Source organism: Kibdelosporangium banguiense (genome assembly GCF_017876405.1).
Lineage (GTDB): Bacteria > Actinomycetota > Actinomycetes > Mycobacteriales > Pseudonocardiaceae > Kibdelosporangium > Kibdelosporangium banguiense.
In genome coordinates this window covers 9640875-9698545 of record NZ_JAGINW010000001.1, presented here as the reverse complement: position 1 = coordinate 9698545, position 57671 = coordinate 9640875, and the positions used below count along the sequence as shown (strand labels likewise).

General features: G+C 66.1%; 51 protein-coding genes and 4 pseudogenes (2 of these 55 cut by a window edge). 37 read left to right on the top strand and 18 right to left on the bottom strand.

What is annotated here, in order from left to right; translation table 11 throughout:
* A protein-coding gene (locus JOF56_RS43935; RefSeq protein ID WP_307855525.1) for a GNAT family N-acetyltransferase crosses the window boundary here: on the top strand, nucleotides 1-708 show its 3' end. 1086 nt of this gene lie to the left of the window's left edge; 708 of the gene's 1794 nt are visible here — the last part of the coding sequence; the start codon falls outside the window, past its left edge; it ends in the stop codon at nucleotides 706-708.
* Here JOF56_RS43935 and JOF56_RS43930 read toward each other — a convergent pair.
* The 4 genes from JOF56_RS43930 to JOF56_RS43915 form a co-directional block, all read right to left on the bottom strand.
* Nucleotides 644-1381 carry an AMP-binding enzyme gene (locus JOF56_RS43930; RefSeq protein ID WP_209645484.1) on the bottom strand — a complete coding sequence of 246 codons (738 nt, stop codon included), beginning with the start codon at nucleotides 1379-1381 and terminating at the stop codon, nucleotides 644-646. The genes JOF56_RS43935 and JOF56_RS43930 overlap by 65 nt on opposite strands.
* An 81-nt stretch (nucleotides 1382-1462) precedes the next feature.
* Complete coding sequence (locus tag JOF56_RS43925; protein ID WP_209645483.1) at nucleotides 1463-1654, bottom strand: hypothetical protein; 192 nt, start codon at nucleotides 1652-1654, stop codon at nucleotides 1463-1465.
* 94 nt (nucleotides 1655-1748) lie between these two features.
* Nucleotides 1749-2663, bottom strand: coding sequence for a hypothetical protein (locus tag JOF56_RS43920; protein WP_209645482.1), 915 nt, complete (start codon nucleotides 2661-2663; stop codon nucleotides 1749-1751).
* Nucleotides 2660-3373 carry a winged helix-turn-helix transcriptional regulator gene (locus JOF56_RS43915; protein WP_209645481.1) on the bottom strand — a complete coding sequence of 238 codons (714 nt, stop codon included), beginning with the start codon at nucleotides 3371-3373 and terminating at the stop codon, nucleotides 2660-2662. The genes JOF56_RS43920 and JOF56_RS43915 overlap by 4 nt, the downstream gene beginning before the upstream one ends.
* Before the next feature lie 82 nt (nucleotides 3374-3455).
* On the opposite strand from JOF56_RS43915, the gene JOF56_RS43910 reads away from it, so the two are divergent.
* Nucleotides 3456-4256: an alpha/beta fold hydrolase gene (locus tag JOF56_RS43910; protein ID WP_209645480.1), complete on the top strand. Its 801-nt coding sequence runs from the start codon at nucleotides 3456-3458 to the stop codon at nucleotides 4254-4256.
* A gap of 334 nt (nucleotides 4257-4590) precedes the next feature.
* On the opposite strand, the pseudogene JOF56_RS43905 reads toward JOF56_RS43910, so the two are convergent.
* The 6 genes and pseudogenes from JOF56_RS43905 to JOF56_RS43880 form a co-directional block, all read right to left on the bottom strand.
* Nucleotides 4591-4971 (bottom strand): annotated as a pseudogene (locus JOF56_RS43905) (SDR family NAD(P)-dependent oxidoreductase); the annotation flags it as partial.
* Between the two features lie 93 nt (nucleotides 4972-5064).
* Complete coding sequence (locus tag JOF56_RS43900) at nucleotides 5065-5562, bottom strand: tautomerase family protein (RefSeq protein ID WP_209645479.1); 498 nt, start codon at nucleotides 5560-5562, stop codon at nucleotides 5065-5067.
* The gene (locus JOF56_RS43895) at nucleotides 5559-5960 is read right to left on the bottom strand and encodes a VOC family protein (RefSeq protein ID WP_209645478.1); all 402 of its coding nucleotides are present in this window, start codon (nucleotides 5958-5960) and stop codon (nucleotides 5559-5561) included. The genes JOF56_RS43900 and JOF56_RS43895 overlap by 4 nt, the downstream gene beginning before the upstream one ends.
* Entirely contained in the window at nucleotides 5957-7054 is a 1098-nt protein-coding gene (locus JOF56_RS43890; RefSeq protein ID WP_209645477.1) for an alcohol dehydrogenase catalytic domain-containing protein, read from the bottom strand. The genes JOF56_RS43895 and JOF56_RS43890 overlap by 4 nt, the downstream gene beginning before the upstream one ends.
* Nucleotides 7044-8051: a zinc-dependent alcohol dehydrogenase gene (locus tag JOF56_RS43885; RefSeq protein ID WP_209645476.1), complete on the bottom strand. Its 1008-nt coding sequence runs from the start codon at nucleotides 8049-8051 to the stop codon at nucleotides 7044-7046. The genes JOF56_RS43890 and JOF56_RS43885 overlap by 11 nt, the downstream gene beginning before the upstream one ends.
* Nucleotides 8044-8253, bottom strand: a complete 210-nt coding sequence (locus JOF56_RS43880; RefSeq protein WP_209649138.1) for a hypothetical protein — start codon at nucleotides 8251-8253, stop codon at nucleotides 8044-8046. The genes JOF56_RS43885 and JOF56_RS43880 overlap by 8 nt, the downstream gene beginning before the upstream one ends.
* A gap of 75 nt (nucleotides 8254-8328) precedes the next feature.
* Between JOF56_RS43880 and JOF56_RS43875 the strand changes: the two genes are divergently transcribed.
* The 4 genes from JOF56_RS43875 (at nucleotide 8329) to JOF56_RS43860 (ending at nucleotide 10233) form a co-directional block, all read left to right on the top strand.
* Nucleotides 8329-8616 carry a hypothetical protein gene (locus JOF56_RS43875; protein ID WP_209645475.1) on the top strand — a complete coding sequence of 96 codons (288 nt, stop codon included), beginning with the start codon at nucleotides 8329-8331 and terminating at the stop codon, nucleotides 8614-8616.
* Nucleotides 8607-9356, top strand: a complete 750-nt coding sequence (locus tag JOF56_RS43870) for an SDR family oxidoreductase (protein ID WP_209645474.1) — start codon at nucleotides 8607-8609, stop codon at nucleotides 9354-9356. The genes JOF56_RS43875 and JOF56_RS43870 overlap by 10 nt, the downstream gene beginning before the upstream one ends.
* Nucleotides 9357-9454: 98 nt before the next feature.
* Nucleotides 9455-9595, top strand: coding sequence for a hypothetical protein (locus JOF56_RS43865; protein ID WP_209645473.1), 141 nt, complete (start codon nucleotides 9455-9457; stop codon nucleotides 9593-9595).
* 140 nt (nucleotides 9596-9735) lie between these two features.
* The gene (locus JOF56_RS43860; RefSeq protein WP_209645472.1) at nucleotides 9736-10233 is read left to right on the top strand and encodes a hypothetical protein; all 498 of its coding nucleotides are present in this window, start codon (nucleotides 9736-9738) and stop codon (nucleotides 10231-10233) included.
* Between the two features lie 11 nt (nucleotides 10234-10244).
* On the opposite strand, the gene JOF56_RS43855 is transcribed toward JOF56_RS43860, so the two are convergent.
* Nucleotides 10245-10574, bottom strand: coding sequence for a hypothetical protein (locus tag JOF56_RS43855; protein ID WP_209645471.1), 330 nt, complete (start codon nucleotides 10572-10574; stop codon nucleotides 10245-10247).
* A 943-nt stretch (nucleotides 10575-11517) separates the two neighbouring features.
* A complete protein-coding gene (locus JOF56_RS43850; RefSeq protein ID WP_209645470.1) occupies nucleotides 11518-12525 on the bottom strand; it encodes a YncE family protein in 1008 nt (335 codons plus the stop codon).
* Nucleotides 12526-12886: 361 nt separating this feature from the next.
* Here JOF56_RS43850 and JOF56_RS43845 point away from each other — a divergent pair, with 361 nt between their 5' ends.
* Together JOF56_RS43845 and JOF56_RS43840 are read left to right on the top strand one after the other, a co-directional pair.
* Nucleotides 12887-21424, top strand: a complete 8538-nt coding sequence (locus tag JOF56_RS43845; RefSeq protein WP_209645469.1) for a golvesin C-terminal-like domain-containing protein — start codon at nucleotides 12887-12889, stop codon at nucleotides 21422-21424.
* An 11-nt stretch (nucleotides 21425-21435) separates the two neighbouring features.
* Nucleotides 21436-22137, top strand: a complete 702-nt coding sequence (locus tag JOF56_RS43840) for a pentapeptide repeat-containing protein (protein WP_209645468.1) — start codon at nucleotides 21436-21438, stop codon at nucleotides 22135-22137.
* Between the two features lie 82 nt (nucleotides 22138-22219).
* On the opposite strand, the gene JOF56_RS43835 is transcribed toward JOF56_RS43840, so the two are convergent.
* On the bottom strand, nucleotides 22220-22762 hold the full coding sequence (locus JOF56_RS43835) for a Rossmann-fold NAD(P)-binding domain-containing protein (RefSeq protein ID WP_209645467.1): 543 nt from the start codon (nucleotides 22760-22762) through the stop codon (nucleotides 22220-22222).
* On the opposite strand from JOF56_RS43835, the gene JOF56_RS43830 reads away from it, so the two are divergent.
* The 5 genes from JOF56_RS43830 to JOF56_RS43810 all read left to right on the top strand — a co-directional run bounded on the left by JOF56_RS43830 (nucleotide 22755) and on the right by JOF56_RS43810 (nucleotide 24927).
* Entirely contained in the window at nucleotides 22755-23510 is a 756-nt protein-coding gene (locus tag JOF56_RS43830; protein ID WP_209645466.1) for a LysR family substrate-binding domain-containing protein, read from the top strand. The two genes, JOF56_RS43835 and JOF56_RS43830, sit on opposite strands and share 8 nt — an antisense overlap.
* A 182-nt stretch (nucleotides 23511-23692) precedes the next feature.
* The gene (locus JOF56_RS43825) at nucleotides 23693-23992 is read left to right on the top strand and encodes an ArsR/SmtB family transcription factor (RefSeq protein WP_209645465.1); all 300 of its coding nucleotides are present in this window, start codon (nucleotides 23693-23695) and stop codon (nucleotides 23990-23992) included.
* A complete protein-coding gene (locus tag JOF56_RS43820; RefSeq protein WP_209645464.1) occupies nucleotides 23989-24339 on the top strand; it encodes a VOC family protein in 351 nt (116 codons plus the stop codon). Before JOF56_RS43825 ends, JOF56_RS43820 begins: the two co-directional genes overlap by 4 nt.
* On the top strand, nucleotides 24336-24740 hold the full coding sequence (locus JOF56_RS43815) for a hypothetical protein (RefSeq protein ID WP_209645463.1): 405 nt from the start codon (nucleotides 24336-24338) through the stop codon (nucleotides 24738-24740). Before JOF56_RS43820 ends, JOF56_RS43815 begins: the two co-directional genes overlap by 4 nt.
* A gap of 13 nt (nucleotides 24741-24753) precedes the next feature.
* Nucleotides 24754-24927: a hypothetical protein gene (locus tag JOF56_RS43810; RefSeq protein WP_209645462.1), complete on the top strand. Its 174-nt coding sequence runs from the start codon at nucleotides 24754-24756 to the stop codon at nucleotides 24925-24927.
* Nucleotides 24928-25184: 257 nt separating this feature from the next.
* Here JOF56_RS43810 and JOF56_RS43805 read toward each other — a convergent pair whose 3' ends face one another.
* Nucleotides 25185-25790, bottom strand: coding sequence for a TetR/AcrR family transcriptional regulator (locus tag JOF56_RS43805; RefSeq protein ID WP_209645461.1), 606 nt, complete (start codon nucleotides 25788-25790; stop codon nucleotides 25185-25187).
* A 153-nt stretch (nucleotides 25791-25943) separates the two neighbouring features.
* On the opposite strand from JOF56_RS43805, the gene JOF56_RS43800 reads away from it, so the two are divergent.
* From JOF56_RS43800 to JOF56_RS43755, 11 genes and pseudogenes are all read left to right on the top strand, one after another.
* The gene (locus JOF56_RS43800) at nucleotides 25944-27149 is read left to right on the top strand and encodes an FAD-dependent oxidoreductase (RefSeq protein ID WP_209645460.1); all 1206 of its coding nucleotides are present in this window, start codon (nucleotides 25944-25946) and stop codon (nucleotides 27147-27149) included.
* A gap of 76 nt (nucleotides 27150-27225) precedes the next feature.
* Nucleotides 27226-27621, top strand: coding sequence for a MerR family transcriptional regulator (locus tag JOF56_RS43795; RefSeq protein WP_209645459.1), 396 nt, complete (start codon nucleotides 27226-27228; stop codon nucleotides 27619-27621).
* Nucleotides 27622-27727: 106 nt separating this feature from the next.
* On the top strand, nucleotides 27728-28651 hold the full coding sequence (locus JOF56_RS43790; protein ID WP_209645458.1) for an NADP-dependent oxidoreductase: 924 nt from the start codon (nucleotides 27728-27730) through the stop codon (nucleotides 28649-28651).
* The gene (locus JOF56_RS43785; RefSeq protein WP_209645457.1) at nucleotides 28648-29856 is read left to right on the top strand and encodes an MFS transporter; all 1209 of its coding nucleotides are present in this window, start codon (nucleotides 28648-28650) and stop codon (nucleotides 29854-29856) included. The genes JOF56_RS43790 and JOF56_RS43785 overlap by 4 nt, the downstream gene beginning before the upstream one ends.
* 169 nt (nucleotides 29857-30025) lie before the next feature.
* Nucleotides 30026-31519, top strand: coding sequence for a tannase/feruloyl esterase family alpha/beta hydrolase (locus tag JOF56_RS43780; protein WP_209648839.1), 1494 nt, complete (start codon nucleotides 30026-30028; stop codon nucleotides 31517-31519).
* A pseudogene (locus JOF56_RS60415) lies at nucleotides 31468-31581 on the top strand (hypothetical protein); the annotation flags it as partial. The gene JOF56_RS43780 and the pseudogene JOF56_RS60415, both read left to right, overlap by 52 nt.
* A 46-nt stretch (nucleotides 31582-31627) precedes the next feature.
* Nucleotides 31628-31750 carry a hypothetical protein gene (locus JOF56_RS60410; RefSeq protein WP_307855854.1) on the top strand — a complete coding sequence of 41 codons (123 nt, stop codon included), beginning with the start codon at nucleotides 31628-31630 and terminating at the stop codon, nucleotides 31748-31750.
* 43 nt (nucleotides 31751-31793) lie between these two features.
* Complete coding sequence (locus tag JOF56_RS43770; protein WP_209645456.1) at nucleotides 31794-32468, top strand: response regulator; 675 nt, start codon at nucleotides 31794-31796, stop codon at nucleotides 32466-32468.
* Nucleotides 32461-34398: a sensor histidine kinase gene (locus JOF56_RS43765; protein WP_209645455.1), complete on the top strand. Its 1938-nt coding sequence runs from the start codon at nucleotides 32461-32463 to the stop codon at nucleotides 34396-34398. The genes JOF56_RS43770 and JOF56_RS43765 overlap by 8 nt, the downstream gene beginning before the upstream one ends.
* A gap of 122 nt (nucleotides 34399-34520) precedes the next feature.
* The gene (locus JOF56_RS43760; protein ID WP_209645454.1) at nucleotides 34521-36065 is read left to right on the top strand and encodes an alpha/beta hydrolase; all 1545 of its coding nucleotides are present in this window, start codon (nucleotides 34521-34523) and stop codon (nucleotides 36063-36065) included.
* Between the two features lie 645 nt (nucleotides 36066-36710).
* Nucleotides 36711-37115, top strand: a complete 405-nt coding sequence (locus tag JOF56_RS43755) for a hypothetical protein (RefSeq protein ID WP_209645453.1) — start codon at nucleotides 36711-36713, stop codon at nucleotides 37113-37115.
* Nucleotides 37116-37320: 205 nt separating this feature from the next.
* Here the strand turns inward: JOF56_RS43755 and JOF56_RS61135 are convergent.
* Nucleotides 37321-37535, bottom strand: a pseudogene (locus JOF56_RS61135) (IS982 family transposase); the annotation flags it as partial.
* A 218-nt stretch (nucleotides 37536-37753) separates the two neighbouring features.
* Here JOF56_RS61135 and JOF56_RS43750 point away from each other — a divergent pair.
* On the top strand, nucleotides 37754-38251 hold the full coding sequence (locus JOF56_RS43750) for a SigE family RNA polymerase sigma factor (RefSeq protein WP_209645452.1): 498 nt from the start codon (nucleotides 37754-37756) through the stop codon (nucleotides 38249-38251).
* Nucleotides 38248-39039, top strand: a complete 792-nt coding sequence (locus JOF56_RS43745; RefSeq protein ID WP_209645451.1) for a hypothetical protein — start codon at nucleotides 38248-38250, stop codon at nucleotides 39037-39039. The genes JOF56_RS43750 and JOF56_RS43745 overlap by 4 nt, the downstream gene beginning before the upstream one ends.
* 80 nt (nucleotides 39040-39119) lie before the next feature.
* Here JOF56_RS43745 and JOF56_RS43740 read toward each other — a convergent pair whose 3' ends face one another.
* The 3 genes and pseudogenes from JOF56_RS43740 to JOF56_RS43730 form a co-directional block, all read right to left on the bottom strand.
* Nucleotides 39120-40124, bottom strand: coding sequence for a pectinesterase family protein (locus JOF56_RS43740; protein ID WP_209645450.1), 1005 nt, complete (start codon nucleotides 40122-40124; stop codon nucleotides 39120-39122).
* Between the two features lie 396 nt (nucleotides 40125-40520).
* Nucleotides 40521-40946, bottom strand: coding sequence for an antibiotic biosynthesis monooxygenase family protein (locus tag JOF56_RS43735; protein ID WP_209645449.1), 426 nt, complete (start codon nucleotides 40944-40946; stop codon nucleotides 40521-40523).
* Between the two features lie 17 nt (nucleotides 40947-40963).
* Nucleotides 40964-41758: pseudogene (locus JOF56_RS43730) on the bottom strand (NADP-dependent oxidoreductase); the annotation flags it as partial.
* Here JOF56_RS43730 and JOF56_RS43725 point away from each other — a divergent pair.
* From JOF56_RS43725 to JOF56_RS43675, 11 genes are all read left to right on the top strand, one after another.
* Nucleotides 41682-42281, top strand: a complete 600-nt coding sequence (locus tag JOF56_RS43725) for an Lrp/AsnC family transcriptional regulator (RefSeq protein ID WP_209645447.1) — start codon at nucleotides 41682-41684, stop codon at nucleotides 42279-42281. The pseudogene JOF56_RS43730 and the gene JOF56_RS43725 overlap by 77 nt on opposite strands.
* A 106-nt stretch (nucleotides 42282-42387) precedes the next feature.
* The gene (locus JOF56_RS43720; protein ID WP_209645446.1) at nucleotides 42388-42759 is read left to right on the top strand and encodes a hypothetical protein; all 372 of its coding nucleotides are present in this window, start codon (nucleotides 42388-42390) and stop codon (nucleotides 42757-42759) included.
* A gap of 647 nt (nucleotides 42760-43406) precedes the next feature.
* Nucleotides 43407-44312, top strand: a complete 906-nt coding sequence (locus tag JOF56_RS43715; protein WP_209645445.1) for a hypothetical protein — start codon at nucleotides 43407-43409, stop codon at nucleotides 44310-44312.
* Between the two features lie 549 nt (nucleotides 44313-44861).
* Entirely contained in the window at nucleotides 44862-45506 is a 645-nt protein-coding gene (locus JOF56_RS43710; RefSeq protein WP_209645444.1) for a dihydrofolate reductase family protein, read from the top strand.
* 51 nt (nucleotides 45507-45557) lie between these two features.
* Nucleotides 45558-45707 (top strand): hypothetical protein, encoded by a 150-nt coding sequence (locus JOF56_RS43705; RefSeq protein WP_209645443.1) that lies wholly within the window; start codon nucleotides 45558-45560, stop codon nucleotides 45705-45707.
* A gap of 83 nt (nucleotides 45708-45790) precedes the next feature.
* Nucleotides 45791-47131: a dihydroorotase gene (locus JOF56_RS43700; RefSeq protein ID WP_209645442.1), complete on the top strand. Its 1341-nt coding sequence runs from the start codon at nucleotides 45791-45793 to the stop codon at nucleotides 47129-47131.
* Nucleotides 47132-47663: 532 nt separating this feature from the next.
* A complete protein-coding gene (locus tag JOF56_RS43695; RefSeq protein WP_245378641.1) occupies nucleotides 47664-48875 on the top strand; it encodes a KamA family radical SAM protein in 1212 nt (403 codons plus the stop codon).
* Nucleotides 48872-50146: a pyridoxal phosphate-dependent aminotransferase gene (locus JOF56_RS43690; RefSeq protein ID WP_209645440.1), complete on the top strand. Its 1275-nt coding sequence runs from the start codon at nucleotides 48872-48874 to the stop codon at nucleotides 50144-50146. The genes JOF56_RS43695 and JOF56_RS43690 overlap by 4 nt, the downstream gene beginning before the upstream one ends.
* Before the next feature lie 66 nt (nucleotides 50147-50212).
* Entirely contained in the window at nucleotides 50213-51571 is a 1359-nt protein-coding gene (locus JOF56_RS43685; RefSeq protein WP_209645439.1) for an FAD-binding oxidoreductase, read from the top strand.
* A 35-nt stretch (nucleotides 51572-51606) separates the two neighbouring features.
* Nucleotides 51607-52653 (top strand): amino acid--tRNA ligase-related protein, encoded by a 1047-nt coding sequence (locus tag JOF56_RS43680; RefSeq protein ID WP_209645438.1) that lies wholly within the window; start codon nucleotides 51607-51609, stop codon nucleotides 52651-52653.
* A gap of 39 nt (nucleotides 52654-52692) precedes the next feature.
* Nucleotides 52693-57671: the 5' portion of a non-ribosomal peptide synthetase gene (locus JOF56_RS43675; protein WP_209645437.1), read on the top strand. Its footprint extends 3226 nt past the window's final position; 4979 of the gene's 8205 nt are visible here — the first part of the coding sequence; its start codon is at nucleotides 52693-52695; its stop codon lies beyond the right edge, outside the window.

Below are 57671 nucleotides of genomic sequence, written 5' to 3'. Positions count from 1 at the left end.
CGATGGCCGGGCGGTGTGCTGGTGGAGGAGTACGTGGAGGGATCGGGTCCGTACCGCGATCCCACCTTCGATGCGGTCATCGACGCCGATGGCGAGGTTCATCCGGTCGGCGTCGGGCTGATGGACGTCGAGGTGACCAGCTATCGCGGGGTCACCGTCGGTCCCGGTGTTCTGCCCGATCCGGTCGTCGACACGGCCGTCGGGTTCGGGGTCGCGGTGGGCCGGGCCTTGGCCGAGGACGGCTATCGGGGTTGGTATGACGTCGATTTCGTGACCGACCGGTCAGGCCACCTGGCTCCCGTTGAGATCAACCTGCGGCTCACCGGACCGGCCGTCGCGTTTCACATCCAGGCTGCGCTCGATCGTCTGCGAGGAGGACGGCACTTTGTCCGCACGCTCGACTGGCTGCCGCTGGGTGCGCGGCTGCCAGCGGCGGCGCTGCGTGAACACATCGCCCGCGCCGCACAGCGGTGCCGGGTGCGTGGAGCGACTCTGCTGGTCACCATCCCGACAGCCGCGTTCGATCCCGTTCCCTACGTGGGTATCGCGATCGCGGCACGGACCAGGCAGTCGATTGAGGAGGCGGAGGCCATCGTCCGCGGTGCGAACGCGGCCCTGGGCGAGATGTTCGACGATCTGGGGGTCAGTCGACGCGATGCTCGCGGATCGCGAAGACGACGAGCACGGCCGCGGCGATCATCAGGGTGATGTTGAACCCGTATACGAGGACAGCCTGACGGTCCCAGTCGGTTTTGGCGGCGAGCCGGTAGAAGTTGTCCTGCGGCCACCAGGCGACCAGCAGCCAGACGATCGACAGGTGGGCGAGCGTGGTCAGCCAAGGCGGTCGTCCCAGTCCGGCCAGCCGTCTGCGGCCGAGGAACAGGAACCCGATCCCCAGGCCGAAGGCCAGGCACTCGGCCGCGTAGAGCCCGGTGAACAGTGCGGCCCACGGCTGGGGCACCACCGACAGATCAGTGGAGCCCGGCCAGAACACGTCGGTCGTCAGAAACGCCGCCACAGCGATGATCGCCGCCAGGATCAGCATGATCGTCCAGAGCGGCGCATCGTCGAGATCCGACAGTGCCCCCTTACCGCCCGCCACTCGCCCGGGCAGCACCGGGAGCGCGAGAGCGTCGCGGTCCAGCTCACCGGAACTCGTGCGCGGCAGGGAATCCACCGGTATCACGGCTCGGGGGATCTGGTTGGATCGCAGGCGACGGGCCGACAGGAACGCCCGAATCTCCGCCGGCTCGACCCGGCCGGTGGTGACGACGTAGGCCACGAGCATGGTCTTGCGTGGCCCGGTCTGGATCCTGGTGACCACGCACTGCTCTACCTGGGGATGCGCGCGCAGTTCCGCCTCGACATCGTCATAGGCCATACCCGTTCTCCCCCACGCAATGCGAAGCACCAGTCCGCGTGATGGTAGGGCATCGCTGCGCTACTGCGTGCGGATCAAGCGTCACAGGACCCACTTCCAACCGCCGTTGCGCATGATCAGGTGCCGCGGAAAGAGTGTCCCATCGGTTCGGTCGCGGGGAGTGACGGGCCTGGTTCGGCGCAACCCGGTGGCGGCACGCACGTCTGAGACCCTGACCGGGCCAGGGCTGGACTGGTCGGCACTCCAGTAAAGGACGACGTTGACAGACGTCATGTACTGCTTCCTCCGATGGCGCATGCTCATTCTGAGTGGAGGACGTCCCCTGGGAGAGTTTGAAGGGTGCTCGATGAGCGGGCATTCGATGTGTTCACTTGAGGCCGGGAATGACCACGGCGAGCACGCTTATGGCAAGCGGCGTGAGAATCCCGAAAGCCGCGCTGAGGTTCTTCGTCACGGTGCTGTCAGCACCGAGGTACGAGGTGAGCCGGGTCCGTCCGCTCAGCCACTCGTCGGTTGGTCGTGCATCCTCAGGAGGCGGGTACACGTCGTCGACGAATCGGTGGCAGGTCGTGCGCCATGCGACGAATATCGGCACATAGAGCAACATCGTCGCGACAGTGAACAGCGCCCCGTACAGCAGGATCGCCTGTGGCTGGAAAAGCTCCTGGCTGGTGCCAGATGTCACGAATGCCCGCTGCTGAGCGCCGGCGTTGACCACCGCCGAGGTCACGATCAGTACCAATACCGTCAGGCACACACCCATGTCGTGGCGGGATTTCATCAGTTCGTCGAGGATGTCTTTCGCCTTGGTTCGTTCCGTTTGGGCCTTACCGCCAAGTAGTTCGCCGATGCGCCGCACCCGCCAGTGCACGAGCCACAACGCCAGTACGGCCGGTGCCACGGCCGCAGCACCAATGAGCACAATCGCACGTGACACCGGCCCGACGGTTGTCGGCGACAACCGCTGGAACCCGCTGCTGCGTACCCATAGGAACACCACGAGCGCCGCGACGAAAACCACATAGACAACAAGAGGCCACCAGATCCGGACACCAGCCACATGTCGCCAGCGAACCGCCAGCGGCAGCGTTCGGGTGAACAGGAACCCGTACAGCACAAGAGATGCGGCCACCAGTGCCGTCCACAGCACGAACCCCGGCGTCTTCGCCCTGCCGGAGGTGTCACCGGAGTTCAGCAGCCAACCGATCAACTCGTTGAGCACGGTGAACGACACCAACGCGACCGCAGGGACAAAAACAGGCCTCAGCCAGTGCGTCTTCACCGGTCACCTCCCCCGTTGGGCCTTGCCGGGTCACGTGACGGCTCCGTTGTGCTTGGTGCCGGAGGTGCTTTGCTGTTGTGCTGGGAAGAATGCAGCAGGTGTTCGGCGGTGTCGCGGTCGCCGGTGATGGTCATGTCGCCTGACCGTTCGGCGTCGGCGACTGTGCGTTCGGCGAACACGAGTGACTGCAGAGTTGTGGTGGTCGTGGTGATGGTGGTGTCGGCGTCGTCGACCTCGGCGCGTTTGGCCTGCAGTTGCCTGTTCTTGATCGTCAGCCGGAAGTGGTCGTCGTCGAGGCGCAGATGGACGACCGCGTCGTGGGGGGTCGCGTCGTTGCCGGTGAACCTGCCCGTCAAGGCGAGGATCAGGGCGTCGACGCCGAGGTCCGGTCTGGTGGTGTCGCTGAGGGGGGCATGCTCGCCCCATCGGCGCAATGCCATCAGCACGGGCTCAAGTTCACGACCGCGGTCGGTCAGTTCGTAGGCCGAGGTGCTGCTTGGTGCGAACCTGCGCCTGCGCACGAGGTTCGCGTGTTCCAACTCGCGCAGGCGTTGTGACAGAACGTTTTCGCTGATACCCGGCAGTCCGCGGCGCAGATCGCTGAACCGTTTCGGACCGAGGACCAGTTCGCGTACCACCAGCAGTGCCCAGCGCTCCCCGATGAGGCCCAGCGCTCGGGCGATGCCGCACGGATCGTCATAGCCACGCATCAGGCCATCCTATCGGACTGCTTGCTCTTTCGTAGTGTTCACTCCTAATGTAGGAGTGACTGGTACTGGGGTAGGAGGCTCGATGGCACAGGTGAGATCGAACGACGGCACGATGATCGCTTACGACCGCAGCGGAACAGGGCCGGCGGTAGTCCTGGTCGGTGGCGGCCTCGACGACGGCTCGGAGAACGCGGCGATCGCCGCGGAGCTGGCGCGACACTTCACCGTGTACAACTACGCACGCCGAGGTCGCGGCGGCAGCGGCGACACCGCTCCCTACGCCGTGGCGCGCGAGATCGACGACATCCAGGCGCTGATCGCCGCCGCCGGTGGTTCGGCGCACGTGTTCGGCGCCTCCTCTGGTGGCGCGCTGGCGCTGGAAGCCGCAGCCGCCGGCTTGGCGATCGACAGGATCGCGGTGTACGAGGTGCCGTACATGAGCGACGCGGCGATGGCCAAGCACTGGTCGACCTACGTCGACCACGTGACGGTCGCACTGGCCGAGGGTCGGCATTGGGACGCGGTCGCGCTGTTCATGCGGCTGGCCGGCTCGTCCGAGCAGGATGTGGCCGCCGCACGTGACTCGCCGTTCGGGCCTGGGCTGAGAGTCCTGGCTCCCACCCTCGCCTATGACGCGGCCTGCCTCGGTGACGGACTCCCGCCGATCACCCGGCTGGCTCGTGTCACGCAACCCGCCCTTGTGGCGACGGGAGGCGTCGCCGACCAACACATGCAGGGTCTGCAACCCGGCTTTTTCGACGCCGCGGCGGATGCCATCACCGCGGCTCTGCCCAACGCCGAGCGTCGAATCATCGAGGGACAGTCGCACGTCGCCGACCCGTCGGTGTTCGCGGCTGTCCTGGCGGAGTTCTTCACCCGATGACCGATCCGGTGATCCCGCGACCTGTCGAGGGCTGTCACACTGCGGGTATGTCCGAAGTGGATGCCGCCGGTGTGATGCCTTCTCCATCGCGGGATTCTACGAGCTGCGCGAGGAGCGCATCGCGTCGGCGAAAATCTAGGGCGAGGGCACCGCCGACATCGCTTGAGGAGCGAGCGCCAACGCCACGGAAGTCAACACGATCACGGTCAGAGAGACGTGCCGAGGCCGCTTGTCGGCCGGTTGTGCCGCGGCTGAGCGAAAACGCGCACCATTTCGAGCATTCGGTCGCCGACGTACCTGCCGGACTTGACCCTTCAGTCAGTCTACAGTGGACCTAGGTCCGGGCGCCGCCGTCGACCCGTAGGATTGTGCCGGTCACGTAGGAGGAGCGGTCGCTGAGCAGCCAGGCGGCGGCCTGCGCGATCTCCTCTGGGTCGGCTGCGCGGCCTAGCGGCGTGTGCGCTGTGAGTCGCTCCCGCAGACCGGGCGAATTCTCTTCCCAGGTACGGATCATCTCGGTCGTCGTGTGGCTGGGTGCGATGGCGTTGACGCGGATGCCTTCCGGGCCGTACGTGACAGCGGCCGACTCGGTGAGGCTGTTGACCGCCCGCTTCATCGCGCCGTAGGCAGGTAGCTCGGGGTTGCCCATCAAGCTGCCGACGGACGAGTTGTTGACGATGGCGCCTGTCCCGGCAGTGGCCCGGATGGCTGCCAGACGACGGTGAGTTCGGCCTCGTCGCGTGGCCCGTACATCATGACCTGGGCTTCGTTGAGGATCGCGTATCTCGCGGCTGGGTTGAAGTCGCCGTCACCCGACGGGCTCTTGGCGCTGGCGTGGCGAAAGGACGGCGCGGATCGCGTTGGTCTTCTCCTCGGTGAAGACACCGGTGTCAAGGAGCGAGAGGATGGAGAGGACGCCGCCGCCGGCTCCCCAGCTGCCTTCGTCGATGGTCCGGAAGTTGACCCACCATGCTGGTGCGGGCCTGTCGAGCCCGCAGGCGTGGGCCAGCGCGGCGAGGATCCGTTCGATGACCTCGGTGCGGACGTCCTGTCGCCAGTCGGCGTCCATGACCGCTACGTCGACGACCATGACGTCGGGTTGGCCGATGTCGGCGAGCAGGCGGCCGCCGATGGCCATCATGTCGGGTTGGCGTTCGACGAAGTGCACCTGGAACCCGGGGCGCGCGGCTGGTTCGTGGTGGCCGACTTCGGGTACGAGAACCGCGTCGGTGAGCGTTTCGGCCAGTGTGCGGCGTTGTTCGAGGCTCAGCCGGCCTGTGGTGGTGTTGACGGTGATGACGGTCATGCGTTTCCTTCGAAATAGTTGTGGAGTTGGGGCGGGACGGTGTCGGGGTTGGGTTGGAAGATCTCGATGAGGAGTTGGTCGGGGCCCTGTGCCATGGCGTAGTCGGCGGTGGGATGGCGGCGGATGTCGGTGACGGACACGCCGAGCGCTGTCAGGCGTTGGACGAGGTGTTCGAGTTCGTCGGTCTGGATGCCGACGTGGTGGACGGTGCCCTGGCCGACGGTTTTCGGTGGTTGGTCGTAGAGGTGGATGCGTCCGGTGCCGATGCGGAGGAAGACGTTGCGGGCGCCGGCGAACTCGGTGTCGTACATGACCTCCGCGTCGAAGGCATCGCGCCAGAAGGCAATGGTGGCGTCGATGTCGGTCGCCATCAGGTGGGTGTGGTGGAGGGTGATCACGCGGTCTCCAGAGGCGGGCGTCGCAGGACGAGCTTGGTGGTCTTGGCCTGGTAGGCGACGGGTGCGTCGTCCCAGTCGGCGGTGAGGGTGGTGACGCATTCTGCGGGGAAGCCGGTGCGGGCGAGGAAATCGAGCAATTCCGGTAGGACGGCGCGGCTATGGGAGACGCCGACACGGAGGGTGGCGTCGGTGGCGTACATGCGCATCAGGGGCAGACGAGTGCCGGTGGACAGGTAGTACCCGACGGCGGTGCACTCGCCGCCGGGTGCCACTGAGCGGAGGGCGAGGCGAAGTCCGGCTGGGCGGGAGGCTGCCTCGACCACCACGTCATAGCTGTCGCGCGGGTGACGGATGGGTTGTGCGCCAAGGGATTCGGCGATCGTGCACCGCCCGGGGTCGTCGTCGAGATAGTCGGTGGTGCCGCCATGGGCGGCGGCGAGTCCGGCGGCGTACAAGCCGATGCTCTTCGCGCCACCGCCGAGCACCAGCACTCTGCCGCCGGGGCGTGCTACCAGGCCGGGGACGACGGCACGCCACGCGTCGGCGAGGTTGTCGCTCGCCGCGGCCGCACGTTCGGCCGGGACGCCGGGCGGCACGGGGACGAGCATGTGGTCGGCGTGCGGGACGCGGAACACGTCCGTGACCATGCCGCCCCACGGTCCGCACGCGGGACCGAACCCGTACGCGGCCAGGGTTCCGTTCGCGCCCGCGCACTTGGCGGTCAAGCCACGGCGGCAGGGCGGGCAGGTGCCGCACGAGACGGCCCACGGCACGACGACCCGCTGTCCACTGTGGAGACCGCATACCGCGGGGCCGAGTGCGACGATCTCGGCGACACATTCGTGCCCGATGGCGAACGGGCCGCGGAACGGCACGCTGCCGCAGATGCTGCCGACGACCCGGTCGACCAGCCTCAGCGCCATCCCCGCCTGCAGGGCGCGGGACACCGGACGGTGGATGGGCAGGGTGTCGCCGTCGCAGCGGCCCGCGATGAACGGCCGGACCAGTGCGTCGGTCGGTTTCTCGAGCGACGGGGCCGGGCGCTCGTGCCACGCGAGCCGCCCGCTGCGCACGAACCGCAGCTCACGTATCACGGATGAACACCGGCTTGAGGTGCCGTTCCGGCAGGGCCTCGGGCAGTTGCTCCCAGTCGAACACGTCGGAGACCACCCGTTCCGGGGTCACGGTGCCGGACGCGGCGAGGTCGAGTGCGTCGGGGAGGTGGGCACGTGCGTTGTCGCGGGCGATGCGCATCGTGACCCCGGTCAGGTACATCTCCAGCAGCGGCAGTTCGCCGGGCCGGAAGTGGTTGCCGGCACTCTCGCAGAACCCTTCTGGCACCAGGGATCGCAGCGCGACAGTGAGCTGGTCGACGCGGCCGGTGGACTCGACGGCGAGGTCGAAGCCGTGGTGGACCGGTTCGATGGCCTCGGCGGTGCGGGCGCCGTAGGTTTCGGCGATCGCGCGGTGCGCTGGGTCGGGGTCGACATAGAGCACGTCGGAGGCGCCGAGTGCGCGGGCGATGTCGCAGACGTAGAGGCCGATGCTGCCGCGGGCGATGACCAGCACCCGGGCGCCGGGCCGGGCCTGCAGGTGCGGCGCGACCAGCCGCCACGCGAGTGGCCAGTTGTCGCTGGCCGACGCCATCGCGACCGGGTCGAGTCCGGCGGGCAGTGGCACCAGCATCGCGTCGGCCCACGGGATGCGGACCAGGTCGGAGAACAGGCCGCCCCACGCGCCGCCGATGGGTGCGCCGAACATCGCCATGTGTGGCACCGATGTGCAGTGCGTCGGCAGCCCGGACCGGCATCGATCGCAGTCGCCGCACGAGATCGCCCACGGCACGACCACCAGGTCGCCGGGGGAGACGTGGGTGACCGCGTCGCCGACGTCGACCACCCGCGCGACGCATTCGTGGCCGATGGCGAACGGTGGCGGGACGGGACCGTGCCCGGCCAGGATCGCGGAGTCGACGTCGCACGGGGTCGCTGCCACGGGCGCCACGACCGCCTGGCGGTCCGCGCCGACGACCGGGTCGGGCACCTCGCGCCACTCGACACTCCGCCGGGCGACATAGGTGAGTTCACGCATTCGCCGCGCCCTTGGCCAGCGCCACCAGGTCCGCGTACCGGATGATCTGCCCATCGGCGCCCCAGGTGCCCTCGGCCTGCTCGTGGACCAGCACCCACGCCCTTAGCGCGTCGGCCTCGGCCGTGACCTGCGCTCCCATGGGCAGTACCTCCGTCGTGTTCGCCAGCGCACCGGACGGCGTCGTCAACTCGATCAGCGGCATGACGCCTCCTATAACGATCGTTATAACCCGGGACGACGGTAGCCTATAACGAGCGTTATAGCCAAGGGAGCGTGGATGACCGAGCAGTCCGCACGGGAGCAACTGGTCGCCGGCGCGGCCGACATGATCCGCCTGTCCCGGTCGAAAACTCGGGCGTACCAGCAGACGGAGCTTGCGCAGGATCTGGTGGAGGGGTCGGCCGGATCGTGGCCCGGCACGGCTGAGGGCGGGTGCTTACCTGCCAGGGGCAGGCGGCGTATGCGGGTGGGGCGGCGGTGTGTAGGTGTGGTCGGCCAGGCTGGCCGTTGCCAGAATGGACCTCTGGTGTCCGCACTGTGCAAGGAGTTGCCGGTATGCGAGTAGCTGTGGTTGGGGCCAGTGGGCGGATCGGATCCTTGACCGTCGCCGCCTTGCAGCGCGATGGCCACGACGTCGTGCCCATCAGTCGGACTCACGGCGTGGACGTCGTCGCCGGCACCGGACTCGACGAGGCTCTGGCCGGGGTGGGCGCGGTCGTCGACACCACCAGCATCGAGGCTGCGACCGAGGCGGAGGCCGTCGGCTTCTTCACCACCGCCACCGCCAACCTGCTCGCCGCCGAACAGCGCGCCGGGGTCGGCCATCATGTCGTGCTGTCCATCGCCCGGGTGCGCACTGTGGCTGGCAACGCCCATCACGCGGGCAAGCGCGCCCAGGAGGATGCCGTCGAGGCCGGGCCGATCCCGTACACCATCGTCCCCGCGACGCAGTTCTACGACTTCCCCGGGATGGTGGCGGGGTGGGTCGAACACGACGGGGTCGCGCAGTTGCCGCCGCTGCTGATGCAGCCGATCGCCCCGGCCGACGTCGCCGATATCCTTGCCCGGGTCGTCGTGGGGGCGCCGCAGGGCTGGCACCGTGACATCGCCGGACCCGAGCCGCAGGACCTGATCGACATGGCTCGCCGCACGCTCGCTGTGCAGGGCAGGAGCATCCGGCTCGTGCCGACCTGGCACGGCGGCATCTTCGACGAGACCACGGCTGGCGACGTCCTGCTGCCCGCGGCCGACGCCGAGATAGCCCCCACGACCTTCGACGAGTGGCTGGCGGCTCAACGACGTTAGCGGGCCGCGATGGCGCCGCGTCGTGGCGCAGCGGGAGCGTAGTCGCTGGTTGGCGGGGCTACCGAATCTGTAGGCGTCGTCGCGAGCCCACCTGGTTGGTGGCTGTACCGCTCGAAAAGTCATCGCTGCAGAAGGAGCTCGGCAGCAAGGAGTGGCCGTTCAGCGAGAACCATGTGCTGGCCCGTGATCCGAAGCCGGCCGAGATCACCCGGATGAGCCCGCTTCACTGGCTCGCCTGAGAGCAGAGAGGCAGGCCTCCGAAGATCAGTCACCGGTAGCTGCCGACTGAGCCACTGATCAGCGAGTCGAAATCGTTCCATCAAGCCGCTCGTCTGGCAATCTCACGACTTCCGTCGCGTCTGTGTCGGGGGAGGGTTTCATGATCGACACAGGCTCTACTTACCGTACGCGGGTCGTCGTGACGGCGATCCTCGCGTGGGGCGCGGGATTGGCGTTGCAGGCCATGGTGTTCCGCTACGTCCTGGCTCATTGGGACGAGGTGCTGGTTTCGGTGCGTGCCAAGCACATCTCTGGTCAGGAGATTGGTGAGGCCCTGACCAGAGATCTGTACACAGCGTTGCTGTACGTCTTCTTGTTGACCGGTGTCTTGTTGCTGGTGTTGCTCCCGGTCGTCGTGCGCCGCTCGAAGGCCGCCGCGATCGGGATTGTGGCCCTCGCCGCGCCGTACGCGGCCGTCGGTGTCTTCATGCAGGTCCGCTCGCTGGTCACCGACTGGGCGACCAGCCGTGACACGGCTCCCGCGCTGTCCCATGTCGGGCCGGAGTGGATGCGGTGGTCCAACACCGTGGGCGGTCTGCTGATCACGGTGGGCGCAATCGCCACGATTGCCGTGTTGTGTTCGCGTCGGCGGAGTTGAGCGGCGCCGGATCAGCGGGAGGCGATAAACCTGTGCTGGCCGAAAACTCGGTTACCGGTTCTGGCCTGGACTTTCACGCGGTAGGCCGAGTAGTCCACCGAGACACTGCCGGCGTTGAATCCGTCGAGCCGGCTGACCGGCTGAGCGGTCAGCCGCTCCGACACCACCACGTGGTCGGTGGCCCGATCCTCAGCACTGGGCTGCGGCGCGAACACCGCGGCTGTACGAGTACGGAGGGCCGTCCGAACTCCTGACGCCTGGGTGCTGACACGTCCAAGGTGGATGGCATACAGGCGGTTCGCCCATGACTGCTCGCCGAGGTCGAATATCCGCTTGCCCATGATGCTCGCACCGGTGCGCGATCAACTACCTGTCCGGCGACCCTGACCAAGCCGACGTTGAGTCCGACAATGGATTGGCCGCACTCAGAAGGATGATCACCGATCAGCACGGACTCTTGGAAGGGCATCATGTGTGAGGAACTGACCACGTCAACCGAGCACGAGGAGGCTCGCGCCCTGCTGACCAGGGTGGTGGCCGCTGGGCCTGCCCGAGGCACGGATACGGCCCCGTTACTGCGGACGCTTCGTCGCCGCTACATCTGGCAGCGTGGCACGGTAGCCGGAGTTGTTGCGCTCAGCGTGGTCGGCGCCGTCTCTGGTGCGATGGTGCTCGCCGGGTTGAGCCGCACACCGCAGGCCCCGGTTCTACCGGCCGCCTCCTCAAGTGCCGGGGCGCCGCCGTCGTGTTTCGTGGAGTCGGTCGCTGGCGCGGGGGATGGCCAGACGCCGCAGCCCGTTTCGCCATCGACGCCGCCACCGCCATGTCCACGCCCGGAATGGACCATTGATGACCGTGCACGTGCGCTCACCGCGGCACTTGACGCTGCCAAGGATAGGTTTCTGTCTGAGGGTATGACTGTCACGGAGGTATTCCAAAATAAGGGAAAGCCGGCGCAGAAGCCGTTCGAATTCTTGAAGCAGACCTATTTGTTGGACGTCGAGTACACTGCAAACGCCTATATCGGAGACGGTAAGGGTACACGTGCGGTCGTGGACCAGACTCACGCGCAATTCTCGGCCGAATTCCTTGAGACGTGGGTGGACGCCGTACGGCCGGATGGCACTGAGTTTCACCTGCGCAGGCTGAGCGTTTCGTCAGATCACACCTCGTGAGTACTTTGGCTGCCCTGGCACCCAATGTACTCACGAGGTGCTGGCGTTGCCGCGCAACAAATTCGGTTGCCCGAGCCAGCCTATGGAGCCGAAACCTGTGCAGTCCCAGTCACGCTGTGGGTGATGTGATCAGGTGCAGTGTCGGCGTGGTTGCGTTGGCGGGACGGGTGATGGCGAAGAGGCGTTTGGTGCCTTCGGCCCAGGTGAGTCCGCGAGAGGCGAGTACGCCGGTGTCGGTGATGTCGAGTGTCCTACTGGGATTGGCGCCACCGGTTTTGTAGGTGTAGGCGTCGTCGCGTGGGTTGCGTACTCCTGTGGCGATGTGCGTGCTGTTGGTGGATGCGGCGACGGAGTTGGGGTAGCTGCCGGTGTGGTAGCCGCCGGCGCGGGAGAGGTCGGTGGTGTTGAAGGCTTCGATTCCGTCGCGGGAGCCGGATGCGGTGTAGAGGGTGGCGCCGTCGGGGGACAGCGTGAGGTCGGTGAGGTCGCTGCCGACAACGGCTCCGGCGGCGCCGGATTCGAGTTTGCCTGCCGTGACGGTGTACACGTGGATGTTGCCGGGGCTCAACTCTGCCTGTCCGGCGACGAGCGGCCCGTCGCTGTCGGGCGTCGCGGTGAGCAGGGGAGCCTTCTGGTACAGGGTGTTGCCGTGCTGGTCGAGGCTGACCGTGGGTGGGGTCGCGGCGAGATCGAGTTTGCCGATGCCGCCGTTCCAGGTGTCATCGCAGCCGTAGCCGAACCAGATCGTGTTCTCGGTGCGGGCCAGGTGGGCCGGGCAGGTTTGGGCTCCGGTGCGGTAGCGGGCGGTTTCGGTGAGCGTGACAGTGTCGATGGCCGAGATCGCGTCGCCGGACGCGAGAGCGACGTAGACGGTCCTCGCATCAACGGACAGGGCGAGGCCGGACGCCCCGAATTGGTTGTTGATCGTCTTTTTGACGCGGGTGCTGAAGTCGGTGACCACGACGCCGTTGACGGTTTTCCCGCCGGTGACGAAGACCTGTTTGTGTACGTCGTCGGTGATCATATCGGCATAGCTGGGCAGTCCCAGTGAATTGTCCGAGACCGCGTACGCCGTTGGGGCCGCCGAGGCGAGGATGGTGACGACGGCTACGGACATGATTCTTCGGAACGTGTTCATCCCCCAGAACCCCCTTCTGGTATACCGGCATCGCAGTGATGTCGCAGCGCCGCAACGTATCGGGATCGCGGAAGAGTCAGACACCGCCATTCAGGGGACGGCGGTGTCCCATACTGTGGATATGTGCTGGTCATGGCATTGTCGTTTAGCGAATTTTTAGCGAGTGGCTTTGTCTCGATTTCTCACTTGGACCGCTCGTTGGCGGTGGGGAATCGGCTGAACGGAGGATAGGAACGGTGTTACGCCGGTTGTAGCGTCGTGCTCATAGGGCGTCGTGTGCGCCGGTCAAAGGGGGGCTTTGACGATCATGAATAGGTCTCGTGCGTTTATTTCCTGTGCGTTGATCATTTCGCTTGTTGCCAGCGTCGTGCAGCCGGGAATGGCGATGGCGCAGGCGCTGTCCGCGGCATCGGCTGGCGCTGCTGTCGCGCAGCCGAAGGTTGTTCCCACCCCGCCTGCACCGGAAGACGCGATTCCCCGGGTCGAGGTGCCGCCGGCCGGGTCCGCGCTGCCCGATGAGGTCAAGCGCGGGCCGGAGCAGGTGGATCGGCGAACGGCCACAGTCAAAGAGTTCGCGCTGGCCGACGGGCGTAGGCAGATGGAGGTGTCCCCGCGACCGGTGCACTATCGCGACGCGCAGGGCCAATGGCAGGAGATCGACACCCGGATCAGCAAGGCGGCCACCGGCACGGGGTACGCGTACGTCAACGAGCGCAACATGTTCACGAGCATGTTCGGCGCCGCTACCGACCGGCTGGCGATGTTCCGGCTTGGCGGACGTGAGGTCCGGTTGGGTGCCGCTGGGAAGTCCACAGTGGCCGAACCGAGCGCCCATGGCGACTCTGTCCACTTCCTGAACGTGTTCGGCGAGGCGGATGTCACCTACCAGGTGACGCCGGACGCGTTGAAGGAAAAGATCGTTCTGGACAAGGCCCCTGCGGACGCGACGTACACGTTCACGCTCGATCTCGCGGGTGTGCAGGCGCGGCAGCGCGAAGACGGATCGATCGCGTTCCTGCGACCGGATGGCGAGGGCGGCCCGGTGTTCGTGATGCCGAAGCCGTTCATGATCGATGCCCGGGATGACGCGAACTCACCGTACGGCAAGGCGTGGAGCGGCAAAGTCACCCAGACGATCAAGCCGGACGGCAACCGGTTCACCGTCACGGTCGCCGCGGACATGGCGTGGTTGCGAGCGCCGGAACGCAAGTACCCAGTGGTGATCGATCCGACCATCAAGATCCAGCCGACCGCCACGCAGGCGCAGGACGTGATGGTCACCTCCGACGAACCGGACCGCAATCACGACGGGACGTGGCGGTTGTCGGTCGGTACCACCGGCGCGGGCAGCGCACGCAGCCTGCTGAAGTTCGACCTGGCCGGCATTCCGGCCGGAACCCAATTGGATTCCGCCCAACTGCAGGTGTACTACGACCAGGATCACACCACCGGCGCCAACGATGTCGCGATCGAAGCGCGCCGCGTGACGGTGCCGTGGACTGAAGCAACCGCGACATGGAACTCGGTCAACAACGGATTCGCCGAGGTGGGGCAAAACCAGGAACTCGTCGACAACGCCGACACAGGCAAGACCGCCGTCAACGGGCAATGGCCGGTCACCGACACCGGTGACGCCGACCAAGCGGTCAACCACAGCTACCGGGTCAACCGCAACGCCGCGACGGGCGAGAGTTTCACCTGGGTACCGCGGTTGACCGAGCCGGGGGAGTACCAGGCAGAGGTGCACTACGTCGCCGGTGCGGACCGCGCGACCAACGCGCCGTACACCGTGCACCACGCCGGCGGTCAGCAAACAGTGAACGTGAACCAAACCAACGGCGCATGGAAACCCTTGGGAACGTGGTCCTTCAACGCCGGGACCGCGCACAAGATCGTGCTGGGTGACGTGTCGAACAAGGCCGTGGTCGCGGACGCGGTGCGGTTGACCAAGCCGGGTGTCCAGGTCAAGAAGGCCAACAAGGCCAACGTCTGGCACAGCTTCAGTGTCCGCAGCACCGTGCAGGACTGGCTGGCCGGCACGCAGCCGAACAACGGGTTCCTGCTCAAGGCGGTCGACGAAACCCTTGGCAGGGGAGGACCTCGCTACGAGGCGGCCGAGTACGCCTACAACGGCGAGACCGCACACACCCCGAAACTGCTGCTGACCTATGGCAAACCCGGTGCGGGCCTGGCGGCTCCGACCACGATCCGGGCCACCGGCGCGGACCTGACGTGGACCCCGTACGCGGGCGACGACATCGTCGAGTACCAGGTGCACCGCAGCATCTACCAGCGGTTCACTCCCTCGGCGGCCACGTTGGTTTCGCCGGTCAAGCCGGGCGCGACCAGCTATACCGACAGCACAGCCGAGCCGACCGCGGCCGACGACCCGCAGCCGTTCGGAAACGCCTTCTACTACGTCGTCGCGGTCAAAACCCGGGACGGTTCACTGATCCCGTCCCAGACCCAGCTGGTACGCCTGCCCAAGGCCGGCCGTGTGGTGAAGATCGTGCAAGGGGACGCCACCGACACGACGCTCACGGCCAAACAGCCTGACGCCGGCCATGACGCGTTGACCGGAGAGCCATGGCTGATGGCGGGCAACAGCAGCGGCACCTTCGGCACGTCACGGCCGGTCGTGCGGTTCGGCAACCTTGCCGGTGTCCCAGTTGGTGCACGGGTGGTCGACGCCGAGATCAGCATGTGGGGCTTCACATCCATTTCCGACAGTGCGGTCGGCAAGGCCGTCTATGAACTGCACGGGCTGAGTAAAACGTTCGACGAAACCACCGGAACGTGGAACCGGGCAAGTGGCTCGACCGCATGGACGACACCGGGTGGTGACTTCGACCCGGCCGTCTCGAGCACAGTCACCGGTGTCACCAACGATCCGAAGTGGCAGATCTGGAAGGCCCGCGATCTGGCACAACGCTGGGTGAACGATCCCACGACGAACCGCGGCGCGCTGGTCAAACTGGCAGGCGAAACCAGCCCGGCGGAGCGGACACTGTTTCTGTCCAGCGAGGCGGCTGAGCCGGAGCTGCGGCCACGACTGGTGGTCGTCTACACCGAGCAGACCGCTGAATCCACTTACTACGCCCCCACCACACCGAACCGGATGATCCCCGGTGACGAGTACACGGTCCCGGTCACCGTCACCAACACCACCGGCCTCGATTTGTCCACAAGGGACTGGGTGTTGTCGTACCACTGGGAACTGGCGGACGGCACGGATTACACCAACTCCGGCAACCGACTCGACACCCCGCTGCCGCGGGACCTGCCACCGGACGACGTGGCAACCCTGTCCGCACGGGTGAAGACACCCATACGCACCGACCAGGGCAACAAGCGTGAATCGTTCGTCTTGAAATGGGACCTGCGTAACAAAACCACAGGGAAGTGGTTGTCGCAGACCACAAAGGTACCGCCGCTGGCACAGAACGTCACCGTCGAGGACCCCACCTCGAACCAGCTGGGACTGGAGAAGTTCTACCAGTACGCGGGCAACAGCGCTGGTGCCGGCTCGAGTGTGGTCGTCAACCAGTACTCCGGCAACGCGGTATACGGCTACAACGCGCTCGCCATCCCTGGTCGTGGTCCTTCGTCGTTCCTACGAATGACCTACAACAGCCAGGACACGTCCAACTCGTACATCGGTTACGGCTGGTCGCTGTCCACCTCGACGGTCATGCGGGTCGGCACGCCACTGGAATTCCGGGACACCGACAGGTCCGGCCCGGGACACCCGGGCAAGATCCAGTTGGTCGACGGGGACGGCACGACACACACCTTCGAGCTGAACAAGCACGACAGCAACGATCCGCGGCTCTGGGACTACGACAAGCCGGCCGGTGTGCATCTGTATCTGCGCCGGGCGGGCGGTGACGACAAGACCCGGACCTGGGTCATGACCCGTCCCGACCGCACGCAGTTCCTCTTCGACGCCGACGGCTACCAGACCGCGACTGTCGACAAGAACGGCAACGAACTCACCTTCACCTACGAACGATCTGGCATTACCGGCCGCAACAGCGGGATCCTTAAGTACATCACGGACGCCACCGGCAGGCGGACGCTGGAACTGGAGTACTACCAGCGCGGCGACCAGTCCTACGACTACTTCACCGGCAACCGGAAGACCACCGGTTCGAACCTGACCAACGGCAAGATCACCAACCAGCTCAAGGCCATTGTGGACCTGTCAGGCCGGCGGCTCGAGCTCGTCTACAGCGACCGTGGGTTGCTGCAGGAGATCACCGACGGGGCGGGAACCGACAAGAAGAAGGTCTTCACCTTCTTCTACAACGACACCCTGCTGGACAAGAACACCAAGCTGGTGTCCGTCAGTGACCCCCGAGGCAACTCCACAGGACTGGCCTACCACGGCGACACGGCGCGCAAGTGGAAAGTCAGCGCGCTGACCGATCGCCGGCAGAAGAACACCGGCTTCGACTACCTGGACCCGGACGGCGACCGTGGGTCGGACATCGAATCCGTTGTCACGGACGCCAACCAGCATTCTTCGACCGTCCGCATCGACGGATTCGGCCGGCCCACAGTGCTGGCGAACGCCAAGAACGAACGCACCGAGCTGACGTGGGACGCCGACAACAACGTCCGGCGGATGGCCGAGGACGGCGGCCAGGCAGTCACCACATGGGTCTACGACCCGAAGACCGGCTATCCGACGGAGATCCGCGACGCGGAAGCCAATGCCGCGAACACCCCTCCGACGAGACTTGCCTACACCAGCGGTCTGGACGGCCATGTCGCGCAACCGGTCGAGAAGATCAGCCCCGAGGGCCGCAAATGGCTGTTCACCTACGACGTCCGGGGAAACCTTGTCGCGGTCACCGATCCCAAGGGCACGTCCACGCCGGCCGAATGGGACTACACCAGCACTTACACGTATGACGATTTCGGTCAGCTGATCAGAGCGACCGACGCGAACGAGAACCCCACAACCTACGGCGACTACGACGGCACCGGCTACCCGCGCAAGACCACCGACGCGTACGGTCACGACTCTCTGATCCAGTACGACGCACTCGGCAACGTGCTGAGGACTGTCGACGCGCGCAAGAAGGTCACGGAATACACCTACGACGTCTACGGCAGGCCACTCACCTCGAAGGTGCCGCTGGATGCTGACGCCGGTCAGCACATCTTCACCCCCGGCCCCGAGTACGACGCCAACGACAACGTCATCAAGACCATCTCGGCGAACAACGCGGTCAGCACCGCGACATACAACGAGACCGACCAGGTCACATCGACCAGCGCCCCGAAAGACAGTCCACAGGATCCGGTGAAGGTCACCTCGTTCGTCTACGACAACGTCGGCAACCTGACCCGTCAGACCGACCCCAAGGGCACCCTTACCCCACTGCCCGACGACTACACGACGACCAACGAGTACGACTCGCTCAACCGGGTCAGCGCCACGGTCGACGCCAACCGCAACAGGACCTCCTACACCTACGACAACGTCGGCAACCTCGTCTCGGTTGTCGACCCGATCAAGAACGCCACCGCGGATCCGAACGACTTCAGCACCAAATTCACCTACGACCTGAGACATCAGGTCAGGACGTCGACCGACGCGCTGGGCAACACCGCGAGCCAGAAGTACGACCGTGACGGAAACACGATCGAGTCGACCGACGAGGAGAACAACACCAGCTTCGCCAGACTCGACGCCCGGAGCGCGCTCGAAGAACTGTCCGTTCCCCGGGAGAAGGACAGCCAGGGCAACGTCCTCTACAGCAAGACCCGTTACGAGTACGACGAGGCTGGCAACAACACCAGAATCATCAGTCCGCGTGGTGTGGAGACAGCCGACGACCCGGACGACTTCGCCCAGGTGACTGTTTACGACAAACTCAACCGTGTCGTGGAGGAACTGACACCCTTCGACAAGGACGACGAACGCGTCAAGGCACCGGACAAGACCACATACGCCTACGACGAGGTCGGCAACCTCACGGAGGTCAGCACTCCGCCATCACAGGGTCAGACGATCCGCAACATCACCCGCGTCGGCTACTTCGACAACGGCTGGGCCCGCACGAGTACCGATCCGTGGAACATCACCACGTCCTACAAGTACGACGAACTGGGTGGTCAGAAGGAGCGGATCGTTGCCGCCGCCGGTGGTTCGGCCACCCGGGCGATCGGGTGGGAGTACTACCCGGACGGCAAACTGAAGTCCAGGTCGGACGATGGCGTGCCGGTCGGTAGGGACACGCTTGTGGTGGACAACTCCGATCCTGCGGCGGTGTTCACCGGAACCTGGGCGACGGCCGGCACCGGCCAGGATCACGAGGGCTTCGACTACCGGCACCACAACGCGGGCACTGGCACCGAAACCGCGACCTGGAACATCGATGTTCCGCGTAGCGGGACGTACGAGCTTTTCGTCCGCTACAACCGCACTGCCACCGCCACCAACGCGTCCTACACCATCCAGCACGACGGCGCAAGTACCACGAAGACAGTGGACCAGACTGTCCAGCCTGGACAGTGGGTGAGTCTCGGCGAGTACGCGTACACCGAAGACCAGATCCGCGCGGTGACGTTGACCGACAACGCCGACGGCACAGTCGTGGCCGACGCGATCAAGCTCGTCCGGGACGCGTCCGGCGAGGTGGACAACGAGCAGAAGAAGTTCGGTTACGTCTACGACCCGAACGACAACCTCGTGCAGATGACCGACGGCAGCCCTGGCGCCAAAGTGGACAGTTATGCCGTCGGCTACACCGGGCTGAACCAGCTGGCGAAGATCGAGGAGAAGCTCGGCGGCGTGGTCAAGAAGACCACCGCCTACACGTACGACCCGAACGGCAATCCCAAGACACAAACCCACGATGCCCAGAGCTCGACGTACGACTACGACGTACGCGACCTGATTGCGAAGGTCACGAGCACAGACACTGGCGGCACACCGCAGGCGACGTCGTACACCTACACGCCACGCGGGCAGAAGCACGTCGAGACCAAGGCCAACGGCAACGTCGTCACGTACACCTACGGTCTCGACCAACTGCGCCGCTCCAGCGTGGAGAAGAAGACGGGTGACATCGTGGTCAGCGAACACACGCTGGCCTACGACGCCAACGGCCAACGTGTCCGCGATGCCTCGAAGACCATGAACGCCGACAACAACTCGGCCTATCTCGACTTCGTGCACACGTACGTCTACGACCCGCGCGAGCGCGTCAGGTCGGTCACGAAGGCTGAGCCCGGCGGCAAGGTGCTCGAAACCGAGTCATATGCGCACGACGCGAACAACAACGTGGTGAACCAAACCCTCGAAGGCAAGAACACCACGTTCACCTATGACCGCAACCGCCTGGTCACATCCAAGACCGACCAGACCACCAGCGTCCACGCCTACGACCCGTTCGGCCGCCTGGACAAGGTGACCTCGGCGGGGAAGGTCTCGGAGAAGTACCGCTACGACGGCTTCGACCGCGTTGCCGAGCAACAGAAGCTCAAGCCGGGGACTGCCAACGAGCGGATCACGACCAGGTACGCCTACGACCCGATGGATCGGACCGTCACACGTACCGAGGGCGACAAGGAGACCAGCTTCGCGTACCTCGGCCTGTCCAACGAGGTACTGACGGAGGAACTGGAGGGCCGGCTCGACAAGTCCTACCAGTACAGCCCGACCGGTGAACGTCTGTCGCAGGTCACCCACAAGCAGGACGGCACCAAGGAGAGCGGCTACTACGGCTACAACGCGCACACCGATGTCGAAACCCTGACCAACGCCCAAGGTGCGACCAAAGCGACGTACGGCTACACGGCGTACGGCAACAACGACACCGAGAGCTTCACCGGGATCGACAAGCCGGAGCCACAGAACCCTACAAAAGAGGCGTACAACCCGTATCGCTACAACGGCAAACGCTGGGACAGCTCCACCGGCGACTACGACATGGGCTTCCGCAACTACAGCCCTGGCCGCAACAGCTTCCTCAGCCGCGACAACTACAACGGCGCTCTGGCCGACCTCGGCCTGGTCACCGATCCGTGGACTGGCAACCGATACGCGTTCGCGCACGGCAACCCCGTCAACCGCATTGAGTTGGACGGTCACATTGATCCGTACGAGTACGAATGCGGATACTCCGGCGCCGCCTGCGCGGAGCAGTCACCCGAGCAACAGGCACAAGCCGAGAAGGACATCGAACAGGCACGCCGGGAGAAGAACTGGCGTGAGGAGTACGACAAGGCCGTCGCCGACGTCGGTGCCAAGAAGCCGTGGGTTCCCAAGACGCTCGCCGACACCAGCCTGCCCGCCGACCACCACGTGCGGGCCTGGGCGGAGCACGAAGTGGCGGCGCGGTTCTGCGAGCGTGTGGGCGCGGCCGACTGCTTGAAGGCCAACGAGCACATCATGCTCCAGTCGACCGTCCTCGAACTGGTCAGCGTCGAACTGCCGGAGGGACAGACCGAGGAGGACGAGTCGACCCGGCTGGTGCGTGAGGCGACCGAACGCGTGCTGAACGGTGGCAAGGGCTTCGAGGATGTGCTCGACCAGCTTTCCGAGACCGAGCGGGCACTGTACGAGAAGAATGTGGCAGCCGGTTATTACAAGTATGCTCGCGGGCAACTCGGCACGGCTATTCACCGAGCCGTGTTCGAAGAACTCCGCGACACACATGGCGTACGCTTCGAGTACAACGCCAGCAACGGTCCAGACTTCTTGGATACCGAGGAGAACAAGAAGGTCGAGTTGACCAGCAAGGCCGCGTACAAGGCGCACATTGAGAAGAAGGGCCAGTACAGCAAGGCCACGTATGTGCTCTACAAGAGCCCGGGTAAAATGCCGGGAATCCCCGGTGTCAAAGGTGGTGGCACCCGGTGACAGGAGGCTCGATGACTGATGTTCCCGCGGATCGCCTGATACTGGATGCTGTTGAGCTTGATGATGCTGATTTCTCCGGGCGCGACTTGAAGTACGCGGGAGTCGTGAACGGTAGCACGCTGACGCGTTGCGACTTCAGTCGGTCGAAGTTCACCAGCGGCAGCCTCGGTGCAGGCTACGAGACGAGCACATTCGTGGAATGTGTGTTCGACCGGTGCACGATGAAGGATCTGTCGCCCGGTCGCGCGACGTTTGTGAACTGTTCCTTTCGGGATGTGAAGATCCGCAACTTCTTCTGTCACACAGCGCAGTTCGTGGACTGTACGTTCACTGGGCGGATCCGTAAGGCGATCTTTTCCGCCAGGCCTACGGCGACCACCAGGAACCTTGGTCGTGACCGGAATGAGTATCGTGGCAACGATTTCTCGGGTGCGCGGCTGGAGGACACATCTTTCCGGGGTGGGATCGATCTGGATCTGCAGCGGTTGCCCGAAGGTTCGGAGTATCTGATCGTGCGCAATGCTGGTGACGTGCTGGAGCGGGCGGTCGAGTACGTCGCGGCGTGGTCTGAGGAGGATCTCCGGCAGGACGCTTTGATCAAGCTGGGTGTCCTGGGCTCGAATGTGGAAGGGGGGCAGCGGGACCTCTTCGTCAACAGGGAGTTCCTCGGTGCTGCGGCGGACCGGCTGACGGCGCTGTTGTCGGCACCCTGAGGGCCGTCTCGTAACCCGGTGATCGGCTGGTGGATGGGCAGGCGGCCGGGTTGCTGCGTACCGGGTCTGTTCGAAGGTGCCGTCATGGCCGGACCAAGACTGAGTAGTCCTTGAGGTGGAACGGCAGGGTCAGGCTGCCGAAGTCAGGAAGGCCGTCCGAGCCGGCCTCCGATGGTTCGCCGCCGGACGGTGGTCCCGGCTTCGAATCGTATTCCAGCGCGGTGTTCTGATTGCGGGTCGCATAGTCGCGCAGTTCGTTCTCGTAGGCGATCGCCCCGGCAGCCGGATCGTCCCGATGTGTCGCGAGCTCGCCGGCCAGGACGTACGCGCCGAGCATCGCGACACTGGTGGCCTGCCCCGTCCCCAGGGAGACGGCGTAACCGGCGTCACCGACCAGCACGACGCGCCCTTGTGACCAGCTGTCCATGCGGACCTGGCTCAGCCGGTAGAAGTGGAAGTCGTCGGCGTCCATCATGTGGTCCACGAGCTGCGGAATCACCCAGCCGCCAGCCGCCATGCGCTCGGCCATCAACCGTTTCTGCCCGTCGAGGTCACCCAGGTCGTAGTCGGCACCCGCCGGGTCGCTGAAGCCGAGGTAAACCTTCGCGGGGGCATCCTTGCGCAACCCCATCACCAGCGCGCCGAGGTACGGCTCGTCCGGAAAGGTCTTCGCAGAGAAGGCCCGGGGCATTCTTGCGGACGTCTCGGCCGCCGTCGAAGAAGCCAGGGACATTGCCGAAGGCCGTCTGGGCACGGTAGTCATCGGGTTCGAGCAAGGGGCAACGTTCACCGGCGCGCTGGCCTCCCTCATGGCGGCGTTCCGGAGACGTGCTCCCCACGTCGGTCTCCAGCTGATCGCGATGAACAGCACCGAACAGTGGACCGCTCTGCACGACGGGACGATCTCTTTCGCCTACGGTTCGCGCCGCCCTGCCGACGAGACCCTGACGTCGATGGAGATGGCCACCGACCGCCTCGGGCTGTTGCTCGCGCTCGACCACCGGCTCGCGGCCCGCCCGGAAGTCCGGCTGGCGGACCTCGAGGGAGAACGGGTGATCCTCGAGCCGGGCGAGTCGCAGCCAGGGCTGCACGCGGACATCATTTCCGCGGTGCGCTCCCAGGAGGTCACGCTGGGTGGGCTTGCGGAAGTGGCTGATCTGGAGGCACTGCTGGCGCTGGTGGCGATCGGCGACGCGGTCACATTCCCGGCGAGCAGGACGGCGGACCTGGTGGCTCCGCTGAGCTCGGTGGTGTGGCGTCCGGTCGCCGATCTCCACCTCACCCTGTCCGAAGTGGTCACATGGCGGACGAAGGACGCGAAGCTACCGGTGGTACGGGCCCTCATCGACAGCGCCGCCACGTTGGGCAGCTGACCAGGTGGCTTTGGAGGGTCCGATGTAGAAAGGGTGTAGCCGGTCGGGGTGCGGCGCATGATGATGTGCTCTTCCAAGTGCGGGAAGAACTCGCCCACATCGCTGGGCAACACCCCCGTGCCGAAACACCGGGTCCTCACCGGGGGTTGCTGTTTCGGGTTTTTCCGAAGTAACCTGGTCGTGTGGTCGAGCCAGCGGGACTTGACGAACTGTTGCGGGCCATCGCCAGCAGTCATCGTCGGCGCATCCTGATGGCGACCTGGGACCGTGAACGGGGTGCGGGCGAGTTGGCCGAGCGGTTGGGCCTGGCTCCGGCCAGTGTGTCGGAGCACCTCAAGGTGTTGCGCAAGACTGGCCTCGTCGAGATGCGGGCCGATGGCACCCATCGGCTCTACCGGGCGTGCCCGCAACAGCTGGCGCACACCATCGATCTGCTGTCCCGTGCCTTTCCGATCAACCGTGACAGGAGCAGCCCGCCATGAGTGACAGATCAGTCCATCAAGCGAACTCAGTGGTGCACTTCGACATCAGCGGCGCCGATGATGGTGCGCTGCAACGGTTTTACGGCGGTCTGCTGAACTGGCAGGTCGATCCGAAAGGGCCCGGCTACACGTTGGTGCAAACCCCCGGCGGTCTGGCCGGGTCGATCGTGAGCGACCCGCAGCCCGCTGTCACCCTGGGAATCGCGGTCGATGACCTCGAGCGGACAGTCAGCCAGGCAACGGAACTGGGTGGCACCGTACACATGCCCCCGACCGACAACGGCTGGGTGACCAAAGCCCAGGTCAAGGACCCGGCGGGCAACATCCTGACTTTGATCCAGCGATGACCGCGGGCTATTCCGGTACGCCGCTGGCGAAGAAGATCGGGATCAAGCCGGGGCACCAGGTCCACCTGCACCACGGGCCGGACGATTGGGCGATCCCGGATGCCCCGGACACCTGCGCCATCGTCCGCGGCGACACAGCCGACGCCGACATCACGGTGGCGTTCTATCGTGCTGCCAATGACATCGCGGCAGAAGCGCCTGAACTGGTTCGCAGTCTGGCTGATCAAGCCATGCTGTGGATCGGCTGGCCCCGGCGCGCGGCCGGTCACGTCAGCGATGTCACCGAGAACACCTTGCGCGAGATCTTCCTTCCACTGGGGGTCGTCGATGTGAAGGTGGCCGCGCTCGGGGACGACTGGTCAGGGCTGAAGTTCGTTCGTCGCAAGGAGAACAGGACCTGAGCTCGGGTTCTGCATGGCCAGCCGCAGAACCGGCACTCGAACAGACCGGATGGTGCACGATGGATATACGGTCAACCTGCAGCAGATGGAGTCCTTCGCCGAGATGGTGCGACGGACGATCGGGAACTACGCGACCATCAACGACACGTTGGCCAAGGCGATCCCGCCAGGTGATCCCGAACTGTGACCGGTCCGTTGCGCTGATCGATCTAAATGGACACTGATAGGCACGCCGTCCGTGATGGCGTGTGCCGCCGTCGTAGATGAACGCCAGCATTGGCGGGTGATCTGTGCCTTCGGGCACGGATTCGATGCCCAACAGGCGTCCGATGTGGACATCGAGGGCGACTTCACGGCGAGCGCCTGCGGGTGGTGATTCGCCAGCGAATCCGCGTCCTTGGACACTTCGACGCGTTCTGTTGCGGCGCAGGTCATTGGCTGCCATCAGGTGTCGTCGTGCCTCGTGGGTTTCTTCGTCGTGTCCGTCCATCCGGTGTCGAGCAAGGCGAAGATCCGGTCGAGTGCGGACTCGGCGTCGTCCCGCCCTCGGGCGAGGGCGACGGCTTCGAGGGCGAAGTGGGCCAGCGCCTGGCAGCCGGCGTCGTCCTCGGGTAGCCCGGTGTCGGCGGCGATCGCTGCGGCCAAGGCGTTCTCGTGGCGCAGCCACATACGGCGGAAGTACTCACGCAGTGGGGGAGTGGTGTCGATCAGGCGGAGGAAGTCGGCCAGGCGTGGGTCGGTGTGGACCTGCGGGGAGCGTTCGTCGCGCAGCAGTTGGCGCAGTGCCTGGGGGATGGACTGGCCGGCTGGGCGCTCGCGGACCGCGGTGACGAGCGCGGTCTCGCGGTCGGCGTCTTGGTCGAAGACCAGTGCTTCTTTGCCGTCAGGGAAGTGTTTGAACAGGGTGGCCACCGAGACGTCGGCGGTGTCGGCGATCTCCCGCACGCCGACCGCGTCGTAGCCCCGCTCCAGGAACAGCGCCAGTGCGGCGTCGGCCAAGGCCTGGCGAGTGGCGGCCTTCTTGCGCTCGCGGCGTCCTGCCTCAGTCATGTCTCCACTCTAACCTCCGTGTTGAACGGGTCGAAACATAGAACCGTTCGATTTGTAGAACAGTTCTATGTATGGTGTGCGGAGTCGGACCGTCCGGCCTGCTCCCACCGGCGACGAACACGCCGCCGCAGCACCCGTGGAAGGACTCACCCCATGACAACCTCACCCCGCATCGCCATAGTCGGCGGCGGCCCCGCCGGCTTGATGTGCGCTCGCGTCCTGCAGGGACACGGCTTCCAACCGGCGGTGTACGACGCGGACGCCGCCGTGGACTCCCGAGACCCAGGAGGGTCACTCGACCTGCATGCCGACGCAGGCCAGATCGCGTTGGAGGACGCCGGGCTGCTGGACGCGTTCCTGGCGTTGTCCCGGATGGAAGGCCAGGCCAAGAGCCGCCGCGACCACCATGGCACCGTCCTGGCCGAGTTCACTCCCGCTGAAGGCGACGAGGCCGCTCCCGAGATCGACCGCGGCCAGCTGCGGAGCATGCTGTACGAGCACTTGGCGCCCGGCACGGTCCACTGGGGACACAAACTGGTGCGCGCGACCCCGCTCGGAGACGGGACGCACCGCTTGGAGTTCGCCAACGGTGCCAGCGCGGAAGCCGACCTCGTCATCGGCGCCGATGGCGTGTGGTCACCGGTTCGCCGGCTGCTCACCGACGCGGTGCCGCAGTATTTCGGCGTCCACTTCCTCGACGCCCGATTCGACGACGTGGACACCAGGCACCCCGAAGTCGCCGCGATCGTGGGCGAGGGCCACATGTTCTCCACCGACGGCGACGGCCGCGCGGTGATCGTCCAGCGCAACAGCAACGGTGTGGTCCGCGGCCACATAGCCTTCCGCGCCGAACTCGACTGGCACGTCACGGCCGGCGTGGACCTCACCGACCGCGAGGCGATCCGGTCCCACCTGTTGCGGGAGTTCAGCGAATGGTCCGCGGTCATGCGCCCACTGATCACCGGCAACGACGGCGACTACGTGCAGCGCAGCTTCTGGGCTCTGCCCGCTCCGCTGACGTGGGACCACGTCCCCGGTGTCACCCTGATCGGCGGCGCGGCCCACCTGATGGCACCCTTCGGCGGCCACGGCACGAATCTCGCGTTGCTCGACGGCGCGGAACTCGCACACGCCATCAAGAAGGAGAGCAGTCTCGACGACGCGGTCGCACGCTACGAGTCAGCGATGTTCCCGCGATCCGGGGAACTCGCCGTCAGCTCGAACACCGCGCTCAAGCGCTTCTTCGCCACGACGTCCCCGGACGCCCCGCACCTTCCCCCGGACCACGCGCGGGAACACCAGAACTACCAGACCAGGGCGGCGGAATACCGACGCCGTCAAGCCGAAAACGAGCAGTAGACGGATCGACAGCGGCCGCACCCAGTGCCAGCGCGCGGTGTCCGACCGGCACGCACGCGGGCGTAGGCTTTCAGGGATGCGGATCGGCGAGCTGTCCAAGCGCACGGGCGTGAGTCCGCGCTCACTGCGGTACTACGAAGAGCAAGGCTTGCTGACGAGCTCACGCTCCGACGCCGGGCAGCGTCACTACTCCGATGCCGAGGTCGAGCGTGTGTCGCTCATCCGGCAGCTGTTCGACGCGGGTATGTCCAGCCAGGTGATCGCGGCTGTGCTGCCGTGCGTGGAGACACCCAGTGATCCGGATGTCGTCGAGCTGGCGTTCGCGACGATGACGCGCGTGCGCGACCGGATCGATGCCGACATCGCGCACCTGATCCAGACCCGAGATGCGCTTGACGTGCTGATCGAAGCCAACAGTCGGCACCGGGCGGGGCTGTCCACTACCTCGGAACCGGTGCCACGGTCGGCCTGATGCTGTGACCTGCACCTCAGCCGGTTGCCTCTTACATCGGTGTGAGCGGTGAGGATGGCCGCAGAGCCCGGAACCACCGGGCCGGTCATGCGGGAGGCGGCAGAAGATGGGGCAGGCGTGGGGTTTCGGCAGGTATGGCGGGCCCGAGGTGCAGGAGTTCTTCGATCGTCCCGATCCGGTCCCCGGTCGCGGTGAGGTGCTGATCCGGGTCGAGGTCGCCGGTGTGAACCCTCTCGACCACCTGCTGCGCTCGGGTCTGGTCTCCGGGCTCGACGGCGGGCGTCCGTTTCCCCTCGTGCTGGGCATGGAAGCGGCGGGAACCGTTCTCGCCCTGGGCGAGGACGTCGACGGGCTCGAGGTGGGTGACGCGGTCTTCGGCTTCGCACTCACCGGTGGCGGCACCCACGCCGAGACGACGGTGCTGTCCGCGCCGAACACCGCGCGTATTCCGGCAGGTCTGTCTGCGACCGTGGCGGCAACGCTGCCAGTGGCTGGCACGACCGCAGTGGATGCGCTCGACCAGCTCGGTCTCCCGGCCGGTGCCACGGTCCTGGTCAACGGGGTCGGGGGAGGGGTCGGTCTCGCCGTCGCCCGGCTGGCCGTCGGACGCGAGCTGCGTGTGATCGGCACCGGGAGTACCGCCAAGCGCGAGCACGCCGAGGCCGTCGGGGTGCGGTTCATCGACTACACCGCAGGGGACGTCGTCGCCGCGGCACGCGAGCTGGTTCCGGACGGCTTCGACGGGATCGTCGACCTGGTCGGAGGAGCCTCGCTGCGGACGGTCGCCCCACTGGCCCGGGATCCTCGTAACGTCATCGCCGTGGGCGATATGTCTGTGCCCGATCTCGGTGGGCGTGTCGTTGAGCGTCGCCTCGACCGCGAGAACCTGGAGCGGTCCGCCCGGCTGGCCCTCGACGGAGTCCTCACACCTGTGATCACCGCGGTCCACCCGCTCTCCGACGCCCCGGCCGCCCTTGCCACCGTGGAGAACGGCCACGCTTCAGGCAAGGTTGTCATCAAGGTGGCATGAGACGCCGTCAGGCTCTGACCGGGACACTGCTTGCCTTCAGCACGTTCTGGGCGGGCTTCGTGGCGCGTCCGATCGGCGGGGTGCTCGCCGGGCACTTCGGTGACAAGTACGGCCGCAAGCCGGTTGTCGTGACGTGCCTGGCGCTCATGGGTGCGGCGACCTTCCTGATCGGCTGCCTGCCCAGTGCGTCGGCCGTGGGCGCGCTGGCGCCGATTCTGCTGGTCACACTGCGCTTCCTGCAGGGGCTCGCGGCCGGCGGCCAGTGGGGCGGAATCATACTGCTGCTCACCGAGTCCGTCGGCCCCAAGCGGCGCGGTTTCGCCGGAACCTTCGGGCAGGTCAGCGTTCCGGTCGCGGTGATCCTGTCGAACCTGATCTTCGTGGCCGCCGGCGCCCTGCTGCCGGACGACGCCTTCCTCAGCTGGGGCTGGCGCATTCCCTTCCTGGTCAGCATCGTGATGTTCGTGGTGGTGCTCTACATCCAGGCCAAAGTGGAGGACACACCGGAGTTCCGCGAGCTGCAGCGCAACGTCTCCAAGCCGCGGGACGCGGTGGTCCGCGCTCCGCTGGCCAAGGTCATCCGGAGCAAGTGGGCGAGGATTCTGCTCGGTTGCGGGATCCTCTCGGCGACCAACAGCCTTTTCTACGTCAGCATCTCCGGTCTGCTGAGCTACGGCACCAACTCCCTTGGCCTGCAGCGCAACCTGCTGCTCGCGGTCGTGCTGCTCAGTTCCGTGGCGATGCTCGTGGTCATCCCCTGGTCGGGCCACATCTCCGACAAGGTGGGCCGCCGGCCGCTGATCCTGATCGGTGGCCTGGGCGTGGCGGTGTGGGCCTTTCCGTACTTCTGGCTCGTCGACACCGCGTCGCTGCCGTTGATCTTCGTCGCGGTGCTGGTGGGCTTCGTGTTCCAGACCCTCACCTACGGCCCGATCGCCAGCTTCCTCGGCGAGCTCTTCGCGCCCAACGTCCGCTACTCGGGTGCGTCGTTGTCCTACCAGCTCTCGGCGATCATCGTCAGCGGTGGCACGCCGTTCCTCATGACAGCACTCATCGCGAACACCGGGAGCACCATGCCGGTCGCCGCCTACATCATGGCGATGGGGCTGATCACCTTCGTCAGCGCGTGGTTCCTGCCCGAGACGAACACCGCTGAGATCCGTAACGATCCGCAGGCCATCCCGGGAACGCACCTTTACCACTGAAAAAGGGGCCAGCGTGAGTACAACACCGACTCGTCGGCTCGCCGCGCTGGCGGCTACGGTTCTGTTGCCGGCCGCGATCCTTTTGCTCGGCACGGAATCCGCCACCGCAACGACCACGACCGTGCCGGCGTGCGCGGAGCTGAACCAGAGGAAGATTCCGGCCTCAGCGATGAGCCTGCCGACAACCGGTGGTCGCGTTCAGTCGGCGTTGGTCACGACCAGCGTGGTCAGTGGCCAGACGGTCGAGTACTGCCTTCTCGACGCCGACATCTTTCCCGTCGATCGGTCCGCGCCCGCGATCAAGATGCGCGTTGCCTTGCCGCACGGCTGGAATCACAAGGCGCTGATGTTCGGTGGCGGCGGCTACAACGGGACCATTCCCGCGCTGACGATGAACGTACCGTTCGGTCCCGCGGATCAACCGGCGCCTTTGGCCCGGCGATACGCGACATTCGCCAGCGACTCCGGCCACCAGCAGGGCCCCGCGGCTGTTCCGTCGCTGGACGGGTCGTTCGGCGTGAACGACGAGGCGTTGAAGAACTTCGCTGCCGGTGACGCACTGAAGAAGACACGCGACGCCAGCCTGTTCCTCGTCCGGCTCGCCTATGGGCAGAACCCTGCCGAGGTCTATTTCTCGGGCGGCTCGACAGGTGGGCGGGAGGCTCTCATCGTCGCCCAACGGTGGCCACAGGCGTTCGACGGCGTGATCTCCGCCTACCCCGCCTGGAACAACCTCGCGGAGGTCCTGGACGTGGGGTACCTGGTCCAGGTCCTGTCCCGCCCCGGCGTTTTCCCCAGTCCCGCCAAGCAAACGCTTCTCTACAACAGTGTGATCAACGCGTGTGACGGCCTGGACGGCATCAAGGACAAGGTCGTCTCGAACCTTCGCGCCTGCGGCTTCGATCCGCACGTGCTTCGCTGCCCGGGCGGAGCCGACGCCGGTCCGGATTGCCTGTCCGATCCCCAGATCGGGGCCGTGATCGCCATGTCCACCCCGTTCAGGTGGCCGTACCGGGTCGCCAGTGGCGAGACCGAATACCCAGGTTTCCCGTTCCTCTCCGGCGCGGACATGCGGACCCCGTTCCTCGGGTTCGGCACAACCGCGCCGGCCAATCCCATGCCGGTGACAAGCGGCTACGGGATGCAGTACTGGGAACAATGGGTCAAGTACTTCCTGACCCGCGACCCCGGCTACAACTCACTCGACCTGGATCCCCGGCATCCCGGAAAGTGGCTCGGCCGAATCAGCCACCTGTCCACGATCCAGGACCGCAACAACGTCGATCTCGGTCCGTTCGCCCGCACCGGCGGCAAACTGATCCTGCTGCACGGCGCCGCCGACGAGCTGGTCTCCCATCGCTCGACGAACGACTACTACCAGCGCGTGCTCGCCAAGCTCGGCCCCTCGTCCACCCACGCGTTCATGCGGTACTACCTCGTGCCTGGGGCGAACCACGCGAACTTCGGCACGCCGGCCTTCGCCGCCGGCTGGGACTCACTCTCGGCACTCGAACGCTGGGTCGAAACAGGACAGCCGCCTGCGAATCCCATCGTTGCCGACATCACTCACGACCGCACTCGTCCACTGTGCGAATACCCCGCCTGGCCCAGATATCGTGCCGGCGATCCTTACGCAGCCTCAAGCTTCGTCTGCACACGCTGACGCCGCCAATCCTTACCCTGCGCAGCCTCGAACGCGACGGAATCCTCACCCGCACCGTCCACAACGTGATGCCACCCCATGTCAGCTACGAGCTCACCCCCCATGGGCGTGACCCTCCGCGAAGCCACCGCGCCCCTCCTGGAATGGAGCATCACCCACCTGTCCCACATCGACACCGCCCGCGCCGAATACGACTCCCGCCCGCCTTGCACCGAGCCGCAACTGGGCTAGCGGTGACCACCGATATCTAACGGGCGTGCCAGGATGGCCCTATATGGCAGGCATAGGGGAGCGAACCGTGCGGGTGGTCGTTGCGGACGATCAGGTTGTGGTGCGTGCCGGGCTACGGACTGTGCTTGGCGCCGCGCCTGACATCGACGTCGTCGGGGAGGCTGGGGACGGCGCCCGCGCTGCGGAGTTAGCAGAGCAGTTACGCCCGGACGTCGTGCTGATGGATGTCCGGATGCCTGGTACGGACGGCATTGAGGGCACTCGGCTGATTCGCGCACTCGGCGACCCGGCGATCCGGGTGCTCGTGGTCACCACGTTCGACCTGGACCGGCACGTCTACGACGCGTTGCGGGCAGGGGCGTCCGGGTTCGTGCTCAAAGATGTCGAGCCGGAGGACCTGCAGGTGGCGGTCCGCACGGTGCACGCGGGGCACGCGTTGTTCGCGCCGTCGGTGACTCGGCGGCTGGTCGGATCGTTCGTGCCGGCCGCTCCGAAACCGGATGCCGGGCCGGTCGGCACGCTCACCGGGCGGGAGCGCGAAGTTCTGGGCCTGGTGTCGACCGGGATGTCGAACGCGGAGATCGCCGACTGGCTCGTACTGAGCGAGACGACCGTGAAGACACACGTCTCGCGGCTGCTGGGCAAACTGGACCTGCGTGACCGCGTCCAGCTGGTGATCTTCGCCTACGAGAACGGCCTGCTGGGCGACAGTGGTTGAGCTGCCAGGGGTGCGGGCCGGGGACGTGGCCCTGGCCGCGTTGGTGCTGCTGCTCGGGTTGACCGAAGTGGTCACGGCGATCGACCCGGTCGTGCCGGGGCTGCCGGGATTGCTCGACGGCCCGGCCGCAGTCGTCGTAGGTGGACTGACCCTGACAGCGCAGGCCGCAACGGTGCTGTTGCGGCGTCGGTGGCCGAGACGGGCATACGTGGCACTGGCACCGATCGCGGTGGCACAGTGCGCCGCAATTGGTGCTCTTCCGGCATACACGTGGGGAGTGCTGGCGTTCTCCGTCGCGCGGGCTCCGGGCCGAGCGATCGGCTGGCTGGCAGGGCCTGTGCTGGTGGCGGTGGTCGCGGGGGTAGCGGTCATCCCGATGACGCCCGGCACCTTGTTGGTCCGTGCCTGGACGGCCCTCGCGTTGGGACTCGCCATCGCCGTGTTCGTGCTTATTGGTGCGCTCGCTGGTCGTTTCACGCGGTCCGCGACCGAACGCGTGGAGAGTGAGCGGCGCGCACAGGACTGGTCGCGGAAGGCTGGGGCGCTGGCGACCGAGCGAGCGCGTATCGCCGAGGAGATCGGTAGCGGGGTACTCGCCGGGCTGCACCGGCTGGTCCGGCATTGCGAGCGGCCGATGACCGCGGACGCCGACCTACGGCGGCTGAGCGCGGAGGCACGATCGGTGCTGGCCGCGATGCGCCGTGTGCTCGGTGTGCTGCGCGCGGATTCCGATGCGGGCCAACCGGAACCGGCGCCACCCGGCCGTCGGGGGCTGCCGATCCCGGACCGTCCTGGCATGGTCGCGTTGGCCGCCATCGTGGCTCCGGCCCTCCTGCTGGCCGCGATACCGGCCGCCCGGACCGATGTGCCGGTTGTCGACCAACTGCTGGCCCTGATCGATCTGCCGCTGAGCTCTCCGCTTGCCCTGCTGGTGGCGTCCGTACAGTTCGCCGCCGTCGCATGGTGGCGGACAGCACCGCTGCCGGCGCTGATGATCTGGGCAGTCTTCGCGCTGTTCGCTGATTCGTTGGACGCCACGAACCTCGTGGCCACGGCCGGATGGCCGCTGCTGATCTGGGGTGCGGCGTCCCACGCCAGGGCCGGCTGGTCGGCCGCGGTCGTCGCCGTGACCACGCCGATGGTGCTGAGCACGCAGATGATGCTGCTCGGACCGTCGTTCGGCGAGTCGGCGACCTCGCTAGTGATCCTGTCCTACGTCGTCGTCGTGCCGCTATGGCTGGCCGGAATGCTGGTAAGGCGGCACCGGCTGCAGGTCGAGCGCGCTCGGCGCGAGTGTGCCGAGGCAGGGGAGCGTGAGATCGTCGCCCAGGAACGGCTGCGGGTGGCCCGGGAACTGCACGATGTCGTCGCCCATCACGTCTCGGCGGTCGCCGTGCAGGCAGGTGCCGCCCGGATGGCCCCGGATCCGGCCGGTCGCGCCGAGGCGCTGGCGCACATCGCCGACTCCGGCCGCCGGGTCGCGTGCACACTGCCTGATCTGACCGGCCTGACCCCGGATCCGCACGCCGTCACGCTGGACGATGACGGGCTGGAGCGTCTGCTCGCACCGGTCCGGGGTGCCGGACTGCCGGTCGACACCGAACTGGTCGGCAGCCCGGCTTCGGTTGCAGGGGAGGCGGAACTGTTCGCGCAACGGATCCTCACCGAGGCGCTGACCAACGTGCTGCGGCACGCCGGTCCGAGCCCGACCCGGGTGCGGGTGAAACATGGCGCGGAGTCCGTGTCGGTGCAGGTCAGCGACAGCGGCCCGGTCCCAGGACACCGGCCGGGCGGCGGTACCGGGCTGGGGATCGTGGGAATGCGCGAGCGGGTGGCGTTGCTCGGCGGCAGCCTGCAGGCCGGTCCCGGCGACGGTCCAGGTTGGACAGTCTGGGCGGACCTGCCCCGCACGTCCGTCATCCCTGCGTAGGACCCAGCCACGGCGCCGATCTGGTCCTCGGCGACGACGCGAGCAGACCCTTGCCGCCCGTAGCGTCGTGGCCACCTCGTCGTTTCGGGGTTTCCACAGGGGAATTCGAAGAAGGGGAGTACATGAGAGGGCGATATTTCGCCATCGTGATCCCGGCCGTCGTCGGTGGCCTGCTCGCCGGATTGACCACGGCGTCAGCCGATCCTGCCTTGAACACCACGAACATTCCGGCCCGCTACACCGGGCAGGCTCTGGCATGGCATCTCTGCGCCGACAACGAACTGCCGGCACCGCGGCCGCCGGGCACCGAGCAGTTGGAGTGCGCCACATTCAGCACGCCCCGCGACTGGGACCGCCCGCACGAACGCAAAGACCTGACCATCGCGGTCAGCAGGCTCAAATCCACCGCCAGGACAACGGCTTCCGTACTGACCAACCCTGGCGGTCCCGGTGGGGAAGGCCGTTCGCTCCCGGTGCTGTTCCAGGGCCAGACCAAGCTGCGCGAGCACCAGGAGATCATCGGCATAGACCCACGTGGCACGGGCAAGAGCACGAACATCTCCTGCGGTGGCGCCACTTTCAGTGATCGGGACCCGCGTGACCGCGACCCGCGCAACCTGGACAAGATCCTGGACACCCTGGCGGACTTCGCGAAGGCCTGTCAGCGGGTGTCGGGTGATCTGGCCGGGCTGATCGACACCTACCAGACGATCAGGGACATGGATCTGCTGCGGGTGCTGCTCGGCCGGCACAAGGTCAACTATGTCGGCTACTCCGCGGGCACCTGGCTGGGCGCGCACTATGCCCAGCAGTTCCCGCAGCGCACCGGCCGGTTCGTCCTCGACTCGAACGTCGATTTCACTGCCCCGTGGGAGAAGATGCGCGACTGGCAGCCACTGGGCTTCGAGCGCCGCTGGCGACAGGACTTCTTGCCCTGGATAGCGCGCTACGAGGCCAAATACCACTTCGGCGGCACCGCCGAGCAGGCCCGGCAGAACTACGAGAGCATCCGGGCCTCGCTCAGCCGCGAACCGCTTGACATCGGCGGTGCGAGATTCGGCCCGCTCGAACTGGACGGCTCAATGATGGGCATGAGCTATCACAAGGTGTTGTTCCCGGAAATGGCCGCCACTCTGGCCGAAGTCAAGAGGTTGATCGAGACCGGCACGGCTGACGACCGCGGGACTGTCAAGGCCGCGCTGTCCCGGGTCCGTGCTGAGGCCGAGGATTCGCTGGTGGCCGTGCTGACCGCCGTCACGTGCAACGACGGCCCGTGGACCGGCGATCGTCGGTCGGTGATCCGCAAGTCGCAGGAGTTCCTCGACCGCGGCCTGACACTGGACGCTTTCTGGATCGACCACCAGGCCTGTGTGTTCTGGAAGAACAAAAAGTTCCGTCCACTGCCCACAATGGACGGAAAAGGTGTCCCACCGGTGCTGATGGTCCAGTCGGCGCACGACCCGGGCACGCCGATCGAAGGCGCGCGCAAGGCACACGCCATGTTCGAGAACTCCCGGATGCTGACCGTCACCGATGAGGGTGACCACGGCGTCTACTCCTTCGGCAACGCGAACGTGGACAAGATCGTGAACGCCTACCTGGTGGACGGCGTCGTCCCGCAGGACCAGAGCGTGCCCGGCATGCCATTGCCGGTCCCTGCTCAGTGATCACGCGGCCCGCTGGCTCTGGAACACTCAGAGCCAGCGGGCTTTCTTGTAGCGAAGGTCGCCGATGACGGATTCGGTTGTTGAGCCTGGCTACGACTTGAGGTGTCAGAGGTGGCCCCGCATCTGTTGCAGCGCTAATTAGTTGGCCGAGGAGCGCGCACAGACGCCTGAGCAACGTATCCACATTCACCAGATCGGACTAACGCAGTCACTTGATCGGCTGTAGTCCCGCCGGTCGGGGCCATTTGGAGTAACAGGTTCGAGAGGAGACCGATGCCCCGGGCAGCCGGATGTGCGATCCGGAGCCGCCGTTCGAACATGGAATGAGAACGCATGACCACGCCGAAGCCTGAGGACAAGTCGACCCGAGTGGGCGCCGGCCATGCCCGCCGGCTGGGCCTTCGGCGCCCATCGTCCTCGATCCGGCAAACCGGTGAACCGGTGGTCGCTTTCGCGGCCGATACGCTGACAGGGCATGCCGCTCCGCGAGCAGAGAGCATGCAGCAGGTCCCGGTTGCATCCCCTGGTCCGACAGTGTCCCGGCCGCCGCGAGTCAAACGGTTCTGGATCGGTGTCAGCGCCGTCGTCGCGGCCGTGCTCGTCATACTTACCGTAATTCTCGTATCCACGTCTGGGACATACGAGATGGGCGGATTCATCACATTGTCCGCTGAGCCACCGACCTATGAAGAAGTCAAGTATGGCAACTACAGCATCGTGACTTCTGCCGACGCCGTCGCGGAAGGAACCGACCGAAAACGTTGCTGGGGCAGCGGCGGCTACCGGGACATCCGAGACGGCACAGAAGTGAAGGTCTACGACGAGACGGGCAAACTTATCGCCACCGGGAAGCTGGGCCAGGGGCGCGCGGCACAAGACGGTCAGTTGACCACGCTCACCAACAGCGCCTGCATGTTCCCGATCGCGGTGGCCGACATCCCCACGGGCTCAAAGTTCTACCAAGTGGAGGTGAGCCATCGAGGCAAGGTCACCGTCGACAACGAACCCGAGGATGGAAAGCTCTTCGCCTTCCTCACGCTCGGATCCTGAAACCGGGCAGCCGTGCGCTTGCCGAAAATGTCGTCCGTGCTGCTGGGGGCGTGTGGCTCTGTGTCCGCACTGTCCGTCCTGCACAGGTCCGAGCCCGGCAATAGCCATCCGCGCTACTCTCGTCGTAAGGTCGATGGCCGTGCCGACGAAGCGTGTCGTGTACTTGGTTGAGTCCACGGTGAACGGTTGCTCGAACTGGTAAAGGATAGCCGGACTGTCCCGGTCGGCAGGGAAACATGTTGCGCCAGTGCGGGGCGCTGTGGATATGCCGGATCCAGCGGCGTTCGCGGTGGTAGCCCAGCAGAGCAGTTCGCTGTCGGTCAGTCCAGGTCTACGGCCACGACCGGTGCGGGGTGGCACCACATGGTCGTTGATCAGCACGTACAGTGCCGTCAGGAGGGTGTCCAGATCCTTGCTCACGCACTGATCCTGGACGCCCTCCTCCCATGTCCGTGCCACTTCACACGATCTTCACGGAATCAGTCATCCAGTGGCTATGGCGGTCGGACCCACGCGGATCAGGTACGCATTCCTGCCGGTATGGGCTGGGCTCAGCAGCCGTTGAGAGATCGAATGCAACAAATGGGGTCACTTCCGCATTAGGGGTGCGAAATCGAGGTCGAGTCGACGATCGGGAGTTGCCGATGGAGTTCACTGAGTACGTGGCAAGGCAGCGTGCCGCGCTGTTGCGGTTCGCCACGGTCCTGACCTGCCGGACGTGGCTGGCCGAGGATCTGGTGAGCGACGTGTTGGGCCGGGCGTTCGAGCGCTGGGACCGGATCTCGGCGATGGCCGAGCCGAACGCCTACGTGCGGCGGATGGTCGTCAACGAGTACCTGTCCTGGCGCAGAAGGCTGACCCGCACGTCCCCGCGCGCCGAGGTCGAGCCGATGGTGATCGCCGACGGCGCGCACGAGCGGGCCGAGCGGGACGCGATGATCCGCCGCCTCGCCGGCCTGCCCAGGAAACAGCGCGCGGCCGTGGTCCTGCGCTACTACGCGGGCCTGTCCGACAGGGAGATCGCCACACAGTTGGGGTGCCGGGAATCGACCGTACGCAGCCAGATCCATCGGGCACTCAACGCTCTGCGCATCGACCTCACCGCCAGCACCCCCAACTTCCAGGAGACCTCATGAGTGACCTGCGTACCCTCCACGATGCCTTCGCCGAGTTGGAGCGGCGCGCCGACGCCACAGCCGTGAGTACGGCCCCGGTCGCGCGGCCGCGCCGGGCTGTGCGGCTGGTACCCGTCGCGGCCACCGTCGTCGCGGTGGCGGGCCTGGTCGCGGGTGCGGTGTGGCTGGTGCCGGGCGACTCCGGCACGCCCGCGGCCAGCTCGCAGACCTCCTCGTCGTCGACCACACCATCCACGGCGCGCGGCCGGGTCCCCACCTCGCCGGATGACCTGATCGCCCGGTTCAGAGGGGTGCTCGGCGACACCGCGACGTTCGAGGTGACCCAAAAAATCAGCGTGCCAGGGGATTCCCCCTCCTCGAAGAACAACCTGCCACCGGGGACAGGATCGGTCGTGACACCACAGGTGGCGACGGGCGCCCCCACCAGCGCGCTCATCGTCGGGACGCTGACCTCCGCAGGCGTCACCGGGAGCTTCAGCCTGACGATCCTCCCCAGCGATCCCGAGCCCAGCGAGTGGTGCGGCCTTTCCCGCCCGATGGGCCGTGATGTCAGCACGCTGCCCGACGGCTCCCGGCTGGAGACTGGGACCGCGCGGCCGGATCGCGGCGCGGTGTCGTACATGGCGTGCCTCAAGCGGCCCGACGGGACGAGGGTCCTCATGCACGTCGGCAACCAGGAAGACCCTGGGGGCGCTGTGATCAACTCGCCGGGCGGCAAGATCCTCGCGCCGCAGCCGCCACTGACCCTCGACCAGTTGAAGACGCTCGTCACCTCCGACAAGTGGTGACGAGGTTCGTGATGGCCGGCGACCTCGGTGGCCGGCCATCAGTCATTCCCGGCCAGGAGCAATTCCCAGCTGGCGGTGCTTTACCGGGGATTCCAGCCGTCGGTGCCGGCGAGGTACTTCTGTGGGGTGTAGTCGGCGGCCTGGGCATCGGGCAGCTGGGGGCGGTTGGGGTTCGTGCCGGCGCCCGCGCCGGTGTTGTGGTATTCGGAGAACCGGGCTTTCTGCCAGGGGTTTCCGCTCATGTCGGTCCACGGCTGGGAGGTCTTGAGCGTGGCGGTGAGGGTGGACTCGCGGTAGAGGACCTGGCCCGCGGGTCGCCACGGCCGTCCCAACTGGGTGGTGTTGTTGGTGGTGCCGGTGATGGTGCAGCGGTAGAACAGCAGGCCGTACTTCTTGGTGGCGGCGGTACTGGCGGCGGTGATCGGGCCGCCGACCGTGCGCTTCTCGTGCACGGTGGTGCGCTCGAAGACCATGGTGCCACCGCCGAAGATGAAGTCGACGGTGCCCTCGACGTAGGAGTCGGCCATGTAGGCGCGGGCCTTGTCGTTGACCAGGAACGTGTCCTGGTCGCCGAGCAGGCGGACGTTACGGAACACCGCGCGGTCGGCGTTGAGGTGCAGTGCCACTGCCTGGTTGCCTTCGGCGCCGGGCTTCTCGACGTAGTCGTTGGAGATGGTGAGGTTCGTGGCGATGAAGTCACGACCGTCGACGAACACGCTGGCGCTGCCGGATGTGCCACTGCTGCTCGCGCTGTTGTTGAACACGATCACGGTCCGCGCCGGCGTGGAGCCCAGGCCCTGCAACGTGATGGCGGTCTTGTTCGACGGTACCCGCACGACCTCGCGGTAGGTGCCCGCCTTGATCGTGATCACCGTACGCGCGGAACTGTTTGCCGGCGCCGCGTTGACCGCGGCCTGCACGGTTCGGTACTGACCGGTGCCATCAGCCGCCACCGTGAGTGTGGCCATCGCGGCCGGGCCGGTGCCGATGGCTGCGGCTGCCGGTGGTACCGACGCCCCGACGGCACTCAGCACCGCAGCGGTGGCCATGACCGCGGTCGCATTCGCGACTTTCCTGTTTGCCATGTGACTTCTCCTCGAACGATCGGCTCGCGAGCGGGACCTTGCCCCGGCCGGACTCACCGCGCGCGGCGCAGACGGCCGCTACCAAGCCGAGCACTACCGCCCAGAGAAATCGCCAGGTCATCGCTGACCTCCTCAAGAAACGGCCCGGCAGGGACAGTCCGACTCTGGGAGCGCTCCCGGAATCGGACTGTAATCGCTCGACTCCCCTGAGGCACTCCGCCAATCGGTCCAGCGGGCCGACTGTCCACTGTTGACCCGCAGTTTGCGGCCCGCACTGGGTACGTTCACTGGCCCTGCTGGGACCGCTGGGTGACCGCTCTTACCCGGCACGCCAAGAAGCGATCACCCCCGCCGGGAGAGGCGAACACCACCCCGCCCGGCGTGTGATCGATCCACTTAGGACCCTAGTGGAAAGGGCGCAGTGTGACCACGTTGACAGTCTGGCGGTTCAGCAGGGCCGAGGGCACGGACCGGGCAGCGGAGATCCTTCTTTGAGGGCTCACAGGCCGGATCGGGGTGCTGGCGGGCGGGGTTGACTTCCAGGTACGTCTCGAAAAGGCCCGGGTATGCCTTGACGCCGGGTATGCGTTGCCCGGCTGGGGTGAAGTTCTGGAAGACGGCGTGGTAGGCGTCGGCGTCTTCCCACAGTGCGATGTTGACGTACTGGAAGGTGGTGTCGTTCAGGCCGGTGTTGCGGTGCAGGCGGGCCTGGATGAAGCCTGGCGCGGTGGTGAAGTGGTCGATGGTGCTGCGCCAGGCCTTGAGGAAGTCCTTCTCCTTGTCCTGTGGCACGGTGAAACTGTTGATGAGGGTGATGGGCATTGTCGTCCTTTCAAGGGTCAGGGCATGGTGACGATGATGCGGCCACGGACGTGGCCGGTCGCGCTTGCGGCCTGGGCTGCTCCGGCCTGGGCGAGGGGGAAGGTCTGGGTGACCGGCAGGGTGAGCCGGCCGGCCGCGGCCAGGCACGCGCCTTCGCGTAGGGCGTGTGTCTTGTCCCGCCCGAAGCCGGTGGACACCCGGGCGCCGTGCTCGGTGGCGCTGAAGTCGGCGATGGACACGACCCGGGCGGGATTGCCGGTGAGCTCGACGAGTTCGGCGATGACGCCGGAACCGGCGACGTCGACCGCAGCGTCGATGCCGTTCGGGGCGAGCGCACGAACTCGGTCAACGAGGCCGGGGCCGTAAATGGTGGGGACGGCACCCAGCGAGACGAGATAGTCCTGATTGGACGGACTGGCGATGCCGATGACGGTGGCGCCTCGATCGACGGCGAACTGGAGGGCCGCCGACCCCACACCACCGCTGGCGCCGTTGACCAGAACGGTGTGCCCGCCACGGACGCCGGCGTCGTCGAGGACACGCAGGGCAGTCTCGAACGGGGTCGCGAAGCCAGCCGCTTCCTCGAAGGACACTGTGGACGGTTTCGGCGCCCAGGAGGTGAGCACGGCGTGCTCGGCGTAGGTCTCCTGGCCGGAGCCGAACACGGCGTCGCCGGCCTGGACGTCGGTGACGCCGTCACCGACCTCGTCGACGATCCCGGCGGCGTCGCCACCGATGCCGGCCGGCAGTCGCATCGGCCGGACGTCCTGGAGCAGGCCCTGGCGGATCTTGCATTCCAGGCCGTTCACGCCGCCGCCCGCCGACCAGATCGCCGCCCTACAGCCCAAGTACGACGCCGACACCGACGCACTGGCCGACGCCGATCGGCCCCTGCTGGAAGCAGTCGCTGTCGACGGACGGGCGCCGTACCCCGCACTCGCCGCTGCGACCGGCTGGTCGGAGTCGACCGTCGCCCGCCGGATGCACGCCCTGCGTGCTGCCGATCTGCTCCGTTTCGACCTCGACGTCAACGCAGTGGCGCTGGGCTACCACGCCGAGACACGCCTGTGGGCCAGCGTGCCGCCCGCCCACCTCGCGGAGACCGGCACCGCCGTGGCCGCCCACCCCGAAGTCGCGTTCTGCGCCGCTACCACCGGACCCACCAACCTACTCATCTCGGCCGTCTGCCGCGACAACCGAGACCTCTACCGATACCTCACCGAGCGCCTCGGCACGCTACCGCTGATCGGCGAGGTCCAGACCGCACCCGTGATCCGGGTCGTCAAACGTGCCGGCCGCCAGCTGCTGAACTCCACGACCGTGACGGTGCGGTAGCGGGAGCGGCCCCGGCTCTCAACGCGTGGGAGCCCGTTCTGCGGGCCGGCCGGGCTTCCGCTAGTACAAGTGGTGAAACCTGGTGGCCGGCAATGGAGTTGATTTCATGCTGTCTCGGTTACGCGTCATATCACTGATCCTGGCGATCTTCGGTGCGCTGCTGGTGGTGACCACGCCGGCGGGCGCGGCCTCGGAAATCGAGTATCACCCGGGCGATGAGGACCTGACCCACGGCCCGAACTCGTTCACGGTCCAGGACCTGGCGTGCAATGACCGGATCATCGTGTTCGTCTGGTACCGCTGGGAGCGCGCGTCCGACACCATCACCGCCACCTGCAGCGCCCACGACGAATCGATCGCCCCGCTCGGACCGAACGCCTACCCGCTCAAATGGCGCCGCTGCTGGGCGGACATCCGCTCCATCGGCACACCCCACTGTGCCCCGACGTGGGTCGATGACACCGTCTACACGACCTAGGTGTATTGACCTGAGAGGTTAGGAACGCGGGTGGCCGCCGAGCGCGGTGTGGCCGTGGTTGCACCGGCATCGCGGCGGCTGGTGCGCGGTCGCGGCAGGGCTAACGGCGAGCACATAGGACAGATCCGCTCGGTCGAACCCTTGCCGTCCTTGGGAAATCCAGTGTCATTGATCATTAGGCCCGCGGCGGCCGCCCAGTCGCTGTTCGGTGTGGACGTGGCCCTCAAGCTCTAACTGGAACGGGGAAGAAGCTTCCTGCATCTGATCAAGATCGCGCGAAGGCCAACAGGGCGTGGACGTTCGGCTTGGCCGACAGCATGATCCGAGGGGCACACCGGCTGGTGAGCGAGCTGTATCCAGAAAGCTGGTACCGAGGCTGCCGTCTCGGCGTGAAAGCGATTCACCCCACACCGCCTCGGGCGGCTGCTGGATCTCGAAAGGCTGGGATTACGGCGGTTGTGGGCGGTGGCGAACCTGGCCAGGTACAGGTACAGGTACAGGTCAGAAAAGGACAGAAACGTGTCATCTGCGGTGTGTGCGAGACGTTCATTCACGTACACCGGATCCGCGGGCGCGGCCCGCGCGTGTCGGTTATGTCTTCTGTCTAGACTGGTGCAGAATGGTCCACATATGCGTGGGGAGACGACGTGGACGAGCTCGACCGCCCAAAGATCAATCTGTCCGAGTTGTATGGGGCAAAACGGCGTATTCCGGAACTGCTACCGGCGATGAATCTCGCCGAGACGCGCAAGATCCAGAAGCTGATCGAACAGGCGCTCCGGTTCCGACTGTCGGTGCGAGGACCGCAAGGGCAGCGCATCCACATCTCAAAGGGGCGGGTCCGTGTCTCGGACGGGAATGTCACGCTGCTTCGGGATATAACCAGGAAGAGCACGGTTTACATCGTCGGCGAGGACAACCTTGATCCTGCCGACTGTCTGATCCACATCGACATGAGCACTGGCGAGGCCTATAGCGCAGGTAATACCACGCCGTACGATCGCAAGAGTGTGATCGACCTCCTGACCCAACTTGAGAACTCAGCGGTACAACCCCGAGAGCAGCGGCGGTATCGACGCAACGAGTTATTTAGGAATGTGGGTGTTGCCGGGGCGAAGGTGCTGGCCGGCGCAGCGGCTGTGGCCGCCATCGTTGTCGGCGTCATCGCGCTTGTCGAAGCGAACCGCCCGATCACCGAGCCCATTGCCGGGGAGCGCATCTACGACACTCGATCGGACGGACAGCGGGTCGAATGGTCAGAGCAGTTCCAGGGCAAGGACGTCGACCAGTTGGCCGACGACAAATCCGAACGGATCCCTGCGGACCGGCCGTCGGTGGTCACAGCACCCAAAGGTGGAGTGTTCCAGCAGTGCAAGACCTACTCCGCCCAGATCAATGAAGGTGACCGGTTCAAGGCCGTCTTCCACGGCCAGCGCGGCGATGGCTTCAACATCAAGTTCATTCACCAGAACGAGGAAATTGAGGTGTGCCGGAACGGCAACGAGGATTTCTTTGGTGATGACGACGTGCTCTACGTTCAGCGCCTCGAGTAGAAACCAGCCTGCGTTTTTTGAAGAGTTATGGCTTCGGGGCATGCAGATTTCGATCGAAGACTGATGCGTCGACAGGATGAGCACGTACATTCGTATACCGGTTAGGGGACGTTTCGAAGAAGTCGTAGGCCAATAGGACTTCGGTCCGGGAACGCAGGAACTGGTCCAGGTGTTCGGTCGGATGGTGCGGAGTGCGGTGTGGCGTCCTCCGGCGGTGCGTTTGTCGACGGTGATGGCCTCGAAGCCTAGGGGTGTTGTAGATGGACATGACCGCGTGACGAAGAGTGTCAAGGTTGTTGGCGGTGCGGGCGTTGTCTTGCTGGATCCATTCGTGGGGAGTAAGGCACAGTGCGGCGGCGACGAGCGCGTCGGCGGGTGATGGTGCTGCAGGGGCAGGGCATCGTGGTCGTGCAGTCTTCGGAGGGGCACCCTGCACCGGCAGCGCAGTGACGTTCGGGCTCGGGTGGCCGGAGGGCCGCGTGGGTCGGGACCGATGAGTTTACGTGGCTGCCGTAGTCCAACCATTGACCCAGAGCGAAAGGAAGCCTCATGGCCCAGTTGGTGAAGGTGCAGAATTTCGTTGTGTCGAGTGATGGGTTCGGTGCTGGTGAGGATCAGAGTCTCGACAGGCCGTTCGGCCGTGCCGATCCTGGCAGCATGTTTGCGTGGGCGGGTGCTACGGCGAGTTGGCCGAACCGTACTGATCCTGGTGGCAGCCGTGGCCTGGATGACTACTTCACCCGCGATTTCGCGCACAATGTCGGGGCGGAGATCATGGGTGCTCACAAGTTCAGTCCGTATCGTGGTCCGTGGGAGAACTTGGATTGGCAGGGTTGGTGGGGTGATGAACCGCCGTTCCATACGCCGGTGTTCGTCCTGACTCACCACGAACGGCCGTCGTTCACCTTGTCCGACACGACCTTCCATTTCGTGAACGGTGATCTGGCTGACGTGCTGCGGCTCGCAAAACAGGCCGCGCAGGGCCGGGATGTCCGAATCGGTGGTGGCGCCACCACTATCCGGTCGTTCCTGGAGGCTGACCTCATCGACACCCTGCATGTCGCGGTGTCGCCGGTTGAGCTTGGTCATGGGGTGTCGCTGTGGAAGACGCCGGACGAGCTGCTTGACCGTTTCCACCTCGATGTCGTGCCTAGCCCGAGTGGCGTGACCCATCATCTGTTCTGGCGGAAGTGACGTCACGCCCTGGGTGTGAGGACCGTGCGGTCGAAGGTGGTGAGGCGGATCATGTCGACGCTCGCGGCGCGGCTGCTGACCGCGATGTGGGAAGCCGGAATGGAGGCGACCTTGCTTGACCTGTACCGCGATTGCACCGTCGCCAAGCTGGTCGACCGGTTGGGGTCTGGCGGGGACTCCGGAGTGGTTCTGTATGAGTAGACCAGACTGGTGTATCGAGCTCGCATGTCTGTCCGTTGCCCGAGCCTGTCTGTGAATCGCCGTAACGAGAGGAAACCTGCCGCGTGCCTGTCGACCTGTTGATCTCTGGTGGATTCGTGGTCATGCCGAACGGACGGCGACGTGCGAATGTCGCGGTCACCGACGGCAGGATCGTCGCGGTCGGCAATGACCGGCCTGCCGCCAGTCAAGAGGTGGACGCCTCTGGCCTGCTGGTGCTGCCGGGCGGGGTCGACACCCACGTGCACCTGATGGACCCCGGCAGCACGGAGCGGGAGGATTTTCCGACCGGCACGGGCGCCGCCGCCGCGGCCGGGGTCACGACCATCATCGAGCACAGCCACGGCCAGCCCGTCCGTACTGTCGACGACCTCCGGGACAAACAGGATTACCTGCGCGGCCGTGCCAATGTCGACTTTGGACTCGCTGCGCACGCCTGGCCGTCGGTCACCGATGTCGCTGCCTTGTGGCAGGCCGGTGTCGCCTTCTTCAAAGTCTTCACATGCGATACTCACGGCATTCCTGGGCACGACGCGGCAGCGCTGCGTCACCACCTCACATCGACCGCCATGGTCGACGCGATGAGCCTCATTCACTGCGAGGACGACAGCATCACCGCTGACGCCGAACGTCTCCTCAGGGGGTACGGAAGAACCGACGGTGGTGTGCTACCGGAGTGGCGTGACCGCGATGCCGAAGTTGTCGCGGCCGCGGTCACCGCGATACTTGTCCGCAGGACTGCGGCACGCGCGGTCGTGGCACACGTCAGCCACCCCGAGGTCGCCGGTTACATCCAGCGGGAGCGGGCAGCCGGTGCCCGGCTCGGCGCGGAGGCATGCCCGCAGTACTTCCTGCTGCGGGAACACGAGGTACATGAGCATGGCGCGCTGCGCAAGTTCACCCCACCCGCCAGGGCCCGCACCGACGCCGACGAGGCGGAGCTGTGGCGGTTGCTCCGCTCGGGCACGCTGACCCACATGTCCACCGACCATGCACCGTCTACTTTGGAGCAAAAGGCGGCCGGCGACATCTGGAACGTGCACTTCGGCCTGCCTGGTCTGGACAGCACGATGCCCGCGTTGCTGGACGCCTGTGCCCGCGGCCACCTCTCGTTCGAGGACGTCGCCCGAGCGTATGCCGAGACGCCTGCCCGGCTGTACGGTCTCTGGCCGCGCAAAGGCTGGATCGGGCCGGGTGCCGACGCGGATCTCCTCATGGTCGATCCTGGCCACACGTGGACGCTCAGCAATGACGCCGTGCTCTCAAAGGCGGGATGGACGCCGTTCGACGGCCGCCGGATCACCGGTCGCGTTGTGCGCACGTATTTGCGAGGACGGGTCGTCGCCGAGGAGGGCAAGCCGACCGGCGGCCGGGACGGCGAGTTCCTCCGGCGCGACGTGCGGTAAGTCTATAATGGACGGATTCGAAAGTTCCCTCGAATGGCCGCCTTGTCCGGTTTAAGTTGTGCCTGAAGCCGGTGTCTGACTCGCGTGAAGTGGCGCCTTTCGGTGCAGGTCAGGCCATTTCGGGGTGCCCGTGGGGCGATCCGGTTCGAAGGTGGGTTGCACATCATCCGACGACTCGGTAACGTCGTTGCAGGGGTTGGCCCCAGATTCTTGTCCGAGTTGGGGGGAATCTTGACTCGACTGCAGCACGGCACTGGTGAATATCTGTTACTCCCGCTGTCGCAGTTATAGGTCTGTTGGCATTATCGCTGGTACAGCAAGGGTGTAACGGTTATAACTGCGCCCTTGGGCTGTTTGGCAATGTCAATTCGGCAATCCGTGAATTGGCGGGACTGCCGGTGTGCCTACCAAAAGGATATTTATGCCCTTGCTCGCCTCCGATCTTGTGGAGACGGCGCGTTATCGCGCGTATGGACCCCGGCATATTGACGAGATCGCGGACAGGTACGGTTTATCCGCGGACGATCGGGAGATGATCCGCTTAACCTCGACAGTATTGCCGTTCCGGGTCAATGAGTACGTCCTCGAATTGATCGACTGGGATCGGATACCGCAGGACCCGATTTTTCAACTGGTCTTCCCTCAGCACGGGATGCTGTGTGCTGACGACGAGCGCCGGTTGCGGAGGCTGTCCGGTGATGGCGGTGACCGGCGGGAGCTGGCGGCCTGTGTCGCGGAGATCCGTGCCGGGCTCAACCCGCACCCGTCGGGACAACGGGAGCTGAACGTTCCGAGCCACGATGGTGCGGAACTGGCCGGCCTGCAGCACAAGTACCGGGAGACGGTGCTGTATTTCCCGCAACAGGGCCAGACATGCCACGCCTACTGCACCTACTGCTTCCGGTGGGCCCAGTTCGTTGGTGACGCCGACCTGCGATTCGCCGCCCCCTCCCCGGATCGCCTGCTCGACTATCTCACCGTGCACCCCGAGGTGACCGACGTGCTGGTCACCGGAGGCGATCCGATGGTGATGACAGCGCAGCGGCTGCGCGCGCACGTGGAGCCGTTGCTGAAGATGGATTCCGTGCACACCATCCGGATCGGTACGAAGTCGGTCGCCTATTGGCCACACCGGTTCGTCAGCGACAAGGATGCCGACGATGTGCTGCGACTGTTCGAAGACGTGGTCGCCAGCGGCCGGACATTGGCCGTCATGGCCCATTTCAGCCACCCCCGTGAGCTGAGTACCGACGTGGCCCGCCGCGCCATCGCTCGCATTAGAGGTATCGGCGCGGTTGTGTACTGCCAGGCGCCGCTGATCGCGCACGTCAACGATTCGGCTCCGGTGCTGACTCAGCTGTGGCAGGCGGAACTGGCCGCGGGCGCGGTGCCCTACTACCTCTTCGTCGAGCGGGACACCGGGCCGTACGACTACTTCAAGGTGCCGCTCGCACAGGGCGTGGAGATTTTTCAAGCCGCCTATCGAAACCTGCCTGGCCTTGCGCGCACTGTGCGGGGGCCGGTGATGTCCGCGACCCCAGGCAAAGTCGTCGTCGATGGCGTCGACGACACCGCACAGGGCCGCTTCTTTCGGTTGCGGTTCCTCCAGGCACGCGACCCCGGCCTGGTCGGACGGCCGTTTCGGGCGCGCTACTCGGAAAGCGCGGCGTGGCTGGACGAACTGGAGCTGGATTTGCCGACGACGGCTGCGGACATCGCCACCGCCATGGGGCCGCAGCGATGACCGGCACCCGGACAACCCAATGGCACATATCGCCCAACCTCGCCCTCGACCAGCTGGTGGCCAAGCGCCGCGCCGAAGGCGCGTCGATCGTGCACCTGGGATTCGGCGAATCTCGCCTGCCGGTGTACCCGCCGTTGGCCGGACAATTGCTCGCAGGTGCCAAGCGGAACGCCTATGGCCCAGTCGTCGGGAGTGAGTCTGTCCGGGCTTCAGTCGCGGGTTATTTCAGTCGCCGGGCTCTGCCCACGCGGCCGGAGCAGGTGATCGTGGCTCCGGGCAGCAAGGCACTGCTGATCGCGTTGCACATGGTGGTCACGGGGGATGTGCTGATCCCGCGCCCGTCCTGGGTGACGTATCGGCCGCAGGTGGAACTGGCCGGGAAACGTGCTTGGGGCGTGCCGGTTCCAGCGGAATGCGGTGGCGTTCCCGAACCTGCCGCGTTGCGTGACACGATCCGGGTGGCGCGTGCGGACGGCGGCGACCCGAGGGTGCTTGTGCTGACCCTGCCGGACAATCCGACCGGAACGACCGCCGGTCCCGGCCTCGTGCGCGAGTTGTGCGCGATCGCCGAGGACGAGGATCTGCTGATCCTGTCCGACGAGATCTACCGCGACCTGCTGCACGATCCGGCGTTCCCGTTTCTCAGCCCGGCCGAAGTGACACCGGACCGGACCGTGGTGTTCACCGGGCTGAGCAAGAGCATGGCGCTCGGCGGCTGGCGGATCGGGGCTGCCCGGTTCCCCGCCGGAGACCAGGGCGATCCGATCCGTGCCGGGGTCGCCTCGGTGGCCAGCGAAGTGTGGTCGGCGCTGGCCGGTCCTATGCAGGCAGTCGCCGAATACGCGTTCGCAGAGCCACCTGGACTGCGGGCCCGGGTAGCGGCCGATGCCGCGTTGCACGGCAAAGTGGCGCGCGCGGTGCACGAGGTGCTGATCGACGGCGGCGCGCTGAATCGTCCGCCCACGGGTGGTTTCTACTGCTATCCGGACTATGAGCCGTTGCGTGGCGCGCTCGCCGCTCGCGGTATCACGGATGTCGCCGCGTTGCAACGGTTTCTGATCGACGAACACGGCATCGCGATGCTCGCGGGCCACCATTTCGGGGACGACCCGCACGCCCTGCGACTGCGGGCGGCCACGAGCATGCTCTACGGCGAGACCGAAGCCGACCAGTACGCCGCCCTTGAGGCCGAGGATCCCCTGTCCCTCAAGCATATTGACGAAGCTGTGACGAGGATCCGCGATTCCTTTACCGACCTGTGGAGCCAGTGAACCCAGTCCACGCCCGGTTTCGGCAGCGATGCCGGCTGGGCCAGGCCGGATGGATACGAGACAATCATGAACGACAGCCTTGCCCGTCTGCGCTCGCAACTGGGCGATCGAGTGGTGTTACCCGGCACACCGGGCTACGACGAGGTGCGCCGGATCTGGAACGCCATGCACGACAGGCGTCCCGCGCTGATAGCGCGGTGCCTCAGCGCCAAGGATGTGGCGTCCGCGCTGAACTACGCGACCAGTGTGGACAAGAAAGTCACTATCCGGGGCGGCGGCCACAACGTCGCCGGCGCCGCGCTGGCTGATGACGCGGTACTGATCGACCTTTCCCTGATGCGAGAGGTCACTGTCGATCCGGACGCCAGACTCGCCTACGCGCAGGGCGGATGTCTGCTGCGCGATGTCGACGCGGCCACCACGGCCCATGGACTCGCGTGCCCGGCGGGCGTGGTCTCGCACACGGGCCTCGGCGGACTCGCCCTCGGCGGCGGTTACGGCTGGCTCGCCCGTAAATGGGGGCTGACGTGCGATCACATCGAGGCCGCGGAAGTGGTTCTCGCGGACGGTTCGATCGTCGAGACCGACGCGGAACCCCATCCGGACCTGTTCTGGGCGTTGCGAGGCGGTGGCGGCGGCTTCGGTGTCGTCACCCGGTTCACCCTTCGCCTGCACCCCGTCGGCCCGGTCCACCTGCACACCGGCGTGTACTCGCTGGACAACGCGGGCGAAGCGCTGGCGGCGTACCGGGACTTCGCTGAGAAGCAGCCGGCCGACCTGCACACCGTCGGCGCGTTGAAGCAGGCGGGCGCGCAGGACTGGATTCCCGAGTCGTTGCACGGCAAACCCGCGCTGTTCCTGACAGCCGGATGGTTCGGTGCTCCCGCCGATGGCCCTGCCGCCACCAAGCCTTTGTTCGACGCGACCACCCCGGCGGTCGTACGCACCCAGCTGATGAGTTACGCGCAGCTGCAGGCCCTGGCTGACCACAGCGAACCACATGGCAACCGGTACTACACGAAGTCCTGCTACGTCACCGATCTCACCGATGAGCCGATCGAGGAATTCCTCGGCGCCGCACGGGATATCCGGTCGAGCCGCTCGTGCATCGACTTCGAGTACCTGCGCGGTGCGATCGACGATGTCGTCGACGAGGACTCGGCGTTCCCTGGCCGGGCCGCGCCGTACATCTACACCGCTTCCGCGCAATGGACCGACATCCGTCGCGATGCCGAGAACGTCGAGTGGGCACGGCACAGTGTCGAACGCCTGGCCCCCTGGCGGTACGGCGGCGCTTATGTGAACTACGTCCAGGACGAACCCGAGGGGAAGTTCGTCGAGGTCTTCGGTGAATCCCGGTACCGGCGGCTTGCGGCTGTCAAGCAGCGCTACGACCCGCACAACGTTCTGCGCCCCCGCCCCTGACGGCCAACCAAGCTTCAGCAGAAAGGAAGAAATCCGTGCCTGCCACCGCAACCGTGCGCCCACCGGCCATTTCGGACTCCAATGACCCGTCCGCGCTGATCAAGGCGCTTCGGTCGCCCTGGTTCCCGCTCGTGGCCGAGCTGCACGATGTCGTGCTGTCGGCGACGGTGTCCTATGCGAGCTCGCGAGGCCTCAAGGCGCTGTACCTACCGGTGACGACAAGGACGATCACGTGTCCGACGGCGCTGGGCAGCGACTCCGAACCCGTCCCGGTCACCGTCAGCGGTGTCAACACGTTCCTCGCCGACTCCATGCAGTTCGCGCTGGAATACGGCTGCCGGCTCGCTCGTAGCGGGTGCTACAACATCATGCCGTCCTTTCGTGGCGAGGAACCTGACGAAACGCATCTCGGCCAGTACACGCACAGTGAGGCCGAGATCATCGGTGGGATGGATGACCTGATCGAGTACGTCAACGGCTATGTCAAGGCGCTGGCCGCGGCCATCCTCGACCGAGTCGGCGACCGGCTGGCCGAGAGCCGCGGCGACGTATCCCATATGGAGCGGATGGCCAGCCGGGCGGGCGCCTTCGAGGAAATGTCCTTCGAGGAGGCCGTTCGGATCGTCGGTGACGTCGACGGAACCGTTCGCGATGAGGGAACGTGGCGGTCGTTGACCCGCAAGGGCGAGCAGCTGTTGATGAAGCGGGTCGACGAGTTCGTCTGGGTGCACCACTTCGACAGCCTTGCCGTGCCGTTCTACCAGGCGTTCGGTGACAAGGACGCGCGGACGACCAAGAGCGCGGACATGTTCTTCGGCATCGGCGAGGTCGTCGGCGGTGGCGAGCGGCACTCCGATGTGGAGGAGCTGCGCAAGTCGATGGCGATCCACGGCGTCAACGAACTGGAATACGACTGGTATGTGCGAATGCTGGAGGAGGCCCCGATCCGGACCGCCGGCTTCGGCATGGGCGTCGAGCGGTTCCTGATGTGGGTGTTACAGCACGACGACATCCGCGACATCCCGCTGATCTCCCGTGTGGGGGAACAGAAGGACTGGCCGCCCGCGGTCGTCCGGCCCTGACTTGCAGACCATCACCCGATTCGCTTTGGAGGTAGGACCATGACCGTGCCAGTGCAGTGGCATGGTGCGGAGCGCATGGCCACCGTGCGCCTGGTCAACGAGTTGGTCGAGCGTCAGTGCGCGGTCAAGCCTGACACGGTGGCGCTCGTGAGCGGCTCTACGCGACTGACTTTCCGGCAACTCAACGAAAAAGCGAATCGGTACGCACGTGAGCTGGTTCGGCGCGGTGTCGGACCGGAGCACCGTGTGGCGGTGATGATGCCTCGATCTGCCGAGATGGCGGTGTGCATGCTCGCCGTGATGAAGGCGGGCGCCGCGTACGTGCCCGTCGACGTTGACTATCCCGCCGAGCGGATCGCCATGATGCTGGCGGATTCCAGCCCGGCGCTCATCCTGGCCGAATCCGCCGGGGCTGTCGCGCAGTGCCCGGCGGCCCGGCTTGACGTCGACGATCCCGCCTTCGTCACGGCCGTGTCGGCAATGGACAGCGCGGATCTTGCCGACGCCGATCGCGTCGCGCCCGTCCGGCCTGGCAACACCGTGCACGTGATCTACACGTCCGGTTCGACCGGACGGCCGAAAGGTGTTCTGCTGCACCACCTTTCGATGGTGAACCGCTTGGAGTGGTTCGTCGACCGGATCGCGGCCGGGCCGGATGACTGGACGCTCGCGAAAAGCTCGGTCAGCTTCGTCGACGGCTCCACAGAGTTGTGGGGCAGTCTGGCGGCAGGTGTTCCGGTGGTGCTCGCAGACCAGGAGGAGGCCCGTGACCCCGCGCGGTTGGCCGCGCTGATCGCCCGGCACAGGGTCACTCGGGTCACGCTGGTGCCGAGCCTGCTGGAAGCGCTGCTGGACGACACCGATCCGGATCTGCTCGAATCCTGCCGGTACTGGATTTCCAGCGGTGACGTACTGCCCGCACCGCTGGCCCGCCGAGTGCACGCCGAATTCCCGTCAGCGACGCTGATGAACTGCTACGGCTCCACCGAATGCGGTGCCGACAGCCTTGTCGCCGAGATCACCGGCGGCGACGTCGTACTCGGCGGTTACGTCTGGAACAACACGATTCTCGTCCTCGACGAGACACTGCGCCCGGTCGGTCCCGGTGAGATCGGCGAGGTCTACCTGGCCGGGATCGGCCTGGCCCATGGATATCTCGGGCAGCCGGGGCTGACCGCCGAACGGTTCCTGGCGAATCCGTTCGGTGCCCCGGGAGAGCGGATGTACCGCCTCGGTGACCGGGTGCGGTGGCGGGGTGATGACAAGTTCGAGTTCGTCGGCCGGGTCGATGACCAGGTCAAGATCCGGGGCGTCCGGATCGAGCCCGGTGAGGTCGAAGCCGTGCTACGGGCTCAGCCTGGAGTGGCCAGGGCTGTCGTGATCGCTCGCGAGGACCAACCTGGAGATCGACGGCTGGTCGCGTACGTCGCGCCCGCGTCTGACGCAGCTGACAACCTGGTTGCCCAGTTGCGGGACACGGCCAAACGGCATCTGCCGGTCTATCTCGTGCCGTCGGCATTCGTCCTGCTGGATCAGTTGCCGTTGACGCCCAACGGAAAGGTCGACCGGCGCGCACTGCCCGCCGTCGAGTACGCCTCCGCTGGGGGACAGGCACCACGGACACCGAACGAGGCAGTTCTGTGCTCGCTGTTCGCTGACGTGCTCGGGGTGTCCCCGGTCGGTGTGGACGACGATTTTTTCGTCCTGGGCGGGCATTCCCTGCTGGTCACCAAGCTGATCGGCCGGATCCGGCGCCAGCTCGGCATCCAGATCTCAGTGGGTACCGTGTTCGACGCCCCGACGGTCGCCGAATTGGCCGTACGCCTACGTGACGGCACCAAGCAGGTCCGCCCGCCGCTGCGGACGGCCGATCAGCAACCACGGATGCCGTTGTCGTTCACCCAGCAGCGGTTGTGGTTCCTCGAACAGCTGGAAACAACCGGGACCGCCTACCACATTCCACTGGTATGGCGGCTTTCCGGTGACCTCGACGTGTCCGCTCTCGGACTCGCGCTGCGGGACGTGATGGCCCGCCACGAGAGCCTCCGCACGGTTTTCCCCGAGCTGGACGGGGAGCCGGAACAGCGAGTGATCGATGTGGACGATCTACTGACGTCCACGCAGGTTTCAGAACGGGAAGTGGAGTCCCGGATCCGGGACATCCTGGACCACAAGTTCGATCTGCGCACCGACATCCCGATCCGGGCCCGATTGCTCCGGACATCGGCACATGAGTCGGTTCTGGTCGTTGTCCTGCACCACATCGTGAGTGACGGATGGTCCGAGCAGGTGTTCCGGCGCGACCTTGGTCAGGCGTACCGTGCCCGGATCGCCGGCGCCGCACCAGCATGGCCGGACTTGCCCGTGCAGTACGCCGACTACACGCTGTGGCAACGGGAATCGCTGGGCGAGGAGTCCGACCCGGACAGCCGGGCCGGCATTCAGCTGGCGTACTGGCGGTCGGCGTTGGCGGACCTGCCACAGGAGGTGCCGCTGCCGTTCGACCGGCCGCGGTCCGCCTCGGCCGGGTTCACCGCCGGGCAGGTGCCGGTGACCATTGACAGCGACCTGCACGCGGCGTTGACCCACTTGGCCCAGGAGTTGCACGTCAGCATGTCCATGCTGATCCACGCCGGGCTGGCGATCCTGCTGTCGAGGATGGGCGCGGGCAAGGACATCCCGGTGGGTGCCGCGGCCGCCGGTCGTGGTGACGAGGCACTGGACGACCTGATCGGGTTCTTCGTGAACACAGTGGTGCTGAGGGCCGACTTGTCGGCTCGCCCGACCTTTCGCGAGTTCATGGGTCGTGTCCGGGCGGCCGACGCGGCCGCGATCGAACACCAGGACGTGCCCTTCGACCGGCTGGTCGAGGTCCTCAATCCGGTTCGCAGCAGGTCCTCGATCCCGCTGTGCCAGGTGATGTACACCTTCGACCGTGCCGGGATAACCGGCTTGGACCTGCCAGGGGTCGAAGCCCGGTTCGAGACCGTCGCGGTGAAGCACGCCAAGTTCGACCTCGCGCTCGCCGTGACCGAGGCCGACGAGTCGTGCGGCATCAGGGGTGAGTTCGAGTTCCGTGTCGACCTCTTCGACGAGTCGACCGTCCGAGCGATGTCCGATCGACTTGTGCGCATCCTGCGCGAGGTCGCCGCCGACCCCGACGTGGTGGTCGACGCCGTCGACGTGCTCGGTGCCGATGACCGCGAGCGGCTTCTGGTGAAGTGGAACGAGACCGGAAGCGCGACGCCTGCCGAATCGATGACTCTGCCTGCCCTCATCGAACGACAGGTAGCCCGGACTCCGGACGCGATCGCGCTCGCCGTCGGCCACACCGAACTGACCTACCGCGAGCTCAACGAGCGTGCCAATCAGTTCGCACGCGGCTTGCTCGGCCTTGGCGCCGGACCTGAACGGTTCGTCGCACTCCTGTTGCCCCAGTCGGTCGAGCTGGTCGTCGCCGTGCTCGGGGTGCTCAAGACCGGCGCCGCCTACGTGCCCATCGATCCGGCCTACCCAGCCGACCGCGTGAACCACATGCTGGCCACGACACGTCCGGTCGTCGTGCTGACCGACGCCGACGGCATCGAGCGGGTTGCTTTGTCCGGTACGAAGGCGCTGACTGCCAACGACTGGACCGCATGGGACTGCTTGTCCGCTCAGGACGTCCGCGACGACGAACGGCCCACACCGCTGGTTCCCGCGAACCCGGCGTTCGTGATCTTCACGTCCGGCTCGACCGGCAGGCCGAAGGGCGTGATCGTCGAACACGCATCGCTCGACGTGTACCTGGCCTGGTGCCGCGAGATATACACGGGCCTGGCGGGTGAAGCGCTCGTCCATTCACCGGTGTCCTTCGACCTGACGGCGACCGGGCTCTTCGGGCCGCTGACGATCGGCGGGGCTGTCCGGCTCGTCGAGTTGGACGGGGGACGGCCGCCCACTGACGGCATGCGCCGGCCGACGTTCGTCAAGGCGACACCGAGTCATCTGCCCATGCTGCTCGAACTGCCACCGGACTTCTCACCGTCACAGCAGTTGGCGCTCGGCGGTGAGTCGCTGGCAGGTGAGGTCCTGGACGAATGGCGTGCCCATCACCCCGGCGTCACCGTGATCAACGAGTACGGACCGACCGAGACCACCGTCGGCTGCACCTGGTTCCGCATCGAGCCGAACACACCGGTGTCGCCTGGCGTCGTCACCATCGGTGTCCCGACTCTGCACACGCGGGTTTTCGTGCTGGACGCGGGTCTGGAGCCGGTGCCGGTGGGTGTGATGGGAGAGCTGTACATCGGCGGCCGCGTTCTGGCACGTGGTTACGCGGATCGCCCGGACCTCACGGCCGAACGGTTCGTCGCGAACCCGTTCGACGGCCCGGGACAGCGGATGTACCGCACAGGTGATCTCGTGCGCTGGGCTGCCGACGGCCGGCTGCAGTTCGTCGGCCGAGTGGACAACCAGGTCAAGATCCGCGGTTTCCGGATCGAACTCGGCGAGATCGAAGAGATACTCGGCGCGGTGCCCGGGGTCGGCCAGGTGGTGGCGATCGTGCGGGAGGACCGGCCGGGCGACAAGCGACTGGTGGCCTACTACGTCGCGGACGGCGTCCTCGACCAGGACGAAGTGCGGGCGGCGGCTGCACGGCACCTGCCGGACTACATGATTCCGTCCGCCTTCGTCGCCCTCGATGTCCTTCCGTTGACGAAGAACGGAAAACTCGACCGCGCGGCACTGCCGGCACCGGAACTCGTGGCAGCCGCGGGCCGCGGCCCGCGGACCGAGCGAGAGAAGATCGTCTGCGCTCTGTTCGCCGAGGTGCTCGGTGTGGACCGGGTCAGCGTCGACGACGGGTTCTTCGAGCTGGGCGGCCATTCCCTGCTGGCGACCAAGCTGTTGAGCAAGATCAGGTCGTCACTGGGCGTCGAGGTCTCGATGCGCGACCTGTTCGACACACCGACGGTCGCCGGACTGGTTGAGGGATTCACGCCGGCCCCGGCAGCCAGGCCACCGCTGCGCGTGGG

Bases quoted from the DNA above. Each gene is read 5' to 3' on its own strand.
- JOF56_RS43710 (WP_209645444.1), top strand. From the start codon at position 44,862: ATGGCCCAGTTGGTGAAGGTGCAGAATTTCGTTGTGTCGAGTGATGGG.
- JOF56_RS43725 (WP_209645447.1), top strand. From the start codon at position 41,682: ATGCCGGCCGGCAGTCGCATCGGCCGGACGTCCTGGAGCAGGCCCTGG.
- JOF56_RS43720 (WP_209645446.1), top strand. From the start codon at position 42,388: ATGCTGTCTCGGTTACGCGTCATATCACTGATCCTGGCGATCTTCGGT.
- JOF56_RS43880 (WP_209649138.1), bottom strand. From the start codon at position 8,253: ATGCCGCTGATCGAGTTGACGACGCCGTCCGGTGCGCTGGCGAACACG.
- JOF56_RS43745 (WP_209645451.1), top strand. From the start codon at position 38,248: ATGAGTGACCTGCGTACCCTCCACGATGCCTTCGCCGAGTTGGAGCGG.
- JOF56_RS43695 (WP_245378641.1), top strand. From the start codon at position 47,664: ATGATCCGCTTAACCTCGACAGTATTGCCGTTCCGGGTCAATGAGTAC.
- JOF56_RS43805 (WP_209645461.1), bottom strand. From the start codon at position 25,790: ATGACTGAGGCAGGACGCCGCGAGCGCAAGAAGGCCGCCACTCGCCAG.
- JOF56_RS43705 (WP_209645443.1), top strand. From the start codon at position 45,558: ATGTCGACGCTCGCGGCGCGGCTGCTGACCGCGATGTGGGAAGCCGGA.
- JOF56_RS43690 (WP_209645440.1), top strand. From the start codon at position 48,872: ATGACCGGCACCCGGACAACCCAATGGCACATATCGCCCAACCTCGCC.
- JOF56_RS43840 (WP_209645468.1), top strand. From the start codon at position 21,436: ATGACTGATGTTCCCGCGGATCGCCTGATACTGGATGCTGTTGAGCTT.
- JOF56_RS43785 (WP_209645457.1), top strand. From the start codon at position 28,648: ATGAGACGCCGTCAGGCTCTGACCGGGACACTGCTTGCCTTCAGCACG.
- JOF56_RS43735 (WP_209645449.1), bottom strand. From the start codon at position 40,946: ATGCCCATCACCCTCATCAACAGTTTCACCGTGCCACAGGACAAGGAG.
- JOF56_RS43870 (WP_209645474.1), top strand. From the start codon at position 8,607: ATGCGAGTAGCTGTGGTTGGGGCCAGTGGGCGGATCGGATCCTTGACC.
- JOF56_RS43810 (WP_209645462.1), top strand. From the start codon at position 24,754: ATGGCCAGCCGCAGAACCGGCACTCGAACAGACCGGATGGTGCACGAT.
- JOF56_RS43900 (WP_209645479.1), bottom strand. From the start codon at position 5,562: ATGACCGTCATCACCGTCAACACCACCACAGGCCGGCTGAGCCTCGAA.
- JOF56_RS43860 (WP_209645472.1), top strand. From the start codon at position 9,736: ATGATCGACACAGGCTCTACTTACCGTACGCGGGTCGTCGTGACGGCG.
- JOF56_RS43790 (WP_209645458.1), top strand. From the start codon at position 27,728: ATGGGGCAGGCGTGGGGTTTCGGCAGGTATGGCGGGCCCGAGGTGCAG.
- JOF56_RS43795 (WP_209645459.1), top strand. From the start codon at position 27,226: ATGCGGATCGGCGAGCTGTCCAAGCGCACGGGCGTGAGTCCGCGCTCA.
- JOF56_RS43850 (WP_209645470.1), bottom strand. From the start codon at position 12,525: ATGTCCGTAGCCGTCGTCACCATCCTCGCCTCGGCGGCCCCAACGGCG.
- JOF56_RS43755 (WP_209645453.1), top strand. From the start codon at position 36,711: ATGGGCGGATTCATCACATTGTCCGCTGAGCCACCGACCTATGAAGAA.
- JOF56_RS43915 (WP_209645481.1), bottom strand. From the start codon at position 3,373: ATGCGTGGCTATGACGATCCGTGCGGCATCGCCCGAGCGCTGGGCCTC.
- JOF56_RS43875 (WP_209645475.1), top strand. From the start codon at position 8,329: ATGACCGAGCAGTCCGCACGGGAGCAACTGGTCGCCGGCGCGGCCGAC.
- JOF56_RS43910 (WP_209645480.1), top strand. From the start codon at position 3,456: ATGGCACAGGTGAGATCGAACGACGGCACGATGATCGCTTACGACCGC.
- JOF56_RS43740 (WP_209645450.1), bottom strand. From the start codon at position 40,124: ATGGCAAACAGGAAAGTCGCGAATGCGACCGCGGTCATGGCCACCGCT.
- JOF56_RS43930 (WP_209645484.1), bottom strand. From the start codon at position 1,381: ATGGCCTATGACGATGTCGAGGCGGAACTGCGCGCGCATCCCCAGGTA.
- JOF56_RS43820 (WP_209645464.1), top strand. From the start codon at position 23,989: ATGAGTGACAGATCAGTCCATCAAGCGAACTCAGTGGTGCACTTCGAC.
- JOF56_RS43925 (WP_209645483.1), bottom strand. From the start codon at position 1,654: ATGACGTCTGTCAACGTCGTCCTTTACTGGAGTGCCGACCAGTCCAGC.
- JOF56_RS43770 (WP_209645456.1), top strand. From the start codon at position 31,794: ATGGCAGGCATAGGGGAGCGAACCGTGCGGGTGGTCGTTGCGGACGAT.
- JOF56_RS43760 (WP_209645454.1), top strand. From the start codon at position 34,521: ATGAGAGGGCGATATTTCGCCATCGTGATCCCGGCCGTCGTCGGTGGC.
- JOF56_RS43885 (WP_209645476.1), bottom strand. From the start codon at position 8,051: ATGCGTGAACTCACCTATGTCGCCCGGCGGAGTGTCGAGTGGCGCGAG.
- JOF56_RS43855 (WP_209645471.1), bottom strand. From the start codon at position 10,574: ATGGGCAAGCGGATATTCGACCTCGGCGAGCAGTCATGGGCGAACCGC.
- JOF56_RS43780 (WP_209648839.1), top strand. From the start codon at position 30,026: ATGAGCCTGCCGACAACCGGTGGTCGCGTTCAGTCGGCGTTGGTCACG.
- JOF56_RS43800 (WP_209645460.1), top strand. From the start codon at position 25,944: ATGACAACCTCACCCCGCATCGCCATAGTCGGCGGCGGCCCCGCCGGC.
- JOF56_RS43815 (WP_209645463.1), top strand. From the start codon at position 24,336: ATGACCGCGGGCTATTCCGGTACGCCGCTGGCGAAGAAGATCGGGATC.
- JOF56_RS43685 (WP_209645439.1), top strand. From the start codon at position 50,213: ATGAACGACAGCCTTGCCCGTCTGCGCTCGCAACTGGGCGATCGAGTG.